Here is a 57,671-nt window from a genome sequence, read left to right on the forward strand (position 1 = left end):
ATATTCTTATTGGCGAGGGCCCGGCAGCACGCAGCGTCAAGATAGATCTTCAGCCGTTTACACTGGTGGGCGCCACGACACGCGCGGGCATGCTCACCAATCCCCTGCGTGACCGCTTCGGCATTGTGTCGCGCCTGGAGTTCTACAACGCCGACGATCTCACCCATATCGTTTCCCGCAGCGCGCACCTGCTCAACGCCGAAACCACGCCGGAAGGCGCCGCGGAAATTGCCCGGCGAGCCCGGGGCACGCCCCGTATCGCCAACCGGCTGCTGCGTCGCGTGCGCGACTACGCCGAGGTCAAGGCAAATGGCCGCATTGATGTCGAGATTGCCAATGCGGCGCTCTCCATGCTGGAGGTTGACCCGCAAGGGTTGGATCTCATGGATCGCAAGCTGCTTGAGGCCATTATCCATAAATTCGACGGCGGGCCAGTCGGTGTGGACAGCCTGGCGGCTGCCATCGGCGAAGAGCGCGATACCATCGAAGATGTCATCGAGCCTTATCTGATACAGCACGGGTACCTGCAACGGACGCCGCGCGGGCGCATGGCCACGCAAACCACCTGGCGGCATCTCGGGCTGACACCGCCCACGGCTGCAGGCGGCATTACACCCGATCTTTTCACTTGAAGCGCGCTGACAATACCGGGCCAATGCCCTGATAGCATCGGCTCAGTGCATGCATGTCCACGGAATCCGTACAGGCCCGGCGGCCACTGGCCGGCTTCAGCCGTGCACACACTGCAGCAAGGCTTCTCCGTACGCCTCGCGCTTGCGCACGCCTACGCCACTGATGCCGCCCAGGTCGTCCAGAGATTGCGGGCAGCTCAAGGCGATTTCACGCAAGGTTGCATCATGGAAAATCACATAAGCGGGAACGCCATGGCTGCGCGCCACCTCGGCACGCCAGGCCCGCAGGGTTTCAAAACGAGCCTGCGCGGCCTCCGGCAGGGCAATGACCGCCTCTTTGCTGCGCGTGGAGGCTGAACGGCTGCGTGATTTTTTTTCGGGTTCGCGCCGGAACATCAGCGTGTGTTCGCCCTTCAGGACACCACGGCTACGCTCTGTGAGGGCCAAGGTGCCGTACCCGTCGTGATCCACGGCCAACAGGCTTTGCGCCAGCAATTGGCGCAATACACTGCGCCACGCGTTTTCGGATAGATCGGCGCCGATGCCGAAGACAGACAGGGTATCGTGGCCGTACTCCTTGATGCGATCCGTGAGCTTGCCACGCAGGATATCAATGAGATGCCCGGCGCCAAAACGCTGCCCGCGCTCTCGCCATAATCGGTAAACCGCCGACAATATTTTTTGCGCTGCAATGGTACCGTCCCAGGCCTGTGGCGGCTCCAGACAGGTGTCGCAGTTCCCGCAAGGCTGTATGGTCTGGTCGAAGTATGCCAGGAGGCGTTGCCGCCGGCACGATACGGTTTCGCACAGGCCCAGCATGGCATCCAGTTGCGCGCCCAGACGCCTGCGGAAAACTTCGTCGCCCTCGGACTGGTCGATCATGCGGCGCTGCTGCACGACATCTTGCAGGCCGTAGGCCAGCCATGCGGTTGCGGGCAAGCCGTCGCGTCCTGCGCGCCCGGTTTCCTGATAATAGCCCTCGACTGATTTGGGCAGGTCGATATGCGCCACAAAACGGACGTCGGGCTTGTTGACTCCCATGCCAAAGGCGATGGTGGCAACCATCACCATGCCCTCTTCGCGCAGAAAGCGCGATTGGTTGGCAGCGCGCACAGAAGCATTCAGGCCCGCGTGGTAGGGGAGCGCCGCAATGCCATGGTCACACAAATAACTGGCCGTTTCTTCGACCCGGGCGCGCGACAGGCAGTAGATGATGCCACAGTCGCCCGCATGCTCCGCCTGAATGAACGCCAGCAATTGCTTGCGCACCTCGTTTTTTTCGATGATGCGATAGCGGATATTGGGCCGGTCAAAGCTGGCGACAAAATGCGGTGCATCATCGAGCTTGAGGCGCTCTGCGATCTCGCGCCGGGTTGCCGATGTGGCCGTGGCGGTCAGTGCCAGGCGGGGCACCTGCGGCCAGCGCTCGTGAAGCAGGGACAAACCCAGGTACTCGGGACGAAAATCATGCCCCCATTGCGATACGCAGTGCGCTTCGTCGATCGCAAACAACGCAATATGGCCCCGCGACAGCAGATCCAGGCATCGCTCCGTCAGCAAACGTTCTGGTGCCACATACAGCAAATCAAGTTCACCAGCCTGGAATGCCTGCTCGACCTCGCGCGCCTCGCGCCAGTCCTGCGAAGAATTGAGATAGGCGGCACGCACACCCAGTTCCTGCAGCGCATCGACCTGATCCTGCATCAGCGCGATCAGCGGAGAGATCACGATGCCTGTGCCAGGCCGGACAAGCGCCGGAATCTGATAGCAAAGCGATTTGCCGCCGCCCGTGGGCATGAGCACCAGGGCATCCCCGCCAGACACTACATGTTCAATAATCGCTTGCTGGTCGCCACGGAAGGATTCGTAGCCAAAAACACGCTGCAGGGTTTCCAGAGAAGATAGGGTCATGCCAGAAAGTCAGAATACCGGTACGGAGAATCGAATGCCTACATCATAGTCCCCCGTCACCGTCTCGCGCTTGGCACTGAGCCCAATCTGCAAATTGGGGCTGTACCAGAACTGCTGCGTGAGGCCGAAACTGTGCCGGGGGTCCCCCGAGGAGGGTCTGAGGCTCTCGTAGCTGCCGCTGAGATCGCCCCAACCTGACGTGGGGATGGTGGCCGACCACTTTTGCCGATTGGCGCCACGCGAAGGGCCGGTGTCGTAGGTGCTCAAGTCGGTGAATCCTTCTGTGGAAGCCTCGTTAAGCCATGTGAGCTGGATGTTTTCAAGCAAATCGACCGTATAGGCCGCCTGATATCGCCACCCTTTGTACAGGCTGCCGCTGGCGCGCGCTACGCCTGCACGCCAGGCGCCCCAGTCTGTCTGGATTTCGCCACCCAGGCCTGTTGACACTAATGAGGGCGCCAGCTCTACCTGGGATTCCAGCGTCAGCGCAGGACTCAGCCCATAGCTGAGCGATGCATAGCCCGCCCCCGATCCATAAGCGAGATCACCGTCGGTTGCTGTGGGCGTGTTGTCAATGGCACCCAACGCAAAAGAATAATTCCAGGTATCTTCTGCAGCGTTTCCTGAAGCATTGGTATCTGCAACGTTGATGCCGGCCAGCTTGGCGTTGCGAGCCCAATCGGGCTTGCCCACCTCTTGGCTGCCCACGGAAATCCTGGGACCGATATCTCCCTTGAACACCCAGCTGCTGGCGCCCACGCTCCAGGGCAGATTCGAGACAGCATGGCCCAGCCCCACCTGCCGCAGATCGGGCGCGCCGCGCAAACCCGGAGAGGCACTGGAAACCCCGCCTGAAGGCCAGGACGAGGTGTGAATGTAATCCCACGTGTAACGGTCCGGGATATAGGGTGGGGAAAAACCGCCGTCCTGGACGTCGTCTGTCGACGCTGCGCCGGGCAAGGGAAGCCCGGGCAAAATGGCGCCATAGGAAACCGGATCCTGCGCCAGTGCGTCTTCGATGAGATCGTCGGACGCCGACCCGACCTCGGCCGGCGGCGCGGGCAGAGGGGTGACCACCACCGGCCCGTCTTCCCGCACCGGATAAGCGTGGGCGGTGCCCCACCCTCGCCAGGCAGGATCAGCCCTGTAGCCAGACGCGCTGATCGATGGGCGGCTGTCCGGCATCCGCTGGGCAGACGCCGAACCCCAGCCTGCCGCCACGCCCAAGGCAACAATAGTGGTTAACAAACGATACACAACAAACATCCTTACCGCCGCCGGCGCCCAGCAACAAAATCAAGCATGGCCTCGGCACTGGCATCCAGAGACCGTTTGAGCGCACTGTATTTTTCGAGCACTGCCGACTTGTAGACAACCCCCAGCAACACAGGCTGCTCATCACGGCTGACGACGGGCAAGCGCTCGCCACGGAACTGGACGAAATAATCCTGCGCCTGGTCGAGCGACATATCGGCATACAGGGTTTTGACAAAATCGCGGCGAATCACATCGCCAGCGCTCTTCTGCTCGAGATCGCCCTGGCTCAACAATAAACTGGTAAGGTCCTGCTGTGCAATGACGCCCTGGAACACATTGTCATCATCGACAACATAGATATAACGAACAGGATATTCCAGGAACAACTGCACCGCGTCGCTTAGCGGCGCAGTCGCCTGGACAACCGTATCGGCGGGGCGCACCAGGTCGCTGATGATCGTGCTGCGCAGCCGCTGACGCAAAACCTGATCGCGCTCGCGCGCCACAGTGACATCGTACATGGCGACTTCGGCCACCGCTCTGGACACAAAATAGGCAATGACGCCCGCCAACATCAGCGGCAGCACGATTTGGTAACTGAGGGTCATCTCGAAAATCATCAATATGGCCATCAGTGGGGCGCTGGTCGCGGCCCCGAGAAAACTGCCCATGCCCACGAGGGTGTACATGTAGATTGGCACCTGCGTTGCCGGCCAGATCACGGCCATGCCCATACCGAACAGCGTGCCCATGGCGCCGCCGACAAAGAGCGCAGGTGTGAACACCCCTCCCACCGCACCGGAGCCGACCGTCAGCGCGGTGGCAAGAATCTTGCAGATGAGCACGATCGTCACCGCGTACCATGTCCAGGAGGTGTGCAGGAAGGCGTGCACGACGCTGTAGCCGTTTCCTGCAACCTGTGGCATGAAGATCAGCAGGCAGCCCACCAGCAGCCCGCCCAGACCAAGACGCAACGGCAACGGCAGATTCGTGCGGCCAAACTGCCGTTTGACCAGATCCAGAAACTTGAGGAACAGCGGCGCGCACAACCCCGACAACAGGCCGAGAAAGATAAAAGGCAGGACTTCGACCCCTGGGATTTGCGGCATATCCTGCATGGCGTAGGTGGTTTGATAATGCCCCGTGGTACGCATGACGATATTGGCGGTGGCTGCGGCCACCATGAGCGGCCCAAAGGACTGCATGGTCATGGTGCCCACCACAATCTCGGCAACGAATAAAGCGCCCGCTATCGGCGCGCCATAGGCCGAAGCGACCCCTGCCGCCGCACCGCAGGCCACCAGCAAGCGCAGCCGCGAGGTGCTGAAATACGTGAAACGCCCAATGGTGGAGGCGCTGAGCGAGGCCAAATGCACCATCGCGCCCTCTCGCCCTATAGAGCCGCCGGACACCACGGTAAACAGGGAGGACAGGGAACGTAACAGACCTTGCCGGATGGAAAGGCGACCGTCGCCGATGGCCACCGCTTCCATGTAGTCTGAATTGGCGCTCCCGCTGACCCGCGCCGCCGCCCACAGCAATATGCCCGCGATAACGCCGCCCACTGCGGGAAACAGCAGGCGCCCATACCAGGGCAGGCTCTTGGTGACCCCGACGATGGAACCGCTTTGCCCAGTGGCCAGCGATTGGAGCAAGCGCATGCCTTCGTGGAAGGCTATGGTGGACAACGCCCCCAGCACGCCCACCAGCGCGGCCCAGCACAGCATGGCGGGCAGATCGGACAGCCAGGAATAGCCAGCCAACTGCCGGCGCATGGACTGCACACTGTTGCGGATCATAAAGGGTCCATAGGAAAAGAGTCGCAAACCATACCGCAAGCGGTGTATCTATTTCAATTGATTTCCATGCGCTTGCGCAGCGCAGTGGTCCCGGGGCACACTTGCAACATATGGAAAACTCCCTTGTAAAAGTGTTGGTCGTCGACGATGACCCTGCCTTGCGTCAGCTTCTGGCAGATTACCTGAACCGCCACAACTATGACACGTTGCTGGCGCCAGACGCCAGCGACCTGCCGGAACGCATACAGCGGTATTCGCCGGATCTCATCGTGCTGGACCGCATGATGCCGGATGGCGACGGCGCGGAAGCCTGCCGCAAGCTGCGCCAGCAAGGCGAGGACATCCCCGTCATTTTACTGACCGCGCGCGACGAAACCGTCGACCGCGTCATTGGCCTGGAAGCCGGCGCCGACGACTACCTGGGCAAGCCCTTCGACCCGCGCGAGCTGCTGGCGCGTATCGAAGCTGTGCTTCGTCGCAAAAAGGGCGCGTCGGCCCTCAACAAGGACAAACCGGTGGCATTTGGGCCGTTTGTCTTTGACCCTGCCACACGCCAGTTGTCCAGGGGCGAAGAAATCATCAAACTGACGGGCGGCGAGGTCAATCTGCTCGAGGCGCTGGTCGGCAACCCAGGCAAGCCTTTGTCACGTGACCGCCTGCTGGCCCTGGCGCGGGACGACGACGAAGGCGAACGCAATGACCGTGCCATCGACATCGCCATCCTTCGACTGCGGCGGGCCATCGAAGACGATCCAAAACAGCCGCGCTGGATCCAGACCGTGTGGGGTGTCGGCTACCGCTTCTCGCCCTGACACCATGAAACTGCGTGCGCTGTTGCCCCGCTCCCTGCATGCCCGCATGGTGCTGCTGACCCTGGCGACGATACTGCTGGTGCAGGCAGCCACCTTTGCCACGGTCGCCTATTATCGCAAGAAGTTCACCGAAGAAGTTGCCGTGGAGATGACGGCGACCACGATTCGAACCTTGCGCGCATCGCTGGCTGAGATCCCCAGCGGCGAGCGCGCCGATTTCGTGCAACGCGCTTCGCAAAACCAGTGGCGGCTCTGGTCGCGCAGCCTGCCATCGGACGCCAGCGTCGAAGGCCGCCGAGGGCCGCCGCCCCGTCATCGCCACCCTGAGCCGCCCGCGCCAGCCAACGACATCCGGGACAACCTGCGCGGCTTCATCAACGCGCTGAACCGGCGGCTGAACGACGATACCCGTGTCGCACTGTCGCGGGGGCCGACACCGCGCCTGTATATTTCGCTGCTGCCTGATGCCAACCTGCAGGAGGCCGAATATAGCCGCGAATGGCTGGTGATCCCGCTGGATCGCATTGCGCCACCCGTGTCCACCCCTGTCATTGTGGTGTGGCTGACGGGCATGGGCTTGTTGCTGCTGCTGTCGGCCGCATTTTCCTGGCATATCACGCGCCCGCTGACGCGCTTGGCCAAAGCCGCCGATCAGTATGCCGCAGGGCAGCCGGCCCGCGTAACGCCATCGGGCCCGCGCGAAACACGCGTGCTGGGAGAACGATTCAATGCCATGCTGGACACCCTGGCCCAGACCAGTGAAGTGCAGCGTACGCTGCTGGCTGGCTTGCCGCACGATCTCAAAGGCCCGTTATCGCGGATGTGGCTGCGCATCGAAATGACCAATGACGCGACACTCAAGGAAGGCATGCGCAAAGACCTTCAGGATATGCAGCGCATGGTAGACCAGTTTATCGGGTTTGTGCGCGGCTCGGATCCTGGTTCATACAAGTTTGCGCCCCTTGTGCTGAACACATGGCTGGAAGAGCAAGTACTGGCCTGGGAAAGCGCCGGCAGCCCCGTGAAGCTGGTGCGCAATGTGCGTCAGCCGCTGAGCATGCAGGCAGACCGCGCTGCCCTGGGCCGTCTGCTGGACAATCTCATCACCAATGCCCTCAATCACGGCGCACCGCCGGTGGAAATCGCGCTCGGCATCCGGGAGGCCCACGCCTTGATTACCGTCTCCGATCACGGCACCGGCATCAGCGCGCAGCGCAGAACCGAAGCGCTCAGGCCGTTCTCACGCCTGGACGATGCGCGGACACGCACCGGATCAGTGGGCCTGGGGCTCGCCCTGGCGGAGGCCATCGTCGGCGCGCATCATGGCACGCTGGAACTGGGCGAAGCAAAATCCGGCGGGCTTGAGGTCCGTATTACCCTGCCACTGCCCGACCAGCCAAGCTGATCTCTGTCACTATCGCAATGCGTCCGGGCCCGGCTTGCCCTCCGCCTGCGTGGGTGGCACGCCGGACGCCGCGCGCGGTGCGGACAGCAAAACAGCCTTGGTTGTCTTGCCCTGGAAATCCGGCGGTTCCGGTGGCCGGGACAAGCCGAACATACGCCAGTAAACGCGCAGATTAAAGATCAGTGCAACAGGCATGGCCACAACTACGCAGGACAGCACCAACCTCAGGGAGGGCACTGACGCCGCCGCATCCCACAGGGTGATGTCGTCCAGCACCAGATAGGGGAAGAAGCTGTAGCCCAGGCCCCCCAGCACAATCAGGAAAACCAGCAAGGTCATGACAAAGGGCAATGCGGTATTGCGATAGCTGCTATGTATCATGCGCTGCAGGCACATCTCGGTAGACACGAAACAGATCAGCAGCACGCCCCACAGGATGGGGACCACAGCCGGGTAAGCGCCATCACTCCATTTGAGGAAAATGCCGCCATTGGCGAAGGCCAGCACGACCGTGACACCGACCGCGCCGGCGGCGGTCCAGCGCACGGCCCGACGGCCCCACATTACCGACCGCGCCCGCAGCTCGCCGCCCACACGCATCATGAGCCAGGCCGACCCAAGCAGGCAGTACGCGGCGAAAGTGCACAGGCCAATGAACGCCGAAAACCACAAATACCCAGACGCTGTACGGTAGGACACCACGATCTGCGCAAGCAGGAGGCCATGGGACAACGCCGTCAGCAGGGACCCCGCCGCAAAGCCCGCGAGCCACCGGCTTTGCTGAGGGTGAGGGGAGCGCAACCGCATTTCGAAGGAGATCGAACGCAGCAACACTCCCAGGCCAAGTAGTGTCAGCGGCAAGTAAAGCTGCCCCATGATGGCGCCCCAGGCGCCGGGAAACGCCGCAAGCAGCAGCCCCAGCCCGAGAAACAGCCAGAACTCGTTGGCATCGCGCCAGGGACTGAGCAGTCCCAGCATGCGGGGCCGAAGATGGGCCGGCGCAAAGAGCGCCAGGCAGCCCACGCCGATATCGAAACCATCCAGCACCGCCGCGGCGACAATAATCGCGAAAAGCAGGACCATGAAAACAAGCGGCATCCAGAAGGATGGATCCTGCACCCCGAAACCCAACGCGCCGGCGAGCGTATCGATCATGCGCGCCCCCTGCGCCGGGCGACCGGCACCACCCCATAACGGGCAATATGCCTGACTGTTTGAAGGAAGCCTCCGACGAACAGGACATAAAGGGCCGCGAACGCCAGCAGACCACCTGTCAGAACGCCTGCCGATGTGGCGCCGGTGACTTCATCGACGGTAATCGTGCCGTTGACGACGTAGGGATAGGCGCCCAGCAAAAGATGCGCGACCCCGGCCAGTACCATGCCCCAGGCCAGGAAGGCCATGCCGGTGAGCAGGTGACGCCATCCACGCGACAGTGCGCCAGGATCATAGGCATGGCGCCGCGCCCGCCATCCCGTAAGCCAGGCGGTCGCGGCCATCAACATGCCCGCCAGCACAGCCAGGCGGAATGACCAGAATGTGGCGGCGACCGGCGGGGCCATGCCCAAAAACTGATCCAGCCCGCGCAATTCCCCCTGCTCGTCCTTGCCCAGCCACCGGCCACCCGCATGCCGCCATAGCCAGGCCGCGCGATTGGTACCCGATGCCGCGTCTGGCCAGGCCAGCAGCACGAGATCCGGCTGCTGGCCGCTGTCCCAATAGCCCGTGGTCGCCGCCGCCTTGGCGGGCTGATAGCGCGCGCTGACCAGGCCTGAGCCCGCCACGCAAGCCACCTGCAACACAATGCAAACGCAGGCGAGCCGGACGGCGGTGCGAAAGGCAAGCCGCTGGCATTCTTCGGAAGGATGTCGCAGAGACTGGGCTGCGACAACGCCCATGACCAGAAAGGCAGCGAGCAAAAGCCCTCCCACCGTAAACATGCCGACATACCAGGGCATCGCGGGATTGAAAATAACAGCCATCCAATCGCTTACCCGGTAATGGTCGTCCTGCATGACGGCGCCCATGGGCACGTGCATCCATGAGACCAGCGCCAGCAGCCAGAACACCATGACCTGCGCGCCGACCGCGACCATGACGACCACCGTGGCATGTGCTTTGTCGGACAGCTGACGCTCGCCGAACAGCATGGCGCCCAGAAAGCAGGACTTGAAAATAAAGACTGAGGTGACGCCTGCCGCGAGCAACGGACCGGCGACATCGCCGATTTTGCCCATCAGGGCTGGCCAAAGACTGCCAAACTGGATGAGCACAGGCAAACCCGAGGCAAATCCCAGGAAGAACGCCAGGGCAAACACCCTCACCCAGAAACGATAGGCAGCCATCCACGTGCCCGCAGGCGCGAAAAGCGACCGGATCCGGAAATACGCAAGCATCCAGGCCAAGCCCAGCGCCATCATCAGAAAGAGCGCCATGAAGCCAAGACTGGAATAAAACTGTATCTGCGATAACCACAGCGTCGTATGCGTCATGGGCGCTAGTTTAGAGCGAGATCGGCATTTGTAAACCCGCTGTGGCAGCAAAAGTTTGCGAACGTGGCAAAATGCTTACTTTGCCCCTGTAACGTTTTCCCAAGTATGACCTCTTCGTCTCCCCCCGCGCCCGCCTCTAATTTCCTGCGCACCATCATCGATAACGACCTGACCCAGGGCCGTTACGCAGACAAACGCTGGGCTGGACGGCCGGGCCCGGCAGCCGTGCAGGCGCAGGGCGAACCCGATACCGCCCGCATCCGCACGCGCTTTCCGCCAGAACCCAATGGCTACCTGCACATCGGGCATGCCAAGAGCATCTGCCTGAATTTCGGCCTGGCGCGCGACTATGGCGGCGCCTGCCATCTGCGTTTCGACGACACCAATCCCGAAAAAGAAGAAGATGAGTACGTGCACGCCATCATCGACATGGTGAAATGGCTGGGCTTTGACTGGCACTATGCCAACGAAAACAACTGTTACTTTGCCAGCGACTACTTCGGCTTCATGTATCAGTTCGCCGAGGCGCTGATCAGTGCGGGGTTGGCCTATGTAGACGAACAGACTGCCGACGAGATCCGCGCCACCCGCGGCACGCTCACCGAAAAAGGCAGTAACTCGCCCTGGCGGGACCGCCCCGCAGACGAGTCGCTGCGTTTGCTGCGCGAGATGCGCGACGGCCAGCATCCCGACGGGAGCATGGCGCTGCGGGCCAAGATCGACATGAGCTCGCCCAACATGAATATGCGCGATCCGGTGCTGTACCGCATCCGGCATGTGCCTCATCATCGCACTGGCAGCGCATGGTGCATCTATCCCATGTATTCCTGGGCTCACCCTGTCGAAGACGCGCTGGAAGGCATTACGCACAGTATCTGCACGCTGGAATTCGAAGACCAGCGCCCCTTCTACGACTGGATACTCAATCACCTGGCGGATCTGGGGCAACTGGCGCATCCACTGCCACGGCAGCATGAATTCGCACGGCTCAACCTGACCTATGTCATCACCAGCAAGCGTAAACTGCTGCAACTGGTGCGTGAAGGCCGTGTCAGCGGGTGGGACGATCCGCGCATGCCGACGCTGGCGGGCCTGCGCCGCCGGGGGTACACCCCTTCGTCCATCCGTCTTTTCTGCGAGCGATTGGGCGTCTCCAAATCCGACTCTCGCATTGACTACAGCCTGCTGGAGCAAGCATTGCGCGACGATCTGGACCCGATCGCGCCCCGCGCCGTCGCTGTGCTCGATCCCATCAAACTGGTGCTCACCAATTATCCTGAAGGTCAGACCGAGCTCTGCCATGCGCCAGGCAATCCGCACGACCCTCAAGCCGGCACACGCGAATTCCCGCTGTCGCGCGAGCTCTGGATTGAGCGCGATGATTTTCGCGAGGAACCGCCGAAGAAATATTTCCGGCTGTTTCCGGGCAACACAGTGCGGCTCAAGTATGGTTATATCGTACGCTGCACCGGCTGCATCAAGGATGAACATGGTAATGTCACCGAAGTCCATGCAGAATATCTGCCTGACACCAAGAGCGGCACGCCAGGGGCGGATTCCGTCAAGGTCAAGGGCAACATCACCTGGGTGAGCGCCGCGCATGCCGTTTCCGCTGAGGTGCGCCTCTACGATCGCCTGTTCATGGATCCGCATCCCGATGCAGGCGATAGGGATTTTCTGCAGGCGCTCAATCCAGACTCTTGTCGGGTGCAGCAAGCCTGGCTTGAACCAGGTGTGCAGGCGGTGCCAGGTACGGTATGGCAGTTTGAACGGTTAGGCTATTTCGTGGCAGACCGCGAAGACTCCACGCCTGAACAGCCTGTGATCAACCGCGCGGTCACGCTCAGGGATTCCTGGGCACAGAAGTCGTAGCACCTGGGCAGCAAACAGAGAATGCCGGGGTTGGCATGAACACCCCGGTCCGCTCAATTTTCGTGAGTAAGACTAGCAGTGAACGATTCCTCTTCATCCCGAAAAAATCCGGCCGCGCTTGATTTCAAGAGCGCCACCCTGTATGCAGTGCGGGTCGTGCTGCACAGCGATGACACAGGATCGCTGATTGATGCGCTGGACACGCGCATGAACGACGCGGGCGCCTTTTTTGAAAACGAACCGGTGGTTGTGGATGCCAGCCAGCTGGATACCGTCATTGATTGGGCCACGCTGATCCAGGCCCTGAAGCAACACCGCCTGCACCCGGTCGGCGTTGTCGCCGAAGGAGCGAATCTCGACGCTGCCGTTGCGCAAGGGCTGGCTTCTGTCGATCTGGCCAACCCCGTGCCCCGGCCCAAGGCCACGCCCGCGCCCGAATCAGACATGCCGGTCGTCGCACCGCCGCGCAGCGAAGCTGCGCCAACCGCTGCGGCGCCGGCCGAAAACCAGGGCAAGGCAAAGAAATCCGGCGGCGGCAAGCGCGGGGCGTCCGAGGCTGTCTCGACGCGTTCTCAAACCACTGCCGCAGCAGCAACCTCTCCCGACAGCCAGCTTCCAGAGATCGCGCCGGCCGCCATGGTCATCAACCGGCCATTGCGTTCTGGCCAGCGTATTTACGCCCGCAACACCGATCTGATTGTCATCGGCGTGGTCAGCCAGGGTGCGGAAGTCATCGCAGACGGTAACATACATGTTTACGGGCCCTTGCGGGGCAAGGCCATGGCGGGCGCGCGCGGCGACACCTGCGCACGCATTTTCACCACGCAGCTGGATCCAGAATTACTGGCCATCGCCGGTGTTTATCGGGTCATAGAAACTCGCCTGGACGAGTCTCTGCACAACCGCCCCGCCATTATTCAACTGGACGAAGACAGGCTAAAGATCAACCCGCTGGACAAGTAACTGTTTCTTTATTCTTGCCAGCAAACTTTAAATTAGTGCAAGCATGGGTAATTCAGGCTCTGTTTTGAATTACGATTATGTGATTTTTGTGAAAAACCAATAAGGATACCTATCGTCATGGCGCGAATTGTTGTGGTGACTTCCGGCAAAGGCGGGGTGGGCAAGACAACCACCAGCGCAAGTTTTGCTTCCGGGCTTGCTATGCGCGGCCACAAGACCGTGGTCATCGATTTCGACGTCGGTTTGCGCAACCTGGACCTCATCATGGGTTGCGAACGCCGCGTTGTATATGACTTCGTCAATGTCATCCAGGGAGAGGCCTCACTGAATCAGGCGTTAATCCGGGATAAGCAGCTCGAGAATCTTTTCATCCTGCCCGCTTCGCAAACACGCGACAAGGATGCACTGACGCGCGAAGGCGTGGGCAAGGTCCTCGATGATCTGGCCACCATGGATTTCGAATATATCGTCTGCGACTCTCCGGCAGGCATCGAAACCGGCGCCTTGATGGCCGCCTATTTTGCCGACGACGCGCTGGTTGTCACCAACCCTGAAGTCTCTTCCGTGCGCGATTCCGATCGCATTCTGGGCATCCTGTCCGCCAAGTCCCGCAGGGCAGAAAAAGGCGACGATCCCATACAGGAACATTTGCTGCTGACGCGTTACAACGCAAAACGCGTCGCCGAGGGCGAAATGCTCTCCCTGAAAGACATTGAAGACATCCTGCGCATCAAGCTGATCGGGGTCATCCCCGAATCCGAATCCGTGCTGCAGGCTTCCAATCAGGGCATCCCCGCCATCCACTTGCGCGAGAGCGAAGTGGCCCTGGCGTATCAGGATGTGGTTGCACGCTATCTGGGCGAAGAAAAACCCCTGCGCTTCGTCGACTACGAAAAACCGGGCCTCTTTAAGCGCCTGTTCGGGGGGAAATAAATATGTCCTTGCTGTCTTTTTTCCGCGGTCAGAAGAAAACGTCCGCTACGGTTGCACGTGATCGTCTGCAGCTCATTCTCATCAACGAACGCGGCGATGGCGTCACGCCGGATTACCTGCCACGCCTGCAAAAAGAACTGGTCGAGGTCATTTCGCGTTATGTGAAAATCAACCCTGACGATATCAAGGTCAATCTCGACCGCCAGGATTCACTCGAAATCCTGGAAGTCAAGATTGAAATGCCACAGACCGATGGGGTCAAGGCATAAACTGCCACGTCAAAAAAACTGCCAGGCCTATTCACATTGCCTGGCAGCTTCTTGATACGGTGGCTGATCGTCAGCAGGCCTGAGCCTGCTGTGGATGGCGCCGCGTATTAACGGTTCTTGCCGACCTGATCGCCAATGACACCGCCGATTGCAGCGCCGCCTACGGTACCCAGGACACCGCCGCCGGTTACCACGGCACCTGCCACACCCCCGAGACCCGCACCGGTGACGGTGCTTTTCTGACGATGGCTCATGTTATCCCACGATGAGCAGCCTGCCATCGCCATGGCAAGAATACCCATGGCAGCGAATTTGCCTGCAGTGGCGAGTTTCATATCTATTTCTCCTAGGTGTTGCGGATGAAATTAAGTTACCTGATTAGACTGGTAAGACGCAATTAAATCCCCGCTCACCTTGTGAGCGAGGGCAACAGTTGTATCTGAATCACAGGCATGCTTGCCGGGCTGATTGTGCATCTATCCCGCCTTGATCAGTGCGAGCACTTCTCTGAATTGAGGATGCGCCGGCGACCCTAGCCACTCGAACATGGCCATTTCAGCGCTGATTCGCTCCAGACCTCGATCTGCCCAACGGTGGCAGGCGGCCCGGTGATCACTCACTTTGCGGGAACCGATGCAGTCAGTCACCAGCACGGGCTGCAGGCCTAAACGAGCCAGGCCCAGACCAGTTTGTAACACGCACACATGGGCTTCTGTGCCTATCAACAACACTCGGGATCGGCCGGTCGGCAGTTGGGGCTGAAAGTGCTGCTCCAGCGTGGCATCGAAATGTGTTTTGTGAATAACATGGTCCACCAGCGGCTTGAGCTCGGGGCTGGTGCCGCCGATCTTGTCAGCACAATGCTCGGTGGCAAACACAGGCACGCCAAGCAGCTGTGCTGCACGCAGCAAACGGGAAGCGCGGGACAAGAGGGCTTGCGATTCATGTATTGCAGGCAGGAGCGCTGACTGCATATCCACCAGCAGAACCATGGAATCGTGCGTACTGAGTGTCAGTGGCGTAGGCATGTAGACCTCCTGTCAGCGCTCGCTTACTTCAGGGCCTTGTAGCGCAGACGACGAGGCTTGGCGCCCTCTTCGCCCAGCCGCTGGCGCTTGTCTTCTTCGTATTCCTGATAGTTGCCATCAAAGAATACAACCTGTGAATCGCCTTCGAACGCCAAAATATGCGTTGCGATGCGATCCAGAAACCAGCGATCATGGCTGATGACCATGACACTGCCCGCAAACTCCAGCAATGCGTCTTCGAGCGCGCGCAAGGTTTCGACGTCCAGATCGTTGGAGGGTTCGTCCAGCAGCAGCACGTTACCGCCGGCAATCAGCGTCTTGGCCAAGTGCAAACGGCCACGCTCGCCGCCCGACAGCTTGCCAACCTGCTTGTTCTGATCTGCTCCCTTGAAGTTAAAGCGGCCCAGATAGGCGCGCGATGCCATCTCAAAGCGACCCACGGTCAGCAGATCGGCGCCATCCGAGATGGCATCGAACACGGTTTTGTCGTCCGGCAGGGATTCGCGTGACTGATCGACATAGGCAAGTTTGACGGTCTGTCCGAGATTCACGTTGCCCGAGTCGGGCTGTTCCTGACCGGCAATCATGCGGAATAATGTGGATTTACCCGCACCGTTGGGGCCAATGATACCGACGATGGCGCCAGCAGGCACTTTGAAACTCAGGTTGTCGATAAGCAGGCGATCGCCGTAAGCTTTGCTGACGTTCTCGAACTCGATGACCTCGTTACCCAGACGTTCGGCGACAGGTATGAAGATTTCCTGGGTTTCGTTGCGCTTCTGGTATTCGTGCGAGGAAAGCTCTTCGAAACGCGCGAGGCGGGCCTTGGCCTTGGCCTGGCGGCCTTTGGGGTTTTGACGCACCCATTCCAGCTCTTTCTTGATGGTGCGCTGACGGGCAGACTCTGTGGCCTCTTCCTGTTTGAGACGGTCATCTTTTTGTTCCAGCCAGGAACTGTAATTGCCTTTCCAGGGGATGCCGTGTCCGCGGTCCAGCTCAAGTATCCATTCAGCGGCATTGTCCAGGAAGTAACGGTCGTGCGTCACGCCCACGACGGTGCCCGGAAATTTCCGCAAGAATTGCTCAAGCCATTCCACGCTTTCTGCGTCAAGGTGGTTGGTGGGCTCGTCGAGCAGCAGCATGTCGGGCTTGGACAGCAGCAGGCGACAGAGCGCGACGCGGCGCTTCTCACCACCGGACAGTTTACCGACGATGGCGTCCCAGGGCGGCAAACGCAGTGCGTCGGCAGCGATTTCCATCTGGTGATCGATGTCGTCGGCACCGCTTGATGCGGCAGCGGCGATGATGGCCTCGAGCTCGGCTTGCTCGTTGGCAAGCTGGTCGAAGTCTGCGTCGGGTTCGGAGTAAGCGGCATAAACTTCTTCAAGACGCTTGCGGGCGCCAAAGAGTTCGCCCAGCCCTTCTTCGACGGATTCCCTGACGGTATGCTCGGCATTGAGAATGGGTTCCTGCGGCAGATAGCCGATCTTGATGCCAGGCATGGGAATGGCTTCGCCTTCGATGTCGCGATCGACACCAGCCATGATTTTGAGCAGTGTGGATTTGCCTGAACCGTTCAGGCCGAGTACGCCTATTTTGGCGCCAGGGAAGAAGGACAGTGAGATGTCTCGCAGGATCTGCCTTTTGGGCGGGACGATCTTGCCGACGCGGTTCATTGTGTATACGTATTGAGCCATGACTACCGGGTAATAATTATGCGTTGGTGGGTGAACGCTTGATTGTAGGCCGGATCGGGTGTCACGCGTTGGGCATCGCTGCGTATGCTTGCGGTCGCCCTTGTTCAGGTGCGGCTTGGGTTCTTTTGACGGTCGGCCCGTCCCTTGCCCACCTTCCGGCACAACTTCGCCGGTTCGGCGCCCATGCGCCGAACACCGCGTCGGCGTGTTTGCTTGGGCCTTCGGCCTTCTCTTCGTCTGGGCTCGCTTGTTCAGGTGTGGCTTCGGTTCTTTTGACGGTCGGCCCGTCTCTTGCCCGCCTTCCGGCACAACTTCGCCGGTTCGGCGCCCACGCGCCGAACACCGCGTCGGCTCGCTCGTCCGGGCCCTTCGGCCCTTCCTTCGCCTCCGCCTCGCTCGGCTCAGATCGTGCCTGCACGCGGGCAAGGGACTGTCCGACCTGCATTGAATTGATGCGTCACGTCGCTGGCACGGTCAGGGTGCTTGGCCTTTTTGCGTGGTGGCTTGTCTGTGCCAAAGAGCTCTTGCGCTTGTGCTTGCCGGCCCCCCTATCAGGGCCGGCAAGCACGTCGGGGCAGTAGTTTGCGAAAGGGTGTAAAGCAGAGAAAGGGTGCAACGCAGGGACAGGGTGCAACGCAGAGAAAGGGATGCAACGCAGAGACAGGATGCAACGCAGAGAAAGGATCGCACTGCAGGGAGGGAGCTTGCCCGTCGAAGATGCCCCCTATACTCCTCATCTGGCGCGTCAGTGACACGAGGCGCTGACAAAGTATGCGCGCGAGTGATACCAATCGCCATCAACAAGGAAAACACTAGCCACAGGCATAGGCATAGGCATAGGCATAGGCATAGGCATAAAGAGTGTAAGTTCAAGTCCCCGGCACCGCTTGCAGGGAATACACAAGCCTCTCACCAGCCACGGCTCCGACGTGATCATGGGCCCTGATAGGGGGGCCCATGATCACCAGCGCAAGAGCTCTTTGGCACAGACAAGCCATCGCGCAAAAAGGCCAAGCACCCTGACCGACCCAGCGGCAGTGCAAAACAACTCAGTGCAGGGCGGCCCGTCTCTTGCCCGCCTGCAGGCACGATCTGAGCCGAGCGAGGCGGAGGCGAAGGAAGGGCCGAAGCGCCCGGACGAGCGAGCCGATGCGGTGTTCGGCGCGTGGGCGCCGAACCGGCGAAGTTGTGCCGGAAGGCGGGCAAGAGACGGGCCGACCGTCAAAAGAACCCAAGCCACACCTGAACAAGCGAACCCAGACGAAGAGAAGGCCCAAGCAAACACGCCGATGCGGTGTTCAGCACATGAGCACCGAACCGGCGAAGTTGTGCCGGAAGGCGGGCAAGAGACGGGCCGACCGTCAAAAGAACCCAAGCCACACCTGAACAAGCGAACCCAGACGAAGAGAGCCCCACGAATAAGCCGTTGCAGACTGCGCCAAAGCCGCGTAAAGCATTTGACCGATCATCACAGAGAACAACAAGACACAACGCATGACCCACAGAGCGTTTACCGGAAGACGGTTGCAAGAAAACCCCATACCGGCTATCCAACACCCCGGCGCGCCCGTAAAATAGAGCTCACCTGCCACTGCACCTATCGAGCCAATGACCGACGCCAACCAATCCAACCTTGTGTTCACCGCCGACGAACTCGACCTCCTGGGCCGCACCGCCGATGCCTTGAGTGCATATATGGGCAAGCCCGTGCTGGCAGAAGTCATGGACCCCGACGAAACAGGCTTCGAATGGGTCATCTTTGCCGTACCGCTCGACGTCCAGGACGACCCCGCAGACTACACCACCGTCCAGATCGGCGGCAAAGGCGCGCGCCTGCTGGGTAACACCGGCGGCATGCAAGTCAAAGAAGACGACACCTATACCTGCGAATACCTTTGGGCAGTGCAACTGGCAGATCTGGAAGGCGTGCGTTTCATCAAGGTAGACCAGGCGGGCGACGAAATCGCCTGCACAGAAAACCTGCAGGATATCCTGCCGTTCGTCATGAATGACGATGTCCTCACCCCAGAAGACGACAGCGACGAAGACGAGGACGAAGACAGCCGCGATGACGACAGCTCGCCCAGCAGCCCGCCCACCCTGCACTAAACAGCCGCGCTAGGCCTGAACATGCGACTTGGCACGATCGCGCATATACAGAAGCACGCCAATCGGCCACATCGTTGCCACCAATGCATACGACGCCAGGCCCTTGAGTCCACGCCCTTTTGGGCGAGCCTGCTTGCTATGGCGCAAATGCAGCGAAAACCTCGTGTACCGTGCCGCTGCCATCAAAAAAGCCTGTGGCCGGTAGCGAAACCACGGCAAGCACTCCACCACCGTATCGCGCGCCAGCAGCCACAGCCCCAATGCGTGCTGCTGACTTTCCTTCCCCTGGGCCGATAAGGAATCCTCGCTGTCGTAATACACCCTGAACACCTGATTCACAAATCGAGTCAAATACCCTGCGCGCGCAATCGCACGCCAAACCAGGCTTTCCGGCACAAACCCGGCGATCTCTTCGGGGAACGGAAACTGCCGCAATACATCCGTGCGCAGACAGCCGAACTTTTCGCCACGCACATGATATTTAAAGGTCATGTCCAGCGACGTGGCATCGAATACATCGCTGGGATACATGTCGCCCACGATGTGTCCATCCGGCCGAGCGCAAAGCCCGGTGATGGCAACGTAGCGATCACGCTCATCCAGAGGAATTTCGCGCCAGGCCATGGCCATGCTGTACAAGGCATTGGCATCCAGGCTGTCATCGCTGTCCAGGGCCACAACCAACTCGCCACTGGCCTTCTGCACGCCGCGGTTGAATGCTGTTTTCTTGTGCTGATTGCGCTGCCACATATAGTGGATGGGAAAACTGGCCTCTTGCTGCCAACCCATCACCATGGCACGGGTGTTGTCCACTGAACCATCGTCTACGATCACCCACTCGAAGTCCTGATAGGATTGTTCGCGCAGCGAAAGGTAGACTCGTTCCAATGTATGCGCCCGATTGTAAGTGGGCGTAACCACAGTAAAAAGATGACGCCAGCCAGACATAGGACTTTTCTTGTCTCTGTTTGTTATAAGTAAGATACGCCAAGCAATCGGCAATACACAGCTTGATCATAGGCCAAAAAAAATCCGCAGAAGCAACTACTGCGGATTTCTTGCCAACCTTACATCAGGATACAAATTGCGCCGGGTTAACCCGTATGGCCAATGGCCACGCCGTTGTCTGACATACCTGCCTGGTTCGGAGACTGGCAGTTTGCGTGCTGCGATATCAGGCGCGCTTAACCTTTTCGAGCATCTTGAATACGCCCTTGGGGGAACGAACAAAAAGACGCTTGAATGCCTTGCCCAGGCAACGGCGTTCAAGGGTGTTGCGACGCGTACGTTTGATTTCTGCCATGATGATCTCCGGTCTGTGCATGACAGGCCAGCTAACATGCAGGCCCGTAAAATATTCAGTGAACCCAATATTCTACCTTGAAAATCAGGACAAACACAAAAAGCCAATGAAATCACCAGCCTGGGCCAAGCATGGCGGGCCGGCAGCCAGGGAAAATCGCTGCTTAAAAATCGCTGGCAAAGAAAGATTATGATAGCGGCATGAGCTCACAGATCCGCATCTTTGGCGCCCGCCAGAACAACCTGAAAAACCTCGACGTTGACATCAATACCGGCGAACTGCTGGTGATTACCGGCGTGTCGGGATCAGGGAAAAGCTCCCTGGCCTTCGACACCCTGTACGCTGAAGGCCAGCGACGTTACGTAGAAACCTTCTCGCCCTATGCGCGGCAATTCCTCGACCGCATGGACAAGCCGCAGGTGGAGCGTATCGAAGGCATTTTGCCGGCCATCGCCATCGACCAAGTCAATCCGGTACGCAACTCGCGCAGCACAGTCGGCACGATGACCGAAGTCAACGACCATCTCAAGCTCTTGTTTGCGCGGCTGGGGCGGCTTTACTGCCAGTGCTGTGGCCGCCGGGTGCAGCGCGATGACGCGCAAAGCATCCATCAGCAAATAGCCGCGCGCAGCCAGCCTGATGATCCCCGCCTGGTGATTACGTTTCCCGTGGTCATTCCCGCCAACTATACCGAGGATGAGGTTCGCGGATTTCTGGATCAGCAAGGCTACACACGCATCCATCATGAAGAAACCCGGATGCACACACCGCCTGCGCCCCGCAAGGCAAAAGGAAAGGCCAAAACGCCCAAGGCAGAAAAGCTGCGCGTACTGCATGTTGTTCAGGACAGATTTCGCTATGGCTCCGCCGAGCCGGAGCGCGTGATGGAAGCCCTGGATGCCGCACTCAAACAGGGCGACGGTCATATCGCCGTCTATGTCATGCCCGACGTCAGCGCCGACGCCGGTGAGGAAGCCTATACCGGCGGAGATGCCAGTGGCGCCAACGCCGGCGATGCGCCCGCTCAGGAAACCGTGTGGCGTTTCAGCAACCGGCTCCACTGTGCGCAATGCAATATTGAATACACCACGCCGCTGCCCAGCACGTTCTCGTTCAACTCCCCGCTGGGCGCCTGCGAATCTTGCCGAGGCTTTGGCCGCGTCATGGGCATCGATTATGGCCTGGTGGTTCCCGATGAAACCAAGACGCTGCGCGGCGGCGCCATCAAGCCGTGGCAAACCAACAGCTACAAGGAATGCCAGGCCGAAATGGAACAGTATGCGCCTGCCGCGGGTGTTCGGCTGGATGTGCCCTGGAAGGACTTGAAGGACGAGGAAAAGCGCTGGATTATCGACGGCACGCCTGACTGGAAAGGCGGCCAGAATGCATGGAAAACGCAGTGGTACGGGGCTCAGCGCTTTTTCGACTGGCTGGAATCGCGGGCGTACAAGATGCATGTGCGCGTGCTGCTGTCCAAGTATCGCAGCTATACGCCCTGCCCGGCCTGCGGTGGCGCCCGCCTCAAGCCAGACGCCACGTTGTGGCGTCTGGGCGATGAAACCCGAACAGAGGGCGACGGCGATTACGCACGCTTTATGCCGGTGCATGCTTCCTGGGCACGCGAACAACTGAACGCGCTGCCAGGCCTGAACATCCACGACCTGATGCGCTTGCCGATCAGCCGCGTGCGCGATTATTTTCTTGAGATCAGCTTCGGCGCCACGCTGGATGCGGCGCTGGATCTGTTGCTCACCGAAGTGCGGGCACGCCTCAAGTTTCTGTGCGATGTCGGGCTAGGCTATCTGTCACTGGACCGGCAAAGTCGCACGCTGTCGGGCGGCGAGGTGCAACGCATCAATCTGACCACTGCGCTGGGCACCTCGCTGGTCAACACATTATTTGTGCTGGATGAGCCCTCTATCGGCCTGCATCCCCGCGACATGCACCGTGTCGTCGAGGTGATGCACAGGCTTCGCGCCAATGGCAATACGCTGGTCGTGGTCGAGCACGATCCACAGGTCATGATTGCCGCAGACCGCATCATGGATATCGGCCCAGGTCCGGGAGAGCGCGGCGGGCGCATCGTGTTCGATGGCACGCCCGAGCAGCTTCGCAATGCCGACACGCTCACCGGCAACTATCTGGGCGGACGCCTGCGCGTCGAGGCGCCGCGCCCCATGCCTGTCTCCGCCAACACCCCCAAGCTGATCCTGGAAGGCGTGCGGGCAAACAATCTGAAAAACGTATCGATCTCTGTACCGCTGGGTCGCCTGGTGTGCATCACCGGCGTGTCGGGGTCCGGCAAGTCCACGCTGATTCAGGATGTACTCTACCCGGCCATCCTCAAGCAAAAGGGTAAACCCACCGAAGCACCAGGCGAATTCGATCGCCTGCTGGGCGCGGAGCAACTCGCGGATGTCGTGATGGTGGATCAGACCCCTATCGGCAAAACAGCGCGCTCCAATCCGGCAAGTTATGTCGGCGCCTTCGACCCCATCCGCAAGCTGTTCGCCAATGCCGCCATGGCCAAGGAACGCGGATACACCGCCGGCACCTTCAGTTTCAATACCGGAGATGGTCGCTGCCCCACCTGCGGCGGCACAGGCTTTGAGCACGTCGAAATGCAGTTCCTGTCTGACGTCTATCTGCGATGCCCGGATTGCGATGGCAAGCGCTTCCGTCCGGAAATTCTGGAAGTGCGGGTGGAGCATGTGGGGCGCAGCGCTTCGATAGACGAAGTACTGGAAATGACGATCAGCGAAGCATTGGCATTCTTCCAGGGACTGCGCGATGTGCAATGGGCGCTCGCGCCGCTGGCCGATGTTGGCCTGGAGTACGTGCGCCTGGGCCAACCCGTGCCCACGCTGTCGGGCGGTGAGGCGCAACGGCTCAAGCTGGCAGGCCATCTGGCCGAAGCGTCGCGCAGCGGTATTTCATCAGCGCGTGTCGCCAAGAAGGGAAGTCTGTTTCTTTTTGATGAACCCACCACCGGCCTGCACTTTGATGACGTCGCCAAACTGATGCAGGCCTTTCGCAAGCTGCTGGCAGCAGGCCATTCGCTCTTGATCATCGAGCACAACCTGGATGTCATACGCGCCGCGGACTGGTTGATCGACTTGGGGCCGGAAGGCGGCGACGAAGGCGGCCAAGTCGTGGGCATCGGCACGCCCGATGACTTAGCGCGCAACGCCGCCTCGCATACCGGGCAGGCGCTGTCTGATTACACCAGCTCCATCGTTTACGAAGCCAAGTCGCAGCAGGCGCGCGCGCTGGCAGAGCCCGTGCGCGACTATGCCGAAGAAACCGGCAAGCCGCTGCAAAGCGTGCTGCGTCGCCGCCGCGCCGGCAAGAACAGCATCGATATTCTGAATGCCCGCGAGCACAACCTTAAAGGCATCAATGTCAGTATCCCGCGTGACACGTTTACGGTTGTGACGGGCGTGTCGGGCTCGGGCAAATCCACACTGGCCTTTGACATCCTGTTCAATGAAGGGCAGCGGCGCTACCTCGAATCGCTGAACGCATACGCACGCGCCATCGTGCAGCCCGCCGGCAAGCCGGATGTCGATGCGATCTATGGCATTCCGCCCACCGTGGCCATTGAACAGCGCACCAGCCGCGGCGGGCGCAAGTCCACCGTGGCCACCATGACAGAAATCCATCATTTTCTGCGCCTGCTGTATGTGAAGCTGGGCACCCAGATGTGCCCCACCTGCGATATTCCGGTTCAGCCGCAGAAGGCGGACCAGATCGTGGCGCAGATACTCACAGAATATAAAGGGCGGCACATCGGTATCCTGTCGCCATTGGTGAGCGCTCGCAAGGGCTATTACACGGATCTGGCCAAGTGGGCGGCCGGCAAAGGCTATACGCATCTGCGTGTGGACGGCGAGTTCATCCCTGTTTCACCGTGGCCACGGCTCGACCGCTACAAGGAGCACACGATAGAGCTGCCGGTCGCTGATCTATTGGTCGATCCGCGGGATGAAGCCGCCTTGCGCGAAGCGGTTCGCAACGGACTGGAACATGGCCAGGGAACGCTGACAGTGCTGGTCGACTTAACCGACGGCAAGGCCTCTTCGCTGGAAGAGCGGCGGCTTGCGGGACTGGGCCAGGCCCAGCAGGAACGCCAGTTTTCAGTGCGGCGGGCCTGCCCAAGCTGCGGCACCAGCTTTCCTGAGCCTGATCCGCGCATGTTCTCGTACAACTCCAAGCACGGCTGGTGCACAAGCTGCTTTGGCACAGGCCTGCAGCTGGCTGGCTTCAACGAAGAGCAGACTGGCGAGGAGGTGAACTGGAACGCCTGGTACGAAGGTGCAACAGAGCCCTGCCAGGCTTGCCACGGAGAGCGCCTGAATCCTGTATCGCGTGCTTTTCGCTGGCGCGACAGATCCATCGCCGAATTCGCCGCCATGCCTGTGACTGAAGCACAGACTTTCTTCACAGGCTTGATCAGCCGTGGCCGCGAGGCCGAGATCGCCCGCGACATTCTGACCGAAATACGCGGCCGTCTGGATTTCATGCAGGAAGTCGGCCTGGGCTATCTGGCGCTGGATCGGGCCGCGCCAACACTCTCGGGCGGCGAGGCGCAGCGCATTCGACTGGCAGCGCAGCTGGGCTCCAATCTGCAAGGCGTGTGCTATGTACTGGATGAACCGACCATAGGCCTGCATGCGCGCGACAACCAGATTCTGCTCAATGCGCTGGCTGCGCTTGAAGGAAACGGCAATACACTGGTCGTGGTCGAACATGACGAAGACACGATACGGCGCGCGTCGCATATCATCGATATTGGCCCCGGCGCAGGCGTGCGCGGCGGCATGGTCGTGGCGCAAGGCACCGCGCAGCAGGTCATGGACAACCCCGCGTCTGTCACGGGACGTTATCTGCGCCATCCGCTGCAGCACCCGCTCAGGCCACGCCGCGAGGTGGATGAACACACGCCCGCGATCACGATACACAGCGCCCACATGCACAACTTGCGCAACGTCGATGCCAGCATACCTATCGGCCGCCTGAGTGTCGTCACTGGCGTCTCCGGATCGGGCAAGTCCACGCTGGCGCGTGAAGTCTTGCTGGACAACCTGGCCCAGGCCGTATCCGCCCGCAAAGCGCCTTCCTGGCACGGATGCGTGGACATTGCCGGATGGGAGCACATCGACCGCGTGCTCGAAGTCGACCAAACACCCATAGGCAAGACACCGCGATCCTGCCCTGCCACCTATGTAGGCTTCTGGGACGATGTGCGAAAGCTGTTTGCGGATACGCGTGAATCCCGCGTGCGCGGCTGGACGGCAGCGCGATTCTCCTTCAATACCGGCGAAGGCCGATGCCCGGTCTGCGAGGGCCAGGGCATGCGTACGATAGAAATGAGTTTTCTGCCAGACGTGAAGGTGCTCTGCGACGCCTGCAATGGCGAGCGTTTCAGCCGTGACACGCTTAATGTGACCTGGCGCGACAAGAGCGCCGGCGATGTGCTCAAAATGGAAGTGGATGACGCGGTCGAGTTTTTCTCGGCACACTCACGCATCGCTCGCCCGCTGCAGCTGATGCAGGATGTAGGCCTGGGCTATCTCACGCTGGGCCAACCCTCCCCCACGCTGTCGGGCGGCGAGGCCCAGCGCATCAAGCTGGTCACCGAACTGGCCAAGGCGCGGATGACGGATGGTGTCATCAAGACAGGGCGCGCTTCGCGCTTGCCGCATACGCTTTATGTATTGGATGAACCCACCGTCGGCCTGTCCACGGCGGATGTCGAAAAGCTGATTCATGTGCTGCACAGACTGGTCGATGCGGGGAATACCGTCGTTGTGATCGAACACAATATGGACATCATCGCGGAAGCGGACTGGATTCTGGATCTCGGCCCCGAAGGCGGTACAGGCGGCGGTCGTCTGGTCGCCCAGGGCGCGCCGGAGGCCGTCATCGCGCTCAGAGAAGCATCCCACACCGGCGAAACACTGGCGCGCTTTATGCATGCCGAGGGCGTGGATGCCTGACATGCTGTGCCGTTTTGAGAATCGACTGACAGGCCGTGCGCTGTCGCTGGAAGGATTTCGCGACCGAATAGACGTGACATCGCCCGCAGCGCTCGACGAGGCCTTTGAACGCATTGAGCAGGCCCAGTCGCAAGGCCGCTGGATCGCGCTGCTGCTCGATTACGAGCTGGGTGAATGGTTGGAACCCGCCGCTGCCCGAGTGCAGAGGCAAGACACAACCTGCGACACGCCCCGTCTCACCGCGCTGGTCTATGAACGTGCAGACGATACCCAGGTGTGGGCCGCGCCGGAGGCCGGGACGCCCTTCGGCCTGACAGCACGCGCGCTGATTACGCGCGCATCTTACATGCGCCATATCGAAACACTGCGCCAGGCCATCGCCCGTGGCGAAATCTATCAGGCCAACTATACCTTCCCCATCGCCGTGGACACCGCCATGGCCCCACGCGATGTGTATTGCCACTTGGCGGCCAGCCATCCTGCCGCGCACGGCGCATATATCGAGGACGGCGCACGGAGCATCTTGTCGTTCTCGCCCGAACTGTTCTTTGAACGAAAACAGGCTACGCTGACGGTGAGGCCCATGAAAGGCACGGCGCCCCGGTACGCCGACCCCGAGCAGGACAGGCAGGCGGCGGAAGCGTTGCAGCACAGCGAGAAGAATCGTGCGGAAAACCTGATGATTGTTGATCTGTTGCGCAATGATCTGGGGCGCCTGGCCACACCAGGCTCGGTGCAGGTTCAGGCGCTGTTCTCGCTTGAGCGCTACCCTTCTGTCTGGACGCTGACGTCAACCATCACGGCGCAAGCGCCACAGGCCAGCCTGCGTACTCTGCTGCATGCCCTCTTTCCCTGCGGCTCCATCACCGGCGCGCCCAAGATCGCTGCCATGAAAAAAATACGCGAGCTGGAAATCGCGCCACGCGGAATTTATTGTGGTAGCGTGGGTTGGCTCGCGCCTGACGGCGATTGCTCGCTCAACGTGGCGATCCGCACCATCACCATGGATGCGTCAGGGCGCGGCGTGCTGGGCGTGGGCGGCGGCATCGTCCATGACTCCGACCCCGCGCTCGAATGGGAAGAATGCTTATGGAAGGCGCGCGTGCTGGGACGTGGCCCCGAGGCGCCCACGGTCGTGCACTATGATGAATGAGCAATCAGGACAACCGCATGAACGATGAAACCGACATACAGTTGATCGAAACCATGAAGGTAGATCCCGGCCCCTCCATGCCCTTGCTGGCATGGCATCGGCGCCGGCTTCAGGCATCGTGCGATGCGTTGGGCTATCGCTGGCCTGGCGAAACCCTGTTTTCGGATCTGGGCAGAATCGCCGCAGCGCTCGATCCCAATGCCCGCCATCGGATACGACTGCTGCTCGCCAAGAATGGCGAATACACGTTGACGCCCGGACCGCTGCCGCCCACACCTGAACCGGTATTGATTTATCTCGACCCCCGTCCCCTGCAAGCCGAGCGCTTGTGGCTATTGCATAAAACCACCAACCGGCCCTGGTATCAACAAACGCAGGAATGGCTGGCCGCACATCCCAACGTTTTTGATGTTGTGTTCTGCAACGACAAGGACGAGGTCTGCGAAGGCAGCCGCGTCAATCTCTATATCCTGGATCAGCACGATAAATGGCTTACGCCGCCCCTGGATTGCGGCCTTTTGCCGGGCGTGATGCGCCAGCATCTGCTGGATCGCGGCCTGGTCACCGAAGCACGCATCACGCGCGATCAGTTTCTGGCCGCGCGCGCCATCCGCGTCTCCAACGCGCTGCGCGGATGGCTGAACGCCCATCTGCCGCACAAAAGCTAGCGCGATCCAAGGTCACGCAACAGCTCGCGCGCGATGATCAGCTTTTGAACTTCCGTCGCGCCTTCGTAGATGCGCAATGCGCGAATATCACGATACAGCCGCTCGATAGGCTGGTTGCTGAGCACGCCCAGGCCACCGAACATCTGCAGTACACGGTCTATCACCCACTGCGCCGATTCAGTTGAGGCCATTTTGGCCATGGCCGTCGGCGCGGTTGCCGATTTTTTGGCAACGTCGCGCGTCCAGGCTGCCCGATAGGTCAACAAGGCGCTCTTGTCGATTTCTGCCGCAATGTCGCCAAAGGCAGCTTGCGTCAATTGAAAATCGGCCAGCGTCTGCCCGAACATTTTTCGATTGCTCGCATGGGCGAGCCCCTCGGCCAGCGCCCTTCGAGCAAACCCCAGGGCGGCCGCCGCGACAGAACAACGGAAGATATCCAGTGTACGCATCGCCAGTTTGAAGCCCTGGTTCAGCTCACCCAGCATCTGGCTCGCCGGCACGCGACAATCCTCAAAGCGCAGCGTAGCGAGCGGGTGGGGCGACATAACCTGCAGGGTTTCCTCGATTTCAAACCCCGGGGTATCTGCCTCCACCACAAACGCACTGATGCCGCGCGATCCGGCATTCGCATCGGTGCGCACGAAAACACAGTAATAATCAGCCAGCCCGCCGTTGGAAATCCATGTCTTGCGGCCATTCAACACATAATCATCGCCATCCCGTACTGCCGAGCAAGCCAGCGCAGCGACATCCGACCCCGCATCGGGCTCCGACAAAGCAAACGCTGCGATAGCGTCGCCGCTGGCCGTGCGTGGGAGATACTTTTGCTGCAAGGCCTCGTTTCCGCCAAGCGTGATGGCGCCTGAACCCAGACCTTGCATGGCAAAGGCAAAATCAGCCAGCGCATCGTGACGGCCCAGCGTTTCACGCAGAATACACAGCGAACGCGAATCGATGGCAGGCAGCTTGCCGCCCAGCGCACCGTCCTGACCGGCGGGCACGCAATAACCCAGCCAACCTGCCTGCCCCAGCGCCCCCACCAATTTGCGACAGCCGCTGTAGACATCCGCATGATCGATATCGTTCAGCTCTGTCTTGCACCAGGCGTCAAGGTCGCGCGCCAGGGCACGATGTTCGTCATCGAAAAATGGCCAATCCAGCCAGCTGGTATCGTGATACATGAAGTCTCCTGTTTGCGGCAAGGCGCTGCATCCTTCTGCTTTCGCCATAATACTTCAAGCTTAAAGCTTTTTGAATGAAAATATCAACTGGCGTACCGTCTGTGCAGCAGCCAGTGCATGGCTTCATGCGCCGCAGCCATGCCCATGGTGGCTGTTACCGTGACCGCCGACCCATAGCCGGCGCAGGACAATCCCTGCAAGGCGGCGGCCTGCGGCGCATGCGCCGCAAGCAGGCCAAGCTCGTCGCGCTCTTGCGGTGTATCAGCCATTGGCGGCAGCCAGGCCTGGGGCAACAGCGCGGGCTGATCGAACCACAGGGCGCGCACACCCATGCGCGGAACGCGCCGTTTGACCTTGCCGGCGGCGTCGGCCGCCTTGGGAAAGCCATGCTGCCGCCTGAGCGTATTGCGCAACTTGGACAACAGCGCATCATTGACCGCCTGAGAAAGATCGCCTGCCGCCAGGGCCAAGGGATTGGTCTTGCCGCCCGCGCCACCGCACACGACAATAGGCAATCTGCGCCGACCTGCCTCGAGGATCATCGCTATCTTGGCTTGCGCCTGATCCGTGCAGTCCACCACCACATCAACATCCTCGGCAAACAGCTGTGCCACATTCTCGGGCGACACAAAGTCGTCGATCAGCCGAACGTCGCAAGCAGGGTTGATTCCGTGTATGCGTTGGGCCATGGCCATGATCTTGGCCTGCCCCAGGGTTTCAGTGAGGGCGTGCAGTTGTCGGTTGACGTTGGATTCAGCAACGTGATCGAGATCAACCAGCACCAGGCCGCCCAGCCCCGACCGCGCCAAAGCCTCCGCGCACCAGGAGCCTACTCCGCCTATCCCAGCCACCAGCACGCGCGCGCTGCTGAGCCTTTGCAGGCCGACGGGCCCCAACAGCCTTTCCATGCCGCCGAAACGGCGCGGCAGATCGACGTCGGGGACAGGCTGGCCTGCGGACAGCCCAGGATCAGAGAAAGCGGACATAGCGAACTTGTGCCAAAGGGAAACAAGCCCAAAGTGTACCCCGCAGCCATGCGCCCCCAATAGACGGCAACCCCACAGCGGAATACAAAAAAAGCAACACCAACGCGGCTTGAATTCGCTTTATGCGTCAACTGTCCTAAAATGGACATCACACGCCACTGCTGCGGAGGCGCCCACAACGTGAACACCGTTTTATCTCCTGATACGCCAGCACACCCCTGCTCGGCCAGTTTTCGTCTGCTGACCGAAGCCGAACGCCGATCATCGCTGGAAGCTTCGCTGGCCGACTGGAAGCCCCACCAAGACATATGGGTATATGGTTATGGATCACTGATCTGGAGACCGGAATTCGACTTTGCCGAAAAGCGCATAGCGCTGCTGCATGGCTATCATCGTGCACTTTGCCTGTGGTCTCGCGTCAATCGCGGCACGCCCGATCAACCAGGTCTGGTTTTCGGTCTAGATGTTGGCGGCTCATGCCGGGGCATGGCCTTTCGCATACCCGCCGCGCGTGTCCCGCAAGACATGGAAGCCTTATGGCGACGCGAAATGCCCAGCGGCGCCTACCTGCCCAAATGGCTGACATGCCGCACCAGCGCAGGCAGCATCAAGGCGCTGGCCTTCACCATGAACCGCAATACCGACGCCTATGTGCGGGGTCTGTCTACCGAAAGGCTGATCCACATCGTGCGCAATGCACATGGCAGCTACGGCCCTTGCGTCGAATATGTGCTTGAAACCGCCCAGGCGCTCAAGCATTCCAATATCCACGACAAACGCCTGCAGGCCTTGGTCAGCCAGTTGCGAGAATCCACGGATATCGCGGTCAGCTGACGACGGCAGCCGCCACATGCGGGTAAACTATGGGGTCAACTCTTTTTCGCTGTAACCCCATGTCCGTCGCTGATATCCGTCAAAAATACGAAAAGTTCGAGCTGCTCGAGAGCGCGATTGCCAAAAATCCGCTGGATCAGTTCTCTCTTTGGCTGGACCAGGCCTTGCAGGCCGGCGTTCCTGAGCCCACCGCCATGACGCTGGCCACGGCTTCGCCCGATGGGCGCCCTGCCGCCCGCATCGTACTGCTCAAAGGCTTTGACGCGCGCGGGTTCGTGTTCTTCACCAACTATCTTTCCCGCAAAGGCCACGAGCTGACTGACAACCCTCTGGCTTCCCTGCTGTTTTTCTGGCCGGCGCTCGAGCGTCAGGTGCGCATTGAAGGCAAGGTTGCAAAAGTCGCCGAGGCTGAATCCGATGAGTATTTCCACAGCAGGCCATTGGGTTCGCGCATAGGCGCATGGGCGTCGCCCCAGAGCCAACCCATTACGCGCGATGAACTCGAAGCCCGCAATCAGGCGCTCTCGGCGTCGTTGGGCAATGAACCGTCGCGCCCCGAGCACTGGGGCGGCTACCGGCTCGAGCCCGACTATATCGAATTCTGGCAGGGTCGCCCTTCCCGGCTGCACGACCGCCTTGCGTTTCAGCGCAAAGACGGCGGCGCCTGGACGCTGCAGCGTCTGGCCCCCTGAGCCAGGGCGCGAACCTCTTTATGTCCATCATTCCCCACGACTTCGACGCACGCTTTTTCCGCTCAGCGCTGGGCAGGTTTGCAACCGGCGTCACCGTCGTCACCTGCGAATCTGAAGCAGATCGGCAGCCGCTGGGGCTAACGATCAGCTCATTCAATACGGTATCGCTGGAGCCTCCGCTGGTGTTGTGGTCTCTTACGCGCAGGGCGTCCACGCTGCCGCACTTCCTGAAGACCGAGCGCTATGTCATCCATGTACTCGCAGCCAGCCAATTGCATTTGGCCAGGCGCTTTGCCCGCGGCCCGCAGACTGATCGCTTTCAGGGGCTGAAGCTCAAGCGCGCGCCGGGAGGCTCGCTGATGCTGGACGATTCCGAAACCGCCGCCTGGTTCGAGTGCTACAACCTGACGCAACACGAAGCGGGCGATCATCTCATCTTTATCGGTCAGGTCGAACGCTGTGATCGCAGCTTCAACCAGCCGCTGGTGTACCATGCGGGGGATTTCGACCTTACCCCTTCCACTGAGCCGCTTTCCAGCAGTTAGGTACACAAGGGCTTACTACATGCATTACATACTATGGCAGCAGATATAGACTGCGTTGTCCTGGGAGCCGGCGTTGTCGGTCTGGCCGTGGCACGCGAACTGGCCCTGGCAGGACGAGAAGTACTTATCGTCGAAAAAACCGAAGCCATCGGCACCGGCACCAGTTCACGCAATTCAGAGGTCATCCACGCGGGCATCTACTATCCGCACGGCAGTCTCAAAGCTAAGCTGTGCGTCGCGGGCAAACAGATGCTTTACGAATATTGCGCCGAACGCGGTATTCCGCACAGCCGACCAGGCAAGCTGATTGTGTCGGCAACCCCGGCGCAAAGCGCAGGGCTGAGCCAGATCGCAGAACGCGCCCGCCTCAATGGCGTGAGCGATCTCTATCAGATCACTGGGGCGCAGGCGCGAGAACTCGAACCTGCGTTGGCCTGCGACGCCGCGCTGGTGTCGCCCTCCACCGGTATCGTCGACAGTCACGCACTGATGCTGGCGCTACAGGGCGATGCCGAGCATCACGGCGCACAATGTGTATTTCACACAACCTTTACCCGCGGCGCCGTATTGGCCTCGGGTGGATTTGAACTAACCTTCGCCGGCGACGAAGCCATGACACTGACCGCCAACTGCGTGATCAATGCCAGCGGTCTGTCTGCACCGGGCACCGCCCGTGCATTGCAGGGACAGCCAGAAGCCCTGATCCCGAATGCCTATTACTGCAAAGGCAGCTATTTCACCCTGTCGGGCCGCGCACCCTTCCGTCATCTGATCTATCCCATGCCTGACAATGCCGGGCTTGGCGTGCATCTCACGCTTGATCTTGGTGGCCAGGCCAAATTTGGCCCGGACACCGAATGGATCGCGCATGAGGACTACACCCTGGACGCGCAGCGCGGCAATGCCTTCTACGAGGCCGTGCGGCGCTACTGGCCAGCGTTGCCCGATGGCGCGCTCAACCCCGGCTATACCGGCATACGGCCCAAGATTGTCGGCCCCGGCGAGACGGCGGCGGACTTCATGATTGCCGGCCCTGCCACCCATGGCGTGCCGGGGCTGATCAACCTATTCGGTATAGAATCTCCGGGCCTGACCGCATGCATGGCCATCGCCAGAGCCGCCCGCAATGCGCTGGCGGCCTGAATCGGCCCCATGCGCCGGCCCTGACTGATCAGGGCCAGGCCTACACCCCCTGGAACAGCGCATCGACGCATCCGAGTGATTGAGACTACGCAATGAACGATTACATCCTCACGCTTTCCTGCCCAGACCGCATTGGCATTGTGCATCAGGTGAGCCACTGGCTGCTGGGCCTGAACGGCAACATTATCGACGCCCAGCAGTTCGGAGATCTGGGTACCGAACAGTTCTTCCTGCGCGTACACTTTGCCCTGCCACAGGCAACCCCGGTCGAAACGCTGGAACAGGATTTCGCGTCGATTGCGCAGGCTTTCGCCATGCAGGCAAGGTTTCATGATGCAAATCGCAAGGCCAGGGTATTGATACTGGTCAGCCGCCAGGGCCATTGCCTGAATGACCTGCTGTTTCGCACCCACAGCGGCCATCTGCCCGTGGATATCGCGGCGGTGGCGTCAAATCACACGGATTACCGGAGCATGGTGGAATCCTACGGCATTCCTTTTCATTACTTGCCGGTTGCGCCCGACACCCGTCCTCAACAAGAGCAGCAGATCCTGGATCTGGTCACGCAGCAAAACATTGATCTCGTGGTGCTGGCGCGCTATATGCAGATTCTGTCCGACAAGCTGTGCAAGGCGCTGTCCGGCAAGGCCATCAATATCCATCACAGCTTTCTGCCCAGCTTCAAGGGCGCCCGCCCCTACCATCAGGCGCATACGCGCGGTGTCAAAATCATTGGCGCCACGGCGCACTATGTCACGGCAGACCTGGACGAAGGCCCCATCATCGAGCAGGATATCGAGCGCGTTGACCACGCCATGAGCCCCTCTGCCCTGGTGCAAACCGGCAGCGATATCGAATCGCTGGTGCTTTCTCGCGCCGTGCGCTGGCATGTGGAGCATCGCATCCTGCTCAACGGGCAGCGCACAGTCGTATTCAGATAGCATCTTGATGCGCAGCGCCGGATGCAGCCCGCGCCTGCAGGCGCAGCGCCTCGCGTAAGGTGTTCGCGCATCTGACGGCCCGTCTCAGGATGGGCGTATCAACCGCCGGCAGCCATCCCCTCTCGCCGCGGGTCCGCTCCCCCTTCCAGCCCATGCTCGGTCAGCACCACCCCGTGCAGGCCGCTAGGGAAATCGATCTCGCGCACCTCGTGTCCCATGGCACGCAACGGGCCGACCAGATCATGCAGCGACGTGCCTTTTTCCAGCTCGGTGAAACGATTGCGGCTGCCGCGATTGGGAAGGTCGATCGCCTGCTGGATATTCAGGTTCCAGTCCAGCACGCCAAGCAGGGCCTTGGCCACATAATTGATGATGGCTGCGCCGCCAGGCGAGCCAATCGCCATGAAAGGCTGGCCGTCCTTCATCACCACCATGGGCGACATTGAGCTGCGAGGACGCTTGCCGGGCTGCACGCGATTGGCCACCGGCTTGCCTTCCGCGTCGACATCGACAAGCGAAAAATCCGTCAGCTCGTTGTTCAGAAGAAAGCCATCAACAAAAATCTTGCTGCCAAAGGCTGTTTCAATCGAACTGGTCATGGAAACCACCACCCCTTCACTGTCCACCGCCACCATATGGCTGGTGGACGGCAACTCCGGCGAGCCATCCTTGCCCCGTTCAGCCCGCATGCCCGCCGGATCGCCTGGCGGCGCCCGCCCGATAGTGTGTTCGGGCTTAATCAAACTGGCGCGCAAGGCCAGATACTCGGGGTCGAGCATGGCGGCAACCGGCACATCCACGAAATCAGGATCCGCCACGTAGAAATCACGATCGGCATAGGCCAGCTTGCCCGCCTCGGAAAACAAGTGCACGGATTCGAGCGTATCGGGCTTCATGGCAGCAATGCCTGTGTGTGACAACATCCCCAGCATCTGCATGACCGCCAACGGCCCCGAACTGGGCGGCGGCATGCCACACAGGTCATACGCCTTGTAAGGCATGCAGAGCGCCTGGCGCTCCTTGGCCTGATACGCGGCCAAGTCCGCCAGTGTCATGTCGCCCGGCACAGGGTGCGCCTGAATGGCCTGCACGATATCCTGCGCGATCTGGCCCCCGTAAAAGGCCTGCGCGCCCTCTGCCGCAATGACACGCAGACTGCGGGCCAGGGCCAGGTTCTTCAGGCGGTGGCCCACTGGCCAGGGCTGTCCCTGGGCATCATAAAAATAAGCCGCCGCAGCGGGCTGCGCGCGAAGAAATTCATCATCCCGCAGCAAGGCATGCAGACGCGGGGATACTGCAAAGCCTTGCTCGGCCAACGCGATTGCCGGCGCAAACAGGCGCGACCACGCCAGTCGACCGTGCTGATCATGCGCCAGTTCGAGCATCCTGAGCACGCCCGGAACGCCGACCGAGCGTCCACTGTTGACGGCATCCTGGAAATCCATGGCTGTGCCATCGATCATAAAACGATCGCCTTTGGCTGCCTGCGGCGCTGTCTCGCGCCCGTCGAATGCATGCACCCGCTGTGTTGTGGGATCGGCCATGACCAGAAAGGCGCCCCCGCCAATGCCGGACGACTGGGGCTCGACCAGGGTCAGCACCATTTGCATGGCAATGGCCGCATCCACCGCGGTTCCGCCCTGGGCCAGGATGTCCGCCCCTGCCTGCGTGGACAAGGGATTGGCGCTGACCGCCATATAGTGGGCAGCCTGTACAAGCTGACGAGAAGCTCGGCCGGTCGCGCCCTCGGGGTTGATGTCTTCCTTGAGGGCTGGATCCTGGGGTAGCCCCCTCTCGGCAATCGGCGCCAGGACATCGGCGGCCACGACCGGGGACCACACGTGAAAGGCCAGACACGCGGCCAGAAGCAGGGATTTCATCATGGCTGCGCCGCCTCGGCGAGCCACGCCTCGAACACCCCGAGCGCCTGGGACCGCTCACGATCGCTGGGATAGCTGAAGAAATAGGCGTCAGGCACATTCAGAATACCCTGTGCGGGCTTGACCAGGGTGCCGGCATCCAACTCGGGCTGTGCGAGAAACCGCGGCAGCAGGCCAATACCAAGACCGGACCGGGCCGCCGCCAGCACCATGGTAAACAGTTCATAGCGAGGACCAGCGCTGATGATGGGCAGGTACTCCCTGCCCTGGGCTTCGTACCAGTGACGCCATGCGTCTGGCCGCGATAGCATGTGCAAATGCGTAATGGCGGAGAGGTCGCCCTCCTGATGCAGCGCTGTCAGCAATTCGGGAATACACACGGGCACCAGGGCCTCCTCGTCGAACAGTTTGATACCCGTGGTCTGTGGCCAAATCTGGCCCGCGTGATAAATGGCCGCGTCAAATGGATGATCCTTGAATTGAAAAGGCAAGGTGCGCGCGGACAGGCTGATCGTGATATCGCCATGCAGGGCATGAAACGTTGCCAGCCTGGGCACCAGCCATGTTGTCGCCAGTGTCGGCAGCACGGCGATATGCAGGCTGCGCCCCATCCCCGCACGCGAGATCAGGCCAAATGTGTCTTTTTCCAATTGTTCCAGATGATGGCGCACGCGTCCGGCATATTCCGCGCCTGCATCCGTCAGGGCGACTCTGCGCCGTATCCGCGTGAGTAGCTGCACGCCCAATCGCTGTTCCAGGCCGGTAACCTGCCGATAAACCGCGCTATGGGTGAGCGACAGCTCTTCGGCCGCGCGTGAAAAAGAGCCGAGACGGGCTGTGGCTTCAAACGCCTGCAGCGCGCCAAGATTGGGAACACCATTGCGCATAAGTACCAATACTCCAAAACAGCGGCAAATACTTTATGCTTGCATAATAAGCAAGACATTGTGCAATTTTATCAATTGCCTTGTGCACCGTCTGCACATTACTCTCTTTATCTTACATAAGCTGGCTGACGTCGCCGCTTGCACCTTCAAGAGCCTCTATCATGACATCCCCTGCCGTTGATTCTATTGCCACGATGCATTCTCGTATGGGTGGCCATATTCTCGTAGACCAGTTGTCGGCGCAAGGCGTAAAGCACGTTTTTTGCGTTCCTGGCGAAAGTTACCTGGCCGTACTGGATGGCCTGTACGATGCCGATATCGAGGTGACTGTATGCCGTCAGGAAGGCGGCGCAGCCATGATGGCCGACGCTCACGGAAAGCTGACCGGCCAGCCCGGCATCTGCATGGTCACGCGTGGCCCCGGCGCTTCCAATGCCCTGGCCGGTATCCATATTGCTTCGCAGGATTCCACGCCACTCATTCTGTTTGTCGGACAGATCGAGCGCGGCATGCGCGAACGCGAAGCCTTCCAGGAAATGGACTACCGCGCCGTCTTCGGCAGTCAGGCAAAATGGGTAACGGAAATCGATCAGGTTGAGCGTATCCCCGAAATCATCTCCCGCGCGTTTCATGTGGCAACCTCTGGCCGCCCGGGCCCTGTGGTTATCGCACTGCCTGAAGACATGCTGGTGGAATATGCCGACGTACCCGATGCGCCTCGCTATGAAGCCGTCGACGCCGCGCCAACCAGCGCTCAGATGGAAACACTGTCCCAATGGCTGGCCAAAGCCAGCAAGCCCATTGCCATACTCGGCGGCTCACGCTGGAGCCAGGAGGCTGTCGACGACTTCGCCGCGTTCGCCGAAGCGATGCAGTTACCGGTCGCCGTGCAGTTTCGCAGGCAGATGCTGTTCCCCACCACCCATCCCTGTTTCATAGGAGACGTCGGGCTAGGTGGCAATCCGGCGCTGATGGAGTACATCCGTGATGCGGATCTGGTGCTGCTGATCGGTGGCCGCATGTCCGAAATCGCCAGCCAGAGCTACACGCTGTTCGATATCCCGGTACCCAAGCAGACACTGGTGCATGTGCAGGCAGACGCCAATGAGCTCAACCGGGTCTATCGGGCGAACCTGGCGATCAATGTATCGCCTGTATCGTTTACACGCGCGCTGGGGCAGCTGAACGTGCCTGCTGATGCGCCATCCTGGTCGGGCGAACTCAAGCGCATGCGGGAAAGCTACCAGCACTGGGCGGACCCGCGCAAGATCACCCACCCGGGCGCGCTGCAAATGGGCCAGGTCATGTCCCATCTGGCTTCAGTATTGCCCTCCGACGCCATCATGTGCAATGGCGCCGGCAACTTTGCCACCTGGCTGCACCGCTTTCACCCCTTTACCCGTTTTGGCACGCAGTTGGCGCCCACCTCGGGATCCATGGGCTATGGCTTGCCCGCCGCCGTGGGCGCCAAGCGCATCCACCCTGACAAAACCGTTGTTTGTTTTGCGGGCGACGGCTGCTTCATGATGCACGGCCAGGAGTTCGCCACTGCCGTCCAATACAACCTGCCCATCGTCGTGGTGATCCTGGACAACGGCATGTACGGCACCATACGCATGCACCAGGAACGCCATTACCCTGGCCGCGTTTCAGCTACCACTCTGCACAATCCCGACTTTGCCGCCTATGCCCAGGCATTTGGCGGCCACGGTGAACGTGTCGAAAGCACCGAGCAGTTCGCGCCAGCCTTTGAACGCGCGCTAGCCAGCGGTAAGCCGGCCATACTGCATTGCCTGATCGACCCAGAAACCATTACGCCCACGACAACCTTGCAGAAAATACGCCAGCAGGCCATGCAGCAACAGAAGTGAACCATACAGGGCTGAGCCGCCCGCATGCTCGCGCTGCCTCACCACAAATACACTGAATTCAACTGAATTGCACCGGAGAATACTATGTCGTCCAATCCTTCCTTCCATTGGGATGATCCACTTCTGCTGAACAGCCAGCTTACCGACGAAGAGCGCATGGTGCGCGATGCGGCGCAGGCCTACGCGCAAGACAAGCTTGCCACACGTGTTCTGGATGCCTTCCGCAATGAGCAGACCGATCCAGCCATTTTCTCGGAAATGGGCGAGCTCGGCCTGCTGGGCTCGACCATTCCCGAAGAGTACGGCGGCGCCGGCATGAACTATGTCTGCTACGGCCTGATCGCGCGCGAGGTCGAACGCATCGACTCGGGCTACCGTTCGATGATGAGCGTTCAGTCTTCACTGGTGATGGTGCCCATCAATGAATTCGGCTCTGAAGAACAAAAGCAAAAATACCTGCCCAAACTGGCCCGGGGCGAATGGATAGGCTGCTTTGGCCTGACCGAGCCGAATCACGGCTCCGATCCCGGCAGCATGGAAACCCGCGCGGTTAAAACTGCTGATGGCTACAAGCTGACTGGCAACAAGATGTGGATCACCAACTCCCCCATTGCCGACGTATTCGTCGTGTGGGCCAAAGTGGTGGGCGGGGATGACGACGGCAAGATTCGCGGCTTCATTCTCGAAAAGGGCATGAAAGGTCTGAGCGCCCCCGGCATTCACGGCAAGGTGGGGCTGCGCGCTTCCATCACCGGCGAAATCGTGATGGACGAAGTCGACGTTGCCGCAGAGCAGATGATGCCTAACGTCTCCGGCCTGCGCGGCCCCTTCACCTGCCTTAACTCGGCCCGCTTCGGCATTGCCTGGGGTGCGCTGGGTGCGGCCGAAGCCTGCTGGCACACTGCCCGTCAGTACACCATGGACCGCAAGCAGTTTGGCCGCCCCCTGGCTGCCAATCAGTTGATACAGAAAAAGCTGGCCGACATGCAGACCGAAATCACGCTGGGCCTGCAAGGCTGCCTGCGGCTGGGACGCATGAAGGACGAAGGCACAGCAGCCGTGGAAATCACCTCCATCATGAAACGCAATTCCTGCGGCAAGGCACTGGATGTCGCGCGAATGGCGCGTGACATGTTAGGGGGCAATGGGATTTCGGATGAATTCGGCGTTGCCCGCCACCTGGTCAACCTGGAAGTGGTCAACACCTACGAAGGCACGCACGATGTGCACGCCCTTATATTGGGTCGGGCCCAAACCGGGCTGCAGGCATTTTTCTAGGGAACCGCTGAACACGCGCGCGGAGGCGGGGGAACCCGCTTCGACGCGTCGCAGGAGCGCGCTATCCACGACCCGTTCCGGTGTCAGGCACTCCCACATATGACCCTCTTAGAGTCTTGCTATCCCGGCAATCGCATATGAGCACCAGCCAGCGGGTGTTTGAGTATTCCGCCAGCACGCCAGCACTGCTGCAGTGGCGGGGAACAGCGGCGTTGGCAAAGCATCCAGGCCGAACCAATCCCATTTCCTGAATACATGAGGCTCGCATACCTGCGCCTGGACCTCACGCCGAAATAGCGTTGTCCGCTGACGTGGTCTTTACCGCGCCGTTACATCAACGAGAACACAAGCGATTTGCCTTTTCCAGATCATCCAGCGTATTGATATTCGCAAACGCCTGGTCGTTGTCCTCGAAATGAACAGGCACGGCCGAGATGCGCGACATCCACATGAATACCTTCCGATCCCCGGCCTGAAGAAAGGCCTGCAGGTCTGCAGCCATACTGCGGTGCACGATCATGCACAGCGGGTGCGCCCGCGCCGACTGCCCGACAAGGCTTACCGCATAGGCGGCATGGGCGCCGTGCCGCGTCGCGCCGTCTGACAGACGCGCCACCATATCGGCGGGAATACCCAACACATCGACCGGCATGACAGCCAGCCATGCGCTCGTGATTGTCGCCAGCCCCTGGGCAACGCCCGCCAGTGGGCCCAGATCGGTGCCAAGCCCGGGATCATCGCTGATCACTTGCCCATAGCGGGAATACTGCTCCGTATGCCGGTTGGCGCTGATGAGCACACGGTCCACCTGAGGGGCCAGCGCCCGGCAGGCATGGGCGACCAGGGGTTCGCCGCGCAGCAAGGCCAGGCCTTTTTCTCTTTCCGCAGAGAAGCCAGGCATCGCCGAATGTTGATTGGTTTGACCTGACGGCACCCGCAGCCCGGTCCCCTGCATCCTGCGGGCAAGACCGCCCGCGAGAATCAACCCGGTAAACTCAGCACGAGGAATCATCCGCCGATATAGCTCATCTCGATTTTCTTGATCACGGTTTCTCGGCCGCGTATTTCCGAGTAATGGTCGTCGCGGCCCGCCCAAATGCCACCAATTCGTTCGCTTAAAGCCTGATCGCTGGCACCGCCGCGAATCAGGGCACGCAGGTCGTGCCCCTGATTCGCGAACAGACAGAGAAAGAGCTGGCCTTCGGGCGAAAGGCGGGCCCGCGTACAGTCTCCACAGAACGGCCGAGACACGCTGGTAATCATGCCGATCTCGCCTGCGCCGTCGGCGTAGACCCAACGCGAAGCTACTTCGCCACGGTATCCCGCATCAAGCGGTTGCATATCGTAGCGCTCACGCAGGCGTGCAAGAATTTGCTCGCCCGTCATGACCTCGCGCATGTTCCAGCCATTTGTACTGCCCACATCCATGAACTCGATAAAGCGGAGAATGTGGCCGCTGCCTCGAAAATGCTCTGCCATCGGCAATATCTGCGCATCGTTCACGCCCTTGCGCACCACCATATTGACCTTGACGGGCGACAGGCCAACCCGCGCAGCCGCTTCGATACCCCGCAATACCGTCTTGACGCTGACCTTGCTATCGCTCATGCGCTCGAACAACTGATCATCCAGCGCGTCGAGGCTGACAGTCACCCGCCCCAGGCCAGCGGCTTTCAGCGCCGCTGCTTTCTTTTCGAGCAAGGTGCCATTTGTGGTGAGCGTGACGTCTACCGGCGCACCTTCTGTGGTGCGCAAGGCGGCCAACATTTCGATGAGCGCTTCAATATTCTTGCGCAGCAGCGGCTCCCCGCCGGTTAGACGGATCTTGCGCACGCCAAGTCCCACCGCTACCTGTGCGACACGCGTGATTTCCTCGAACGTCAGCAGATCTGAGTGCGGCATGAAGGCGTAATCGCTGCCAAACACTTCGCGCGGCATGCAATACGTGCAGCGGAAGTTGCAGCGGTCGGTCACCGAGATGCGCAGATCACGCAAAGGCCGGGCACGCTGGTCCAGCGCCGGAGAGGTCGGTGCGGCAAATGTATTGCGCAAATTTTCAGTACGAATGACGGTGCTCATAGTGCAATCATAATCCTTCAGGCGTCTGTCTTCAGCAAAGACACGAATTCCGCGCCAAATGCCTCTTCCAGTGTCTGGACTTCGCCCAGCAAGGTTGCATCGTAGCCCACCAATTGGGACACATAGGCCTGGTACTGCTCGCCGTTCATGAGATTGAGCAGACGCTTCATTTGCGGCGTGTCCAGATTGTCGCGATTTGCGGCAAAGAAATAGCGCTCCTGCGCGAGGGGAATGAAGGCCAGCCCACAGCGCCACGCGGCGGTTTCCACGCCTATGCCGACGTCTGCCATACCGCTCGCGATATGGGCCGCAATCGCCATATGGGTGAACTCGCTGTTGTCATAGCCTTGTATGAGACTGGGGTCGATGTCCAACTGCCCAAGCATGAGCTCGACCAGATAACGCGTACTGGAACCGATCTGCCGATTGACAAACCGCACGTCGCCACGCACAAGGTCGGCGATGGAAGTGATCCCCTTGGGATTATCCGGCTTGACGAACATCCCGGTATTGCGCACTGCCAGATGAATGAGCACATGACGGTCGGCATCGAACCATTCGCTATAGCGCTGCAAAATCGGCAGCTCGAATTCCCCCACAGGCACTTGGAACCCCGCCAGGTCACACTCCGCTCTATCCAGTGAGGCCAATGCCTCGATGGCGGTACGGTAGCGCAGTTCCAGCGGCAGCATATCCATGCCATTGGCCAACTGCATCAGACCTTCTACCGCAAAGCCATGGCTGGCGTGCAATCGCAGGCGCGGCTGGCTTTCAGGATAAAGGCGTTCGAGCTCTTCCTGCAGCTCGGACGCCATGCTTTCCAGGGTAGGCGTCAAGCGCGCATCGACGCGGCGGTTGGCCCAGATCAGATGTTGCGCAAAAGAGGTGAGTTTGGAGCCTTGCCGTCGGGAGGTTTCGATGAGCGCGACTTCGAACTCTTTTTCTGCATGGCGCAAAATGCCCCACCCATGCCGGTAGGACAGGCCACAGGCCTTGCAGGCACCTGCAATATGGCCTGTTGCATCGACGGCCTCCAGCAGGCGCAATACATCGCTCAAAGGCAAGACGGTACCGGAAGGTTTCTCCAGTACCCACTCCGAACTTAAACGTGCCTTGAACCTGTATGTCATCCTGTTTTTCCCTTTTATATGTTTGTTATTTCATATTAGAAAATTTTTATATGTCAATTTTTCTTATTGAATCCGCAAAATATAGCGTGTAGATTACCTCAACAATACAACGAAGTGATGCATTGTTTCAAAGCTAATATGCACACGTAAACATATTAGAGACAACAAAACAGACGAACAGCGCTCGCTGTTGCGTGATGCTCCAAAGGAAAAGCCATGCATACGCCCTCGGATTCTGACGAGTTCAGCCCATCCAAAGACACCGTGGCAGAGGTTGCCCGCCAAGCCTTGGCACATTACCAAGGCCAGCCGGGCAACCTCCTGCCTGTTCTGCACGCGATCCAGCACGCCCTGGGCTGTATTCCGGCCAGCGCCGTGCCGGTGCTGGCCGAAGGTCTGCAGCGTTCGCGCGCCGAGATCCATGGCGTGATCAGTTTCTATCCGCATTTTCGCCAGACGCCGGCAGCACCCGTCTTACTGGAACTCTGCCGGGCCGAATCCTGTCAGGCCCGAGGCGGAGAACATCTGGCCGAACACGCCCGCCAGCGGCTGGGGTGCGATTTTCATGAGCAGTCCGCCAACCGCGCCGTTACGCTCGAACCCGTCTATTGCCTGGGGCTGTGCGCCCAATCGCCTGCGGTCATGATCAACGGTCGCCCGCATGCCAGAGTCACGCCGCAAAAGCTTGATCAACTGCTCAACGCAGAAGGAGTCAACGCATGACGACACGGGAGCACACCACACCGGTGCGGATTTTCGTGCCGCGCGACATGGCTGCAGTTGCGGTGGGGGCCAACGATGTCGCTCTGGCTATCCAGGAGGAAGCCGAGCGCCGCAATCTCGCCGTGCAGATCGTACGAAACGGATCGCGCGGACTGCTCTGGCTGGAAACTCTGGTGGAAATCGACACGCCGTCCGGGCGCATCGCCTATGGTCCCATCGAGGTGGATGACATTCCAGGCCTGTTCGACGCGGACTGGCTATCCGGGGGCCAACACGTCCTGGGGCATGGTCTGACCGAAGAAATTCCCTATCTGAAGAACCAGGAACGCCTGACCTTTGCCCGCGTCGGCATTACCGATCCCGTCTCACTGAAGGATTACCAGACGCTTGGAGGTTTTCGAGGTCTGGAAAAAGCGCTGGCCATGACGCCCGCCAGAATTGTCGAAGAAGTAATCGAGTCGGGCCTGCGCGGGCGAGGCGGCGCGGCTTTTCCGACCGGGATCAAGTGGAAAACGGTGCTCGCTACCCCGGCGCCGCAAAAATACATCGTCTGTAATGCAGACGAAGGCGATTCGGGCACCTTCTCCGATCGCATGCTGATGGAAGGCGATCCCTATTGCCTGATAGAAGGCATGACCATTGCCGGCCTGGCCGTCGAGGCCACCTACGGTTACATCTACGTGCGGTCCGAATACCCACTGGCCATTGCAACACTGGAAGAAGCCATCGCCAATGCCCGCGCCGAGGGATGGCTGGGCAACGACGTGCACGGCAGCGGCCGCGCCTTCGATCTGGAAGTGCGTGTTGGCGCCGGCGCCTATATCTGCGGCGAAGAAACCTCGCTGCTGGAAAGCCTGGAAGGCAAGCGCGGCCTGGTGCGCGCCAAACCACCGTTGCCAGCCATCAAAGGCCTGTTCGGACAGCCCACAGTCATCAACAACGTGATATCGCTGGCCTCGGTACCCATCGTGCTTGCTCGCGGCGCAGCCTATTACCGCGATTTCGGCATGGGCCGCTCCAAAGGCACCCTGCCCTTCCAACTGGCCGGCAATCTCAAGCAGGGTGGCTTGGTGGAAAAGGCCTTTGGACTCACGCTGCGCGAGTTGCTATATGACTTTGGAGGCGGCAGCGCCAGCGGCCGCCCCCTGCGCGCTGTACAGGTCGGCGGTCCGCTGGGCGCGTACCTGCCCGAATCGCAATGGGACACTCCGTTGGATTACGAAAGCTACGTCGCCATCTCGGCCATGATCGGCCACGGCGGCCTGGTGGCCTTTGATGACACGGTCGATATGGCCGCGATGGCGCGCTACGCCATGGAATTCTGTGCCGTGGAGTCTTGCGGCAAATGCACCCCCTGTCGTATCGGCGCCGTGCGCGGCGTCGAAGTCATGGACAAGATAAAAAGCAATGAACAACGCGAGGCGCAGGTGGTTCTGCTGCGCGACCTGTGTGAAACCATGCTCGCAGGCTCGCTGTGCGCCCTCGGCGGCATGACGCCCTATCCCGTCTTGTCTGCCCTGGAACACTTCCCTGAAGATTTCGGCGAGACCACTGGCCAACCGGCCGGTACGCCGGTCGCCTGACGGAGTCCGACATGCTCGAAACCATCGCCAAACGAGAACGTGATTTTGGCACACCCGCCTCCACCAGTACCGAATTGATCAACATCACCATAGACGGCGCCGACATTGAAGTGCCGGCGGGAACCTCCGTCATGCGTGCCGCTGCCGAAGCCGGGATCAACATCCCGAAGCTGTGCGCGTCCGACAATCTGGACGCCTTCGGCTCCTGCCGCTTATGCCTTGTACAGATCGACGGCCGTCGCGGCTATCCCGCCTCGTGCACCACGCCAGTCGAAGCGGGCATGGTCATCCATACGGAAACGCCCAAGCTGCGTGAACTGCGACTTGGCGTCATGGAGCTGTACATCTCCGATCACCCCCTGGATTGCCTGACCTGCCCCGCCAACGGCGACTGCGAATTGCAGGACATGGCGGGTGTCGTCGGCCTTCGCAACGTGCGCTACGGCTACGATGGCGCCAACCATCTCAATGACGAGATGGACCTGTCCAACCCGTATTTTGCCTATGATCCCTCCAAATGCATTGTGTGCAGCCGTTGTGTGCGTGCCTGCGACGAAGTACAGGGTACCTTCGCCCTGACGATAGATGGACGTGGCTTTGCATCACGGGTTGCTGCTGGCCAGAACGAAGACTTCATGGGCAGCGACTGCGTTTCCTGCGGGGCCTGCGTTCAAGCCTGCCCTACCTCGACGCTGATCGAAAAATCCGTCATTGAGATGGGCCAGGCCGAGCACTCGGTGATCACAACCTGTGCCTATTGCGGTGTGGGCTGTGCTTTCAAGGCCGAAATGAAGGGCCAGGAAGTCGTGCGCATGGTGCCCTGGAAGGACGGTCAGGCCAACCGTGGCCATTCCTGCGTGAAAGGCCGCTTTGCCTGGGGCTATGCGACCCACAAGGATCGCATGCTCAAGCCCATGATCCGACAGCGCATCGAAGATCCATGGCGAGAAGTCAGCTGGGATGAAGCCATACAATACGCTGCGTCGGAAATCCGTCGCATACAGTCCAAATACGGACGCGACTCGGTCGGCGGAATCACCTCGTCGCGATGCACCAATGAAGAGACTTACCTCGTTCAGAAGCTCGTTCGCGCTGCCTTCGGCACCAACAACGTCGATACCTGCGCCCGTGTCTGCCACTCGCCTACCGGCTACGGCCTGAAAACAACCCTGGGCGAATCCGCCGGTACACAGACCTTCGACTCGGTCATGTTTACCGACGTGGTTATCCTGATGGGCGCCAATCCCAGTGCAGCCCACCCTGTGTTTGCCTCTCGACTCAAGCGTCGCCTGCGCGAAGGCGCCAAGCTCATCGTCATTGATCCGCGCCGCATCGAACTGGTGGATACCGCCCATATCAAGGCCGCCTACCACTTGCCTGTGCGCCCTGGCACCAACACAGCCCTGCTCACTTCCATGGCTCACGTGATCGCTACCGAAGGCCTTATCGATGAAGCCTATGTCGCCGAACGCTGCGAACCGCAGGCCTTCCAGCAATGGCGCGACTTCGTTTGTCTGCCGGAGAACTCCCCCGAAGCCATGGAAGCCGAAACCGGCGTGCCCGCAGCCGACCTGCGAGGCGCGGCACGCCTTTATGCCCAAGGTGGCAACGGATCCATCTACTACGGCCTGGGGGTCACCGAGCACAGCCAGGGCTCGACAACCGTCATGGCCATCGCCAACCTGGCCATGGCAACAGGCAACCTGGGCAAGGAAGGCGCGGGGGTGAACCCGCTGCGCGGCCAGAACAACGTGCAAGGCTCCTGCGACATGGGTTCCTTTCCGCACGAATTGCCAGGCTACCGGCATATTTCCGACGATGCGGTGCGCGGAGACTTTGAGCGAGACTGGGGTGTCACATTGCAGCCCGAGCCCGGACTGCGCTTGCCCAATATGTTCGATGCGGCCATCAGTGGCTCGTTCAAGGGCCTGTACTGCCAGGGCGAAGACATTGTGCAATCCGATCCCAACACGCAGCACGTGGCGGCAGCGCTCGCGGCGATGGAATGCGTCATCGTTCAGGATATCTTCCTGAATGAAACAGCCAAGTATGCCCACGTCTTTCTGCCAGGCTCATCCTTTCTGGAGAAGGACGGCACCTTTACCAATGCCGAACGCCGCATCTCGCGGGTGCGCAAAGTCATGGAGCCCAAAGGCGGCCTTGCGGACTGGGAAGCCACGTGCGCGCTGTCCAACGCGCTGGGCTACCCCATGCACTACAGTCATCCCTCCGAGATCATGGACGAAATTGCACGGCTGACGCCGACGTTCTCAGGCGTTTCGTTCAAAAAGATCGATGATCTGGGTGGCAGCGTGCAATGGCCATGCAACGAGGAAGCGCCGGACGGCACACCCATCATGCACGTTGACGAGTTCGTGCGCGGCAAGGGCCGTTTCATGATTACCAAGTACGTACCGAGCGACGAGCGCAGCACGCGCAAGTTCCCGCTGCTGCTCACCACGGGCCGCATTCTGTCCCAGTACAACGTCGGGGCGCAGACCCGGCGTACGCCCAACGTGCAATGGCATGACGAAGACTTGCTGGAGATTCACCCCCACGATGCAGAGGATCGCGGCATACGGCCAGGCGACCTGGTTGCTATACAGAGTCGGGCTGGCGAAACCGTACTGCGGGCTGACGTGACCGACCGGGTGCAGCCGGGCGTTGTTTACACCACCTTCCACTTTCCGGAGTCCGGCGCCAACGTGGTAACCACGGACAGCACCGACTGGGCGACCGACTGCCCCGAATACAAGGTAACGGCGATTCAGGCACGACGCGTCACGGAGCCCTCCGAATGGCAGGCCAACTGGTCGCGCTTCAGTGATACCCAGCTCGCGCTACTGGAAAAGCGCCAGCGTCTGGGTGGCGAAGCCGTGCCTCAAACGGCGCAGGCGGACTCTGCCAAGGCCGAGCCCACCGTCAAGCCAGCGCCCGCGCCCGCGCTAGGCGGCAATTAAGGACCATGCAGCATGTCTGTCGCGCAACTAACCAACCCTGAAGCCTGGCTCCACGTCAATGGAACACGTCAACGCGATGTGGGAGCCAGCCTCACCATACATACTGGAGAAGCCCACCCGCCAGGTACCCTGGCGCACCGCGGCAATTCAGATGGGCAAGGAGCCGGCCAGCGCATCCACACCGTATTGCGTAGCGGCGTAAAGCGACACGGCCACTACGAGTCCGACAAAGTCGCGCAAGAAGTAGCCATCGCCCTGGAGTTCAACGGCATCAGTCACGCCACCCTGCTGGCAACGCCCGCTGACCTTGAGGACTTTGCCTATGGCTTCTCGTACACAGAGGGCATCATTCAGTCGCCCCGCGATATCTATGACGTCGACATCGTCGAGCGCCGCAACGGCATGGTCTTGCAGGTGCGGCTGGCCAGCGCACGGCTCAGAGCGCTGAAACTGCGCCGGCGCAGCCTGGCCGGCCGCACCGGCTGTGGACTATGCGGGATAGAGAGCCTGGATGAAGTGCAGCGCGAGCTTCAGCCCCTGCAAGCGCAACCCGACCGCTACGCCACCCGCGCGCTCGCAGAGGCTGTGCAGCAGTTGCGCGGGCTTCAGCCCCTGCATCAGGCAACAGGCGCCACCCACGCTGCGGGATGGGCGGATGTCAACGGCCGGGTTCAGTGTGTGCGCGAAGACGTTGGCCGGCACAATGCCCTGGATAAGCTCATCGGCCATCTGCTGCGCAACGATGTGCCCGTGGAGACAGGATTTGCCGCCATCTCCAGCCGCGCAAGCTTTGAAATGGTGCAGAAATGCGCCGCAGCCGGCATTGCTGCGCTGATCGCCGTATCCGCGCCCACCACCTATGCCGTAAACCTTGCCGAGCAGCTCAATCTTATGCTGGCTGGATTCGCGCGAGGCGACACCTTCAACGTGTACAGCCATGCTGAGTATTTGCGCATAGATCAGGAAAATCCATGAACAATATTGCCCATCTTATTCGCCTTGCGAACCGTATTGGCGCGTTCTTCGAAGCCATGCCGGACCATGACGAAGCGCTGGAAGGCATCGCCAACCATATCCAAAAATTCTGGGAGCCGCGCATGCGCACCGCTTTGCTCGACTTTCTGAATACACAGCCGGACGGTCAAGCCGGCGACACCGGTCTGAGCGACATCACGCTACAGGCCATTTTGCTCAACAAAGAGCGCCTGACACCCCGCAAATCCGCAACAGCCTGATAGCCATGACAACAAAGCGGCAAACGCCGAGCCGCGCAAGGAGACTGCATGAGTGAACCATCGACACACGGCTTTTTCAGTAAGGAGCGCATTACCGCTCCACCTGGCTTCAACCGGTGGATGATCCCGCCGGCTGCACTTGCCGTCCACCTGTGCATAGGCCAGGCCTATGCTTTCTCTGTCTTCAACAACCCCATGACCCGGCTGATCGGTGTCACCCAATCGGCGCCAGGAGACTGGGACCTGCCTACGCTGGGATGGATATTCAGCATTGCCATTGTATTTCTCGGGCTAGCCGCTGCCTTTGCGGGCAAGTGGCTGGAAGAGGTTGGCCCGCGCAAAGCCATGTTTGTCGCCGCCTGCTGCTTTGGAGGCGGATTCATGGTCGCCGCGCTCGGCGTTGCCTGGCATCAGATCTGGCTGGTGTATCTAGGCTATGGCGTACTGGGCGGCACGGGTCTGGGCATAGGCTATGTATCGCCGGTGTCAACTCTCATCAAGTGGTTCCCCGACAAACGCGGCATGGCAACAGGCATGGCCATCATGGGTTTCGGGGGCGGTGCCTTCATCGCTTCTCCGATGTCGGTCGCCTTGATGAACCACTTCTCTTCGCCAACCTCGGTGGGGGTGGCGCAGGCCTTTGTCGTGATGGGCGCGCTGTATTTTATTTCGATGATGATAGGCGCTCTGACCATCCGCATTCCAGCGCCCGACTGGAAGCCAGATGGCTGGACACCCCCAGTCACCCAGAATGCAATGATCTCGCGCAATCACGTGCATATTGATCAAGCGCTCAAAACCCCGCAGTTCTGGTTGCTGTGGTGGGCGCTGTGCCTGAACGTGACGGCGGGCATCGGCGTGCTGGGCCAGGCCTCGGTCATGATCCAGGAAAGCTTCAAGGGCGCCATCACGCCCGGCGCTGCGGCCGGCTTTGTGGGCTTGCTGTCGCTGGCCAACATGCTGGGGCGCTTCTTCTGGTCGTCGGTATCCGACTACCTCGGGCGCAAGAATACCTACTTCACCTTTTTTGTACTGGGCGCGATTCTTTACTTCCTGGTGCCTGGCATGGGGTCGGCGGGCAATGTTGCCTTGTTCGTACTTTTCTATGCCATCATCATTTCGATGTACGGTGGCGGATTCTCCACCATTCCAGCCTATCTGGCCGATCTGTTTGGCACGCGATATGTGGGTGGCATCCATGGCCGCATTCTCACCGCATGGGCGGCGGCAGGCGTGTTTGGCCCCGTGCTGGTCAACTACATACGCCAGTATCAGGTGGACAGCGGCGTGCCGCCAGCGCAGGCCTACACCACCACCATGTACATCATGGCGGGCCTGCTGATCGTCGGGTTCTTCTGCAACCTGCTGGTTCGTCCAGTGGCGTCGCATCATCACATGAACGATGAACAACTGCGGCCCGATGCAGGCAAACAGACCAGCCAGTTGGAACCCGCCATGGCCGCGCACAAATAAGGAAGCCTCATGAACACCAAAACGCAAAGCACGACATCGCCAGTCCTTCTGATCATCTTCTGGCTTTATGTCGGTATCCCTCTGGTGCTCGGCATCTGGGAAACCCTGATCAAGGCCGGCGCACTGTTCAAGTAAGCCGTTATTCAATCCGCCCAAAACAACAGCGCCTCACGATCACGAGGCGTTGTTGTTGATGCGATGACACATTAGCCGTGAGGAATGGTTTCCTGCATGGACGGGCGCTGGCTGAACTCGGCATACCAGTTGGCCACGCCAGGATATGCGCTGCGCCAATCATAATCAGAAAAGCGTAAATCCAGGTATCCCAGTGCGCAGCCCAGCGTAATCATGCCAATATCGACCTGTCCTGCACGCTGCGTCACAACCGCTTCGAAATGGCCCAGCGCATTCGCAATCTTGCGCATCTGCCCATCCGTCCAATCCTTCCATTGATGCTGTGCCGGGCGCGTGGCGGTTTCGTAGCGCGCCAACAGCGCTGCATCCAGCAGACCATCTGCCAGCGACTGTTCGGTCAGCGCCTGCCAGCGCTCGCCTGACGCATCGGGAAACAGTTTGCCCTGCCCTAGATGGTTCAGGTATTCGCAAATCACCCGGCTATCGAACAGCGCCTGGCCATCGTCGGTGATCAACGCCGGCACTTTGCCCAGCGGGTTGGACGCCGCGACGGTAAGGTCCATCTTGACGGGGCTGGCTGCGCACGCCAACTTCTCGATACGATCGGTCAGGCCCAGCTCGCTGGCCACGACCATGCATTTGCGCACATAAGGCGATGCAGCGGAATAATAGATTTTCATTCAGAATCCTCTTGTTTAGTGTTTTGCCAACGCTTGCCCAGCAGGGTCGCCAAGGTATCTATTGTAGGCAGTCGCGCCCGGCTGGAGGAAATCCCGCTGGCAGAGAAGCTCGGGGTTTCACGCAGCCCGGTGCGCGCGGCGCTCGCGACGCCAGGCAGCGAGGCGCTGCTGGAGCATCAGCCCAAGCGCGGCTACACAGTACGCGTGTATAAACGTGACGAAATTATTGGCGCCTACGAGGTTCGCGCCGTATTGGAAGGCCTTGCTTGCAGGAAAGCGGCGCAAAAGGGCTTGGACGATGGGGCCCTAGAAAAACTTCAGGCGTGCCTGACGGCTGGTGACGACAGATTGGCCAGCGCATAGCCGCCGCTACCCGAATCATGCATCACGCTGATTCGAGTAACGCACCGCCGAACACAATTACTCCTTGACCCGATACACCAACACTGCGGACTTGGCCAGACTGAGCACCTTGATGGTGACGCTGCCCAGCAGCAGGCGCGACAAGCCACTGCGGCCGTGGCTGCCGATAAAGATGAGGTCGCAGCCCTCTTCTTCGGCGGCCTGAACAAGGCCATCTGCCACATTGAAGTTGGAAACCGCCTTGCCTTTGGCCTTGACGCCTGCGGTTTCGGCGCGGTCGAGCACGGCCTTCAGATACTTCTGAGCCTGTTCCTGAGCAGTTTTGTCGTAGTCTTCGTCGGTAATGGCGTAGGCGGCGGCCATGCCATCAAAACCGACCGTTGCAGCGAACGGCTGGGTGACATAAAGCGCAACGATTTCCGCGCCGGTTTCGCGAGCAAAACATACCCCTTTGTTGGCTGCCTGAGCCGACAGCGCAGACCCGTCGGTTGGAATAAGAATTTTTTTGAACATTGTAGTAGCCCCCATAAAGTTGCACTGCCTCCCAAGATTAATTGCAAAGTCTATAAAATGATAAGTAGTGAATACACGGTAGCCAATTACTCAATCACCGTGGCTGATTTGGATCAAGAAACCTGGCATTTGGTACAACAATCGCACCTGGCCGGCCAAAGACGCCTGGATTCAAGGCTGTTTGGCGGCCTGATAAAGGTGGGTGCACCGCGTGCCCGTACGGCAATAGGCAAGCACCGGGGCGGGCAGCGTGTCGAGCAGTTCGGCAAAGCGCGCCACATCGTCGGGCGTCATGGCGCCGCTGACGACCGGCTGATATTCGATGCTCAGCCCAGCCTCCCGCGCGGCTGCCATGACATCAGCCGACAGCGGCTGATCAGGACCGCCCTCAAGATCGGGCCGATTGATGATTACACTTTTGAAGCCGGCGTCTGCAACAGCCTGCATATCGTCGGGGGTGAGTTGCGGCGCTACCGCAAAATCTGAGGTAAGCGCATTGATTTGAACCGGCATGTGTAGCTCCTGTATATACTGATGTTTAGATCAGACGTGTCGATCAAGGAAATAGTATGACCAGCGCTAAAGGCGCGCAAGCTTCTCCCCCCTCGAGTCCGAAAACCAGCATCCAGCCGCAAGCCGGCCTGGAAATCCGTGACGCCCGGCCGGAAGACATGGAACAGATACAGCGTATTTATGCGCATCATGTTCAGCATAGCATCGCCACATTCGAAGAAATCCCCCCCAGCGTACAGGAAATGCAGGAACGGCTGGCAAAAACCATGGCGCTGGGCTTGCCCTATCTGGCCGCCATCCTGGATGGCAAGGTCGCCGGCTACTGCTATGCCACGCTCTATCGCCCGCGAGCCGCCTACCGCTACACGCTCGAAGATTCCATCTACCTTGCGCCCGCGCAATCAGGTAAAGGCCTGGGCAAAGTGCTGCTGGCCGAGCTGATCCGCCGGTGCGAGCAAGGCCCCTGGCGGCAGATGGTTGCGGTGATAGCCGGCCACGACAACCGCGGCTCCATCGCCCTGCATCGCAACCTTGGATTTGCCTACGTCGGCTCGCAACCGGCGACCGGATACAAATTCAATCAATGGATAGATGTTGTATTCATGCAGCGCGCACTGGGCCCCGGCGCCGACACGCCGCCAGAGCCCTGGCAGGGCCCGCCCGCCTGATCCCACTGCGTTTTCAGCCAGGCGAAGCCGCTCCAATACTGCCCCAATACTGCCCCAACACTGCCTCAATACCACCCCGATACCGCCTCGATACCGCCTTGATATCGCCTAAATAGACCCGCCCGTCCAATGACGGCTCAATTGACGGCATCGTCCCTTTTTTATAAGATTACTTTAAAATGAATCTTTAACGCACCAGCCTTTCTTTCCAACCGCCCCGCTCTCTCATCCGGACTGCTCCTCATGACCCAAGACGCTCTTTGTACCGAAGAAGAAATCACCACACTGGTTCATGCTTTCTACGCCCGCGTGCGCGCAGATGATCTCATCGGCCCGATCTTTGACACCCATATCAGCGATTGGGACAAACACCTGGCCATCATGGTCCGATTCTGGTCTTCCGTCCTGCTTCGTGCGGGCACCTATAGCGGCACGCCCATGCCCAAGCATGTCGCGTTGCCCAATCTGCAACCCCATATGTTCACCCGTTGGCTGGATCTGTTTCACCAGACCACCGAAACCCTGCCCAATCGTTTGTTTGCCGAACGCGTCGAAGAGGCTGCCCAGCGCATCGCGCGCAGCCTGTGGTTTGGCTATCAAATGAACAATCATCCCGACCGCCTGCCCACAGAGTTCACTCATGGCTGACACCAACCCGGCACCGGGCATCCGCGCGCAACCGCCAACGCCGTCCTCCGGCGCCCATCATGGCGCCCCGACCGTCAAGCCCTCCCCCGACCTTCAGGCTTTTCTCAGTCTCGGATTTCGTCCGCTGTACATCGCGGGTTGCGGCTGGGCGCTGATCTCGCTGGCCATCTGGATTTTTGCGCCAGCGCTGATCCGTCAACCCATGTGGGGTGTTGCCTGGCACGCACACGAAATGCTATGGGGGTTTATTGCCACCATCGCGGTGGGTTTTTTGCTTACGGCCAGCGCCACCTGGACGGGGTTCAACCCGCTGAAGGGCCTGGCGCTCGGCGCCGTATGCACCCTGTGGGTCATTGCCCGCATCGGCTATCTGGCGGGCGGCGACATCGCCTTTCATGTCGCGTTGTGCAGCGAAACCCTGTTCTTCGGAATTGCCTCGCTCTGTCTGCTGCGCGTGGTCGTCAAGGGCAAAAGCCGACGCAATCTGGGCTTGCCTTTTCTTACTCTGGGCCTGGGGGCTGCCAACCTGCTCTACGCGCTGGCTGCACAAGACAATGATTACATCGGGCTGATGCAGCGCTTTGAGCAAGGGCTGATCTGCATGGCAATCATCGCGTTGTTGATCGCACGACGCGTCATTCCTTTTTTTTCCATGCGCATGCTGCCGGGCCTTGACATCCCCATGCTGGTTCGCAGCGGGCGCGTGCAAATGGTTTTGAGCGTCGCCGCGATCGCGTTCAGCCTGATAGGCTGGCCTATCCCGATGGCCTTGGCGCTGGCGGCGACCGGCCTCGTTGGCCTGTGGCAGTTGCTCAACTGGAAGCCGCTGGCTGTGTTGCGCAAACCCATGCTGTGGATTCTGTATATGGGGTACGCCGCCCTGGCCATTGGCCTTGTCTTTGCCGCAGCGTATGCGGCGGGCCTGACCGCAGGAACACTGGCGCGTGCGGCCGTGCATGTGCATATCGTTGGCATAGGGGGATTTTCGGTGCTGATTATCGGCATGGTCACACGTACCGCACTGGGCCATCTGGGTCGGCCGCTGGCGCTTGATACCAGTATGTTGGCCAGCTATTACTTGATGATCGCAGCCTTTGTGCTGCGTCTGGCGGCACTTGCGCCCGGTGAGTTCAGCCTGTTGCTGCTTCAGGCGTCGGCGCTATGCTGGACGGCCTGCATGGCGCTGTATCTATGGCGCTTTGTTCCCCTGCTCATACGCCCGCGTCCGGACGGCAGGTGAAAACATGCGGCTAACCACCATGACAGATTATGCGATACGCCTACTTATGTATGTAGGCCGGCACCCCGACCGCCTGTGCACGATCGCGGAAATCGCCCGCGCCTATGGCATCTCTGAGCCGCACCTGATGAAAATCACACACAGGCTGGCCCAGCGAGGCTGGCTGGAAACCATACGGGGCAAGAATGGCGGAATGCGTCTGGCCATGGCGCCGCAGAACGTGAATCTGGGCGCCGTCGTACGCGATACCGAAAACGACCTGGCGCTGGTGGAATGCCTGGGGCCAGACAACCGCTGCTCCCTGAGCGGCGCCTGTGGGCTCACCGGCATATTCCAGGGTGCGCTGATCGCGTTCATGCAACATCTGGACGGCTACACCCTGGCGGATGTGCTCGAACAGCCTGCCAGCCGATCTGACTCCGATGAACAGCCTGTTCGTTTCCTGAAAGCGTAGACGCATTACCGCTGGGCGCGCATGCTGCGCCCAGCGGCTATCCTGGTGAACTACCTGACAACGCTGCAACGCACCGTGATCGGATGATCGCGCAACAAGGACATCACCTGATCGTCGACAACGCCCTCTACGTCTGAAATGACATAACCGATCTGGCCACGGGTCTGTAATTGCTGGCTGACAATATTCAGGCCGCGTTCCGCCATGAGATTGCTGAGCGTACCCATGGCACCCGGCAAGTTGCGGTGCACATGGAGAATGCGCGCCGTACCCACCTGTTCCTGATAGGAAATTTCGGGAAAATTGACGGCGCCTTTGGTTGTGCCGCTGAGCAGGAAGCGCGAAAGCTTCTCGGCTACTTCCCGACCGATGTTTTCCTGGGATTCTTGCGTGCTGCCGCCAATATGCGGCGTAAGGATGACATTGCGCAAACCGATCAGCGGGCTGGCAAGCGCTTCGTCCCGGCTCTTGGGCTCGACAGGAAAGACATCCAGCGCAGCGCCGGACAAATGCCCGGATTCCAGGGCCTGGTGCAGGGCATCTATGTCCACCACAGTGCCACGCGAGGCATTGATAAGAATGGCCCCTTTTTTCATGGCGCCCAGGGTGGTCGCATTCATGATGTTTTCGGTTGCCTTGCCGCCCGGAACATGCAGCGTGACAACATCAGCCTGGGCCAGGAGTTTCTCGAGTGAAGTCGTGGCCCGGGCATTGCCCAGCGGCAACTTGGCTTC

Annotated in this window: 51 protein-coding genes (2 of these 51 cut by a window edge); 30 read left to right on the forward strand and 21 right to left on the reverse strand. The window is 60.2% G+C overall.

The window, feature by feature from the left end:
* On the forward strand, window positions 1–632 hold the 3' portion of the coding sequence (ruvB, locus tag ERE07_RS14410; protein ID WP_130009733.1) for a Holliday junction branch migration DNA helicase RuvB. The gene continues 439 nt to the left of window position 1, outside the view; the window shows 632 of its 1,071 coding nt (coding positions 440–1,071); the start codon falls outside the window, past its left edge; it ends in the stop codon at window positions 630–632.
* Between the two features lie 96 nt (window positions 633–728).
* On the opposite strand, the gene recQ is transcribed toward ruvB, so the two are convergent.
* Genes recQ through ERE07_RS14425 form a run of 3 tightly spaced genes read right to left on the reverse strand, consistent with a single transcriptional unit; the run spans window position 729 to window position 5,599 of the window.
* Complete coding sequence (recQ, locus tag ERE07_RS14415; protein WP_130009734.1) at window positions 729–2,543, reverse strand: DNA helicase RecQ; 1,815 nt, start codon at window positions 2,541–2,543, stop codon at window positions 729–731.
* A gap of 9 nt (window positions 2,544–2,552) precedes the next feature.
* A complete protein-coding gene (locus ERE07_RS14420; protein WP_130009735.1) occupies window positions 2,553–3,800 on the reverse strand; it encodes a fimbria/pilus outer membrane usher protein in 1,248 nt (415 codons plus the stop codon).
* 11 nt (window positions 3,801–3,811) lie between these two features.
* Complete coding sequence (locus ERE07_RS14425) at window positions 3,812–5,599, reverse strand: ClcB-like voltage-gated chloride channel protein (RefSeq protein WP_130009736.1); 1,788 nt, start codon at window positions 5,597–5,599, stop codon at window positions 3,812–3,814.
* 110 nt (window positions 5,600–5,709) lie between these two features.
* Here ERE07_RS14425 and ERE07_RS14430 point away from each other — a divergent pair, with 110 nt between their 5' ends.
* Together ERE07_RS14430 and ERE07_RS14435 are read left to right on the forward strand one after the other, a co-directional pair.
* Window positions 5,710–6,411 (forward strand): response regulator, encoded by a 702-nt coding sequence (locus ERE07_RS14430; protein WP_130009737.1) that lies wholly within the window; start codon window positions 5,710–5,712, stop codon window positions 6,409–6,411.
* 4 nt (window positions 6,412–6,415) lie between these two features.
* Window positions 6,416–7,816 carry an ATP-binding protein gene (locus ERE07_RS14435; RefSeq protein WP_130009738.1) on the forward strand — a complete coding sequence of 467 codons (1,401 nt, stop codon included), beginning with the start codon at window positions 6,416–6,418 and terminating at the stop codon, window positions 7,814–7,816.
* Between the two features lie 9 nt (window positions 7,817–7,825).
* On the opposite strand, the gene ERE07_RS14440 is transcribed toward ERE07_RS14435, so the two are convergent.
* Together ERE07_RS14440 and ERE07_RS14445 are read right to left on the reverse strand one after the other, a co-directional pair.
* Window positions 7,826–8,971, reverse strand: coding sequence for a cytochrome d ubiquinol oxidase subunit II (locus tag ERE07_RS14440; RefSeq protein ID WP_130009739.1), 1,146 nt, complete (start codon window positions 8,969–8,971; stop codon window positions 7,826–7,828).
* Complete coding sequence (locus ERE07_RS14445; RefSeq protein WP_130009740.1) at window positions 8,968–10,308, reverse strand: cytochrome ubiquinol oxidase subunit I; 1,341 nt, start codon at window positions 10,306–10,308, stop codon at window positions 8,968–8,970. Before ERE07_RS14445 ends, ERE07_RS14440 begins: the two co-directional genes overlap by 4 nt.
* A gap of 105 nt (window positions 10,309–10,413) precedes the next feature.
* Between ERE07_RS14445 and ERE07_RS14450 the strand changes: the two genes are divergently transcribed.
* The 4 genes from ERE07_RS14450 (at window position 10,414) to minE (ending at window position 14,345) form a co-directional block, all read left to right on the forward strand.
* On the forward strand, window positions 10,414–12,180 hold the full coding sequence (locus ERE07_RS14450; RefSeq protein WP_130009741.1) for a glutamine--tRNA ligase/YqeY domain fusion protein: 1,767 nt from the start codon (window positions 10,414–10,416) through the stop codon (window positions 12,178–12,180).
* 78 nt (window positions 12,181–12,258) lie between these two features.
* Window positions 12,259–13,143 carry a septum site-determining protein MinC gene (gene minC, locus ERE07_RS14455; protein ID WP_130009742.1) on the forward strand — a complete coding sequence of 295 codons (885 nt, stop codon included), beginning with the start codon at window positions 12,259–12,261 and terminating at the stop codon, window positions 13,141–13,143.
* Between the two features lie 117 nt (window positions 13,144–13,260).
* Window positions 13,261–14,076, forward strand: coding sequence for a septum site-determining protein MinD (gene minD, locus ERE07_RS14460; RefSeq protein WP_130009743.1), 816 nt, complete (start codon window positions 13,261–13,263; stop codon window positions 14,074–14,076).
* A gap of 2 nt (window positions 14,077–14,078) precedes the next feature.
* Window positions 14,079–14,345: a cell division topological specificity factor MinE gene (gene minE / locus ERE07_RS14465; protein ID WP_130009744.1), complete on the forward strand. Its 267-nt coding sequence runs from the start codon at window positions 14,079–14,081 to the stop codon at window positions 14,343–14,345.
* A gap of 107 nt (window positions 14,346–14,452) precedes the next feature.
* Here minE and ERE07_RS14470 read toward each other — a convergent pair whose 3' ends face one another.
* The 3 genes from ERE07_RS14470 to ettA all read right to left on the reverse strand — a co-directional run bounded on the left by ERE07_RS14470 (window position 14,453) and on the right by ettA (window position 17,070).
* Window positions 14,453–14,680 (reverse strand): glycine zipper 2TM domain-containing protein, encoded by a 228-nt coding sequence (locus ERE07_RS14470; protein WP_130009745.1) that lies wholly within the window; start codon window positions 14,678–14,680, stop codon window positions 14,453–14,455.
* A 141-nt stretch (window positions 14,681–14,821) separates the two neighbouring features.
* Window positions 14,822–15,373, reverse strand: coding sequence for an isochorismatase family protein (locus ERE07_RS14475; protein WP_130009746.1), 552 nt, complete (start codon window positions 15,371–15,373; stop codon window positions 14,822–14,824).
* 23 nt (window positions 15,374–15,396) lie between these two features.
* Window positions 15,397–17,070, reverse strand: a complete 1,674-nt coding sequence (gene ettA, locus ERE07_RS14480; RefSeq protein ID WP_130009747.1) for an energy-dependent translational throttle protein EttA — start codon at window positions 17,068–17,070, stop codon at window positions 15,397–15,399.
* Between the two features lie 1,608 nt (window positions 17,071–18,678).
* Here ettA and ERE07_RS14485 point away from each other — a divergent pair.
* Window positions 18,679–19,179: a hypothetical protein gene (locus tag ERE07_RS14485; RefSeq protein WP_130009748.1), complete on the forward strand. Its 501-nt coding sequence runs from the start codon at window positions 18,679–18,681 to the stop codon at window positions 19,177–19,179.
* Between the two features lie 9 nt (window positions 19,180–19,188).
* On the opposite strand, the gene ERE07_RS14490 is transcribed toward ERE07_RS14485, so the two are convergent.
* Window positions 19,189–20,127 (reverse strand): glycosyltransferase family 2 protein, encoded by a 939-nt coding sequence (locus ERE07_RS14490; protein ID WP_130009749.1) that lies wholly within the window; start codon window positions 20,125–20,127, stop codon window positions 19,189–19,191.
* Window positions 20,128–20,353: 226 nt separating this feature from the next.
* Window positions 20,354–20,482 (reverse strand): hypothetical protein, encoded by a 129-nt coding sequence (locus ERE07_RS22180; RefSeq protein WP_257791477.1) that lies wholly within the window; start codon window positions 20,480–20,482, stop codon window positions 20,354–20,356.
* Between the two features lie 200 nt (window positions 20,483–20,682).
* Between ERE07_RS22180 and uvrA the strand changes: the two genes are divergently transcribed.
* From uvrA to ERE07_RS14505, 3 genes are read left to right on the forward strand one after another with little or no spacing between them, the layout of a single operon-like run.
* The gene (gene uvrA, locus ERE07_RS14495; RefSeq protein WP_130009750.1) at window positions 20,683–26,481 is read left to right on the forward strand and encodes an excinuclease ABC subunit UvrA; all 5,799 of its coding nucleotides are present in this window, start codon (window positions 20,683–20,685) and stop codon (window positions 26,479–26,481) included.
* A gap of 1 nt (window position 26,482) precedes the next feature.
* The gene (locus ERE07_RS14500) at window positions 26,483–27,634 is read left to right on the forward strand and encodes an aminodeoxychorismate synthase component I (protein ID WP_130009751.1); all 1,152 of its coding nucleotides are present in this window, start codon (window positions 26,483–26,485) and stop codon (window positions 27,632–27,634) included.
* Between the two features lie 17 nt (window positions 27,635–27,651).
* Window positions 27,652–28,302 (forward strand): aminotransferase class IV, encoded by a 651-nt coding sequence (locus ERE07_RS14505; protein ID WP_167670911.1) that lies wholly within the window; start codon window positions 27,652–27,654, stop codon window positions 28,300–28,302.
* Here the strand turns inward: ERE07_RS14505 and ERE07_RS14510 are convergent.
* Window positions 28,299–29,483, reverse strand: a complete 1,185-nt coding sequence (locus tag ERE07_RS14510) for an acyl-CoA dehydrogenase family protein (protein ID WP_130009753.1) — start codon at window positions 29,481–29,483, stop codon at window positions 28,299–28,301. The genes ERE07_RS14505 and ERE07_RS14510 overlap by 4 nt on opposite strands.
* 83 nt (window positions 29,484–29,566) lie before the next feature.
* The gene (locus ERE07_RS14515) at window positions 29,567–30,469 is read right to left on the reverse strand and encodes a tRNA threonylcarbamoyladenosine dehydratase (RefSeq protein ID WP_130009754.1); all 903 of its coding nucleotides are present in this window, start codon (window positions 30,467–30,469) and stop codon (window positions 29,567–29,569) included.
* 141 nt (window positions 30,470–30,610) lie between these two features.
* Here ERE07_RS14515 and ERE07_RS14520 point away from each other — a divergent pair, with 141 nt between their 5' ends.
* The 5 genes from ERE07_RS14520 to purU all read left to right on the forward strand — a co-directional run bounded on the left by ERE07_RS14520 (window position 30,611) and on the right by purU (window position 34,624).
* The gene (locus tag ERE07_RS14520; protein WP_130009755.1) at window positions 30,611–31,303 is read left to right on the forward strand and encodes a gamma-glutamylcyclotransferase; all 693 of its coding nucleotides are present in this window, start codon (window positions 30,611–30,613) and stop codon (window positions 31,301–31,303) included.
* 59 nt (window positions 31,304–31,362) lie between these two features.
* Window positions 31,363–31,995, forward strand: a complete 633-nt coding sequence (pdxH, locus tag ERE07_RS14525) for a pyridoxamine 5'-phosphate oxidase (RefSeq protein WP_130009756.1) — start codon at window positions 31,363–31,365, stop codon at window positions 31,993–31,995.
* 20 nt (window positions 31,996–32,015) lie between these two features.
* Complete coding sequence (locus ERE07_RS14530; protein ID WP_130009757.1) at window positions 32,016–32,540, forward strand: flavin reductase family protein; 525 nt, start codon at window positions 32,016–32,018, stop codon at window positions 32,538–32,540.
* A gap of 33 nt (window positions 32,541–32,573) precedes the next feature.
* Window positions 32,574–33,683 carry an NAD(P)/FAD-dependent oxidoreductase gene (locus ERE07_RS14535; RefSeq protein ID WP_130009758.1) on the forward strand — a complete coding sequence of 370 codons (1,110 nt, stop codon included), beginning with the start codon at window positions 32,574–32,576 and terminating at the stop codon, window positions 33,681–33,683.
* Window positions 33,684–33,775: 92 nt separating this feature from the next.
* The gene (gene purU / locus ERE07_RS14540) at window positions 33,776–34,624 is read left to right on the forward strand and encodes a formyltetrahydrofolate deformylase (RefSeq protein WP_130009759.1); all 849 of its coding nucleotides are present in this window, start codon (window positions 33,776–33,778) and stop codon (window positions 34,622–34,624) included.
* A gap of 98 nt (window positions 34,625–34,722) precedes the next feature.
* Here purU and ggt read toward each other — a convergent pair whose 3' ends face one another.
* Window positions 34,723–36,507 (reverse strand): gamma-glutamyltransferase, encoded by a 1,785-nt coding sequence (gene ggt / locus ERE07_RS14545; protein WP_130009760.1) that lies wholly within the window; start codon window positions 36,505–36,507, stop codon window positions 34,723–34,725.
* Window positions 36,504–37,391 carry a LysR substrate-binding domain-containing protein gene (locus ERE07_RS14550; RefSeq protein ID WP_130009761.1) on the reverse strand — a complete coding sequence of 296 codons (888 nt, stop codon included), beginning with the start codon at window positions 37,389–37,391 and terminating at the stop codon, window positions 36,504–36,506. The genes ggt and ERE07_RS14550 overlap by 4 nt, the downstream gene beginning before the upstream one ends.
* Before the next feature lie 161 nt (window positions 37,392–37,552).
* Here ERE07_RS14550 and ERE07_RS14555 point away from each other — a divergent pair, with 161 nt between their 5' ends.
* Together ERE07_RS14555 and ERE07_RS14560 are read left to right on the forward strand one after the other, a co-directional pair.
* A complete protein-coding gene (locus tag ERE07_RS14555) occupies window positions 37,553–39,262 on the forward strand; it encodes a thiamine pyrophosphate-binding protein (RefSeq protein ID WP_245153728.1) in 1,710 nt (569 codons plus the stop codon).
* A gap of 84 nt (window positions 39,263–39,346) precedes the next feature.
* Entirely contained in the window at window positions 39,347–40,540 is a 1,194-nt protein-coding gene (locus ERE07_RS14560; RefSeq protein WP_130009762.1) for an acyl-CoA dehydrogenase, read from the forward strand.
* A 334-nt stretch (window positions 40,541–40,874) separates the two neighbouring features.
* Here the strand turns inward: ERE07_RS14560 and mobA are convergent, their stop codons facing one another.
* From mobA to ERE07_RS14575, 3 genes are read right to left on the reverse strand one after another with little or no spacing between them, the layout of a single operon-like run.
* Window positions 40,875–41,552, reverse strand: a complete 678-nt coding sequence (mobA, locus tag ERE07_RS14565) for a molybdenum cofactor guanylyltransferase MobA (RefSeq protein WP_130009763.1) — start codon at window positions 41,550–41,552, stop codon at window positions 40,875–40,877.
* Window positions 41,549–42,619, reverse strand: a complete 1,071-nt coding sequence (gene moaA / locus ERE07_RS14570) for a GTP 3',8-cyclase MoaA (RefSeq protein ID WP_130009764.1) — start codon at window positions 42,617–42,619, stop codon at window positions 41,549–41,551. Before moaA ends, mobA begins: the two co-directional genes overlap by 4 nt.
* Window positions 42,620–42,636: 17 nt before the next feature.
* Window positions 42,637–43,749 carry a substrate-binding domain-containing protein gene (locus ERE07_RS14575; protein WP_130009765.1) on the reverse strand — a complete coding sequence of 371 codons (1,113 nt, stop codon included), beginning with the start codon at window positions 43,747–43,749 and terminating at the stop codon, window positions 42,637–42,639.
* Between the two features lie 216 nt (window positions 43,750–43,965).
* On the opposite strand from ERE07_RS14575, the gene ERE07_RS14580 reads away from it, so the two are divergent.
* Genes ERE07_RS14580 through ERE07_RS14610 form a run of 7 tightly spaced genes read left to right on the forward strand, consistent with a single transcriptional unit; the run spans window position 43,966 to window position 51,858 of the window.
* Entirely contained in the window at window positions 43,966–44,472 is a 507-nt protein-coding gene (locus ERE07_RS14580) for a formate dehydrogenase subunit gamma (RefSeq protein ID WP_130009766.1), read from the forward strand.
* The gene (locus tag ERE07_RS14585) at window positions 44,469–46,055 is read left to right on the forward strand and encodes a formate dehydrogenase beta subunit (protein ID WP_130009767.1); all 1,587 of its coding nucleotides are present in this window, start codon (window positions 44,469–44,471) and stop codon (window positions 46,053–46,055) included. The genes ERE07_RS14580 and ERE07_RS14585 overlap by 4 nt, the downstream gene beginning before the upstream one ends.
* An 11-nt stretch (window positions 46,056–46,066) precedes the next feature.
* A complete protein-coding gene (fdhF, locus tag ERE07_RS14590; RefSeq protein WP_130009768.1) occupies window positions 46,067–49,015 on the forward strand; it encodes a formate dehydrogenase subunit alpha in 2,949 nt (982 codons plus the stop codon).
* Window positions 49,016–49,027: 12 nt separating this feature from the next.
* Window positions 49,028–49,990 carry a formate dehydrogenase accessory sulfurtransferase FdhD gene (gene fdhD, locus ERE07_RS14595; RefSeq protein WP_130009769.1) on the forward strand — a complete coding sequence of 321 codons (963 nt, stop codon included), beginning with the start codon at window positions 49,028–49,030 and terminating at the stop codon, window positions 49,988–49,990.
* Window positions 49,987–50,250 (forward strand): formate dehydrogenase subunit delta, encoded by a 264-nt coding sequence (locus ERE07_RS14600; RefSeq protein ID WP_130009770.1) that lies wholly within the window; start codon window positions 49,987–49,989, stop codon window positions 50,248–50,250. Before fdhD ends, ERE07_RS14600 begins: the two co-directional genes overlap by 4 nt.
* A 48-nt stretch (window positions 50,251–50,298) precedes the next feature.
* Window positions 50,299–51,723, forward strand: a complete 1,425-nt coding sequence (locus tag ERE07_RS14605) for an L-lactate MFS transporter (protein WP_130009771.1) — start codon at window positions 50,299–50,301, stop codon at window positions 51,721–51,723.
* A 9-nt stretch (window positions 51,724–51,732) separates the two neighbouring features.
* A complete protein-coding gene (locus ERE07_RS14610; RefSeq protein WP_130009772.1) occupies window positions 51,733–51,858 on the forward strand; it encodes an MFS transporter small subunit in 126 nt (41 codons plus the stop codon).
* A gap of 71 nt (window positions 51,859–51,929) precedes the next feature.
* On the opposite strand, the gene ERE07_RS14615 is transcribed toward ERE07_RS14610, so the two are convergent.
* The gene (locus ERE07_RS14615) at window positions 51,930–52,538 is read right to left on the reverse strand and encodes a glutathione S-transferase (protein WP_130009773.1); all 609 of its coding nucleotides are present in this window, start codon (window positions 52,536–52,538) and stop codon (window positions 51,930–51,932) included.
* 33 nt (window positions 52,539–52,571) lie between these two features.
* Between ERE07_RS14615 and ERE07_RS14620 the strand changes: the two genes are divergently transcribed.
* A complete protein-coding gene (locus ERE07_RS14620) occupies window positions 52,572–52,901 on the forward strand; it encodes a GntR family transcriptional regulator (protein WP_245153729.1) in 330 nt (109 codons plus the stop codon).
* A 57-nt stretch (window positions 52,902–52,958) separates the two neighbouring features.
* Here ERE07_RS14620 and ERE07_RS14625 read toward each other — a convergent pair whose 3' ends face one another.
* Both ERE07_RS14625 and ERE07_RS14630 read right to left on the reverse strand, forming a co-directional pair.
* Window positions 52,959–53,414: a universal stress protein gene (locus tag ERE07_RS14625; RefSeq protein WP_130009775.1), complete on the reverse strand. Its 456-nt coding sequence runs from the start codon at window positions 53,412–53,414 to the stop codon at window positions 52,959–52,961.
* 171 nt (window positions 53,415–53,585) lie between these two features.
* On the reverse strand, window positions 53,586–53,927 hold the full coding sequence (locus ERE07_RS14630; RefSeq protein ID WP_130009776.1) for a protein tyrosine phosphatase family protein: 342 nt from the start codon (window positions 53,925–53,927) through the stop codon (window positions 53,586–53,588).
* A gap of 56 nt (window positions 53,928–53,983) precedes the next feature.
* Here ERE07_RS14630 and ERE07_RS14635 point away from each other — a divergent pair, with 56 nt between their 5' ends.
* The 4 genes from ERE07_RS14635 (at window position 53,984) to ERE07_RS14650 (ending at window position 56,937) form a co-directional block, all read left to right on the forward strand.
* Window positions 53,984–54,595, forward strand: a complete 612-nt coding sequence (locus ERE07_RS14635) for a GNAT family N-acetyltransferase (protein ID WP_130009777.1) — start codon at window positions 53,984–53,986, stop codon at window positions 54,593–54,595.
* A gap of 243 nt (window positions 54,596–54,838) precedes the next feature.
* The gene (locus ERE07_RS14640; RefSeq protein ID WP_130009778.1) at window positions 54,839–55,243 is read left to right on the forward strand and encodes a group III truncated hemoglobin; all 405 of its coding nucleotides are present in this window, start codon (window positions 54,839–54,841) and stop codon (window positions 55,241–55,243) included.
* Window positions 55,236–56,483, forward strand: coding sequence for an NnrS family protein (locus tag ERE07_RS14645; RefSeq protein WP_130009779.1), 1,248 nt, complete (start codon window positions 55,236–55,238; stop codon window positions 56,481–56,483). The genes ERE07_RS14640 and ERE07_RS14645 overlap by 8 nt, the downstream gene beginning before the upstream one ends.
* 4 nt (window positions 56,484–56,487) lie before the next feature.
* Entirely contained in the window at window positions 56,488–56,937 is a 450-nt protein-coding gene (locus ERE07_RS14650) for an RrF2 family transcriptional regulator (RefSeq protein WP_130009780.1), read from the forward strand.
* Window positions 56,938–56,987: 50 nt separating this feature from the next.
* On the opposite strand, the gene serA is transcribed toward ERE07_RS14650, so the two are convergent.
* On the reverse strand, window positions 56,988–57,671 hold the 3' portion of the coding sequence (gene serA, locus ERE07_RS14655; protein WP_130009781.1) for a phosphoglycerate dehydrogenase. It continues 519 nt past the right edge of the window; 684 of the gene's 1,203 nt are visible here — the last part of the coding sequence; its start codon lies off the right edge, out of view; the stop codon is at window positions 56,988–56,990.

Source organism: Allopusillimonas ginsengisoli (genome assembly GCF_004153455.1).
Classification (GTDB): domain Bacteria; phylum Pseudomonadota; class Gammaproteobacteria; order Burkholderiales; family Burkholderiaceae_B; genus Allopusillimonas; species Allopusillimonas ginsengisoli.

Bases quoted from the DNA above. Each gene is read 5' to 3' on its own strand.
- recQ (WP_130009734.1), bottom strand. From the start codon at position 2,543: ATGACCCTATCTTCTCTGGAAACCCTGCAGCGTGTTTTTGGCTACGAA.
- ERE07_RS14425 (WP_130009736.1), bottom strand. From the start codon at position 5,599: ATGATCCGCAACAGTGTGCAGTCCATGCGCCGGCAGTTGGCTGGCTAT.
- ERE07_RS14430 (WP_130009737.1), top strand. From the start codon at position 5,710: ATGGAAAACTCCCTTGTAAAAGTGTTGGTCGTCGACGATGACCCTGCC.
- ERE07_RS14435 (WP_130009738.1), top strand. From the start codon at position 6,416: ATGAAACTGCGTGCGCTGTTGCCCCGCTCCCTGCATGCCCGCATGGTG.
- ERE07_RS14440 (WP_130009739.1), bottom strand. From the start codon at position 8,971: ATGATCGATACGCTCGCCGGCGCGTTGGGTTTCGGGGTGCAGGATCCA.
- ERE07_RS14445 (WP_130009740.1), bottom strand. From the start codon at position 10,308: ATGACGCATACGACGCTGTGGTTATCGCAGATACAGTTTTATTCCAGT.
- ERE07_RS14450 (WP_130009741.1), top strand. From the start codon at position 10,414: ATGACCTCTTCGTCTCCCCCCGCGCCCGCCTCTAATTTCCTGCGCACC.
- minD (WP_130009743.1), top strand. From the start codon at position 13,261: ATGGCGCGAATTGTTGTGGTGACTTCCGGCAAAGGCGGGGTGGGCAAG.
- minE (WP_130009744.1), top strand. From the start codon at position 14,079: ATGTCCTTGCTGTCTTTTTTCCGCGGTCAGAAGAAAACGTCCGCTACG.
- ERE07_RS14470 (WP_130009745.1), bottom strand. From the start codon at position 14,680: ATGAAACTCGCCACTGCAGGCAAATTCGCTGCCATGGGTATTCTTGCC.
- ERE07_RS14475 (WP_130009746.1), bottom strand. From the start codon at position 15,373: ATGCCTACGCCACTGACACTCAGTACGCACGATTCCATGGTTCTGCTG.
- ettA (WP_130009747.1), bottom strand. From the start codon at position 17,070: ATGGCTCAATACGTATACACAATGAACCGCGTCGGCAAGATCGTCCCG.
- ERE07_RS14485 (WP_130009748.1), top strand. From the start codon at position 18,679: ATGACCGACGCCAACCAATCCAACCTTGTGTTCACCGCCGACGAACTC.
- ERE07_RS14490 (WP_130009749.1), bottom strand. From the start codon at position 20,127: ATGTCTGGCTGGCGTCATCTTTTTACTGTGGTTACGCCCACTTACAAT.
- ERE07_RS22180 (WP_257791477.1), bottom strand. From the start codon at position 20,482: ATGGCAGAAATCAAACGTACGCGTCGCAACACCCTTGAACGCCGTTGC.
- uvrA (WP_130009750.1), top strand. From the start codon at position 20,683: ATGAGCTCACAGATCCGCATCTTTGGCGCCCGCCAGAACAACCTGAAA.
- ERE07_RS14500 (WP_130009751.1), top strand. From the start codon at position 26,483: ATGCTGTGCCGTTTTGAGAATCGACTGACAGGCCGTGCGCTGTCGCTG.
- ERE07_RS14505 (WP_167670911.1), top strand. From the start codon at position 27,652: ATGAACGATGAAACCGACATACAGTTGATCGAAACCATGAAGGTAGAT.
- ERE07_RS14510 (WP_130009753.1), bottom strand. From the start codon at position 29,483: ATGTATCACGATACCAGCTGGCTGGATTGGCCATTTTTCGATGACGAA.
- ERE07_RS14515 (WP_130009754.1), bottom strand. From the start codon at position 30,469: ATGTCCGCTTTCTCTGATCCTGGGCTGTCCGCAGGCCAGCCTGTCCCC.
- ERE07_RS14520 (WP_130009755.1), top strand. From the start codon at position 30,611: ATGGACATCACACGCCACTGCTGCGGAGGCGCCCACAACGTGAACACC.
- pdxH (WP_130009756.1), top strand. From the start codon at position 31,363: ATGTCCGTCGCTGATATCCGTCAAAAATACGAAAAGTTCGAGCTGCTC.
- ERE07_RS14530 (WP_130009757.1), top strand. From the start codon at position 32,016: ATGTCCATCATTCCCCACGACTTCGACGCACGCTTTTTCCGCTCAGCG.
- ERE07_RS14535 (WP_130009758.1), top strand. From the start codon at position 32,574: ATGGCAGCAGATATAGACTGCGTTGTCCTGGGAGCCGGCGTTGTCGGT.
- purU (WP_130009759.1), top strand. From the start codon at position 33,776: ATGAACGATTACATCCTCACGCTTTCCTGCCCAGACCGCATTGGCATT.
- ggt (WP_130009760.1), bottom strand. From the start codon at position 36,507: ATGATGAAATCCCTGCTTCTGGCCGCGTGTCTGGCCTTTCACGTGTGG.
- ERE07_RS14550 (WP_130009761.1), bottom strand. From the start codon at position 37,391: ATGCGCAATGGTGTTCCCAATCTTGGCGCGCTGCAGGCGTTTGAAGCC.
- ERE07_RS14555 (WP_245153728.1), top strand. From the start codon at position 37,553: ATGACATCCCCTGCCGTTGATTCTATTGCCACGATGCATTCTCGTATG.
- ERE07_RS14560 (WP_130009762.1), top strand. From the start codon at position 39,347: ATGTCGTCCAATCCTTCCTTCCATTGGGATGATCCACTTCTGCTGAAC.
- mobA (WP_130009763.1), bottom strand. From the start codon at position 41,552: ATGATTCCTCGTGCTGAGTTTACCGGGTTGATTCTCGCGGGCGGTCTT.
- moaA (WP_130009764.1), bottom strand. From the start codon at position 42,619: ATGAGCACCGTCATTCGTACTGAAAATTTGCGCAATACATTTGCCGCA.
- ERE07_RS14575 (WP_130009765.1), bottom strand. From the start codon at position 43,749: ATGACATACAGGTTCAAGGCACGTTTAAGTTCGGAGTGGGTACTGGAG.
- ERE07_RS14580 (WP_130009766.1), top strand. From the start codon at position 43,966: ATGCATACGCCCTCGGATTCTGACGAGTTCAGCCCATCCAAAGACACC.
- ERE07_RS14585 (WP_130009767.1), top strand. From the start codon at position 44,469: ATGACGACACGGGAGCACACCACACCGGTGCGGATTTTCGTGCCGCGC.
- fdhF (WP_130009768.1), top strand. From the start codon at position 46,067: ATGCTCGAAACCATCGCCAAACGAGAACGTGATTTTGGCACACCCGCC.
- fdhD (WP_130009769.1), top strand. From the start codon at position 49,028: ATGTCTGTCGCGCAACTAACCAACCCTGAAGCCTGGCTCCACGTCAAT.
- ERE07_RS14600 (WP_130009770.1), top strand. From the start codon at position 49,987: ATGAACAATATTGCCCATCTTATTCGCCTTGCGAACCGTATTGGCGCG.
- ERE07_RS14605 (WP_130009771.1), top strand. From the start codon at position 50,299: ATGAGTGAACCATCGACACACGGCTTTTTCAGTAAGGAGCGCATTACC.
- ERE07_RS14610 (WP_130009772.1), top strand. From the start codon at position 51,733: ATGAACACCAAAACGCAAAGCACGACATCGCCAGTCCTTCTGATCATC.
- ERE07_RS14615 (WP_130009773.1), bottom strand. From the start codon at position 52,538: ATGAAAATCTATTATTCCGCTGCATCGCCTTATGTGCGCAAATGCATG.
- ERE07_RS14625 (WP_130009775.1), bottom strand. From the start codon at position 53,414: ATGTTCAAAAAAATTCTTATTCCAACCGACGGGTCTGCGCTGTCGGCT.
- ERE07_RS14630 (WP_130009776.1), bottom strand. From the start codon at position 53,927: ATGCCGGTTCAAATCAATGCGCTTACCTCAGATTTTGCGGTAGCGCCG.
- ERE07_RS14635 (WP_130009777.1), top strand. From the start codon at position 53,984: ATGACCAGCGCTAAAGGCGCGCAAGCTTCTCCCCCCTCGAGTCCGAAA.
- ERE07_RS14640 (WP_130009778.1), top strand. From the start codon at position 54,839: ATGACCCAAGACGCTCTTTGTACCGAAGAAGAAATCACCACACTGGTT.
- ERE07_RS14645 (WP_130009779.1), top strand. From the start codon at position 55,236: ATGGCTGACACCAACCCGGCACCGGGCATCCGCGCGCAACCGCCAACG.
- ERE07_RS14650 (WP_130009780.1), top strand. From the start codon at position 56,488: ATGCGGCTAACCACCATGACAGATTATGCGATACGCCTACTTATGTAT.